Origin of the sequence: Simplicispira sp. 125, assembly GCF_003096555.1 — a bacterium.
In the GTDB taxonomy this organism is placed as follows: domain Bacteria; phylum Pseudomonadota; class Gammaproteobacteria; order Burkholderiales; family Burkholderiaceae_C; genus Simplicispira.
Genome location: NZ_QEKM01000001.1, coordinates 1,430,506 through 1,488,176, shown reverse-complemented (window position 1 = coordinate 1,488,176; position 57,671 = coordinate 1,430,506). Strand labels below are relative to the sequence as shown.

Below are 57,671 nucleotides of genomic sequence, written 5' to 3'. Positions count from 1 at the left end.
TGAAACTGCACGCCGATGTACCAGGGGTGCACGCTCGTGGGCAGCTCGACGATCTCGGTCAGGTGCTCGCGCTGCGTCAGCGCCGAGATCACCAGGCCCGCCTTGCGCAGCTGGTCGAGGTAGTTGACGTTGGCCTCGTAGCGGTGGCGGTGGCGCTCGGTGACGACGTCGCCGTAGATGCTGTGGGCCAGCGTTCCGGGGGCCACGTCCGAGCTTTGCGCACCCAGGCGCATGGTGCCGCCCAGGTCAGAGTTGGCGTCGCGCGTCTTGATGGTGCCGTCGGCATCCTTCCACTCGGTGATCAGCGCAATCACCGGGTGCTTGCAGGACGGATCGAATTCCGTGGAGTTGGCGCCGGGCAGGCCAGCCACATGGCGGGCGTACTCGATGGTGGCCACCTGCATCCCCAGGCAAATGCCCAGGTAGGGCACCTTGTGCACCCGGGCGAACTTGGCCGTGCAGATCTTGCCTTCCACACCGCGCGAGCCAAAGCCGCCGGGCACGAGGATGGCGTCGTACGGGGCCAGCTTGTCGGCTTCCTGGCCCTCGATGGATTCGGAGTCGAGGTGGTCGATGCGCACACGCACATGGTTGCGCATGCCGGCGTGGCGCAGCGCCTCGTTGACGGACTTGTAACTGTCGGACAGCTCCACGTACTTGCCCACCATGGCGATGCGCACTTCGCCTTGGGGGTGTTCGGTTTCATAGACCAGGTCGTCCCAGCGCTTGAGGCTGGTGGGGGGGGTGTTCAGGCGCAGCTTGTCACAGATCAGACCATCCAGGCCCTGCTCGTGCAGCATGCGCGGCACCTTGTAGATGGTGTCCACGTCCCACATGCTGATCACGCCCCACTCGGGCACGTTGGTGAACAGCGAGATTTTTTCGCGCTCTTCGTCAGGAATGCGGCGGTCGGCGCGGCACAGCAGCGCGTCGGGCTGGATGCCGATTTCACGCAACTTTTGCACCGTGTGCTGCGTGGGTTTGGTCTTGAGCTCGCCCGCAGCGGCGATGAAGGGCACGTAGGTCAGGTGGACGAAGGCGGCGTTGTTCGGGCCGAGCTTCAGGCTGAGCTGGCGCACGGCTTCGAGGAAGGGGAGCGACTCGATGTCGCCCACGGTGCCGCCGATCTCGACGATGGCGACATCGACCGCATCGTCGGTTCCCACGCCAGCACCGCGCTTGATGTATTCCTGGATCTCGTTGGTGACGTGCGGGATCACCTGCACCGTCTTGCCGAGGTAGTCACCCCGGCGTTCTTTCTCCAGCACCGACTGGTAGATGCGGCCGGTGGTGAAGTTGTTGGTCTTCTTCATGCGCGTTTCGATGAAACGCTCGTAGTGACCCAGGTCGAGGTCGGTTTCAGCGCCGTCGTCCGTGACGAACACTTCACCGTGCTGGAACGGGGACATGGTGCCCGGGTCCACGTTGATGTACGGGTCGAGCTTGATGAGGGTGACTTTGAGACCGCGCGATTCGAGAATCGCGGCAAGGGAGGCTGAGGCGATTCCCTTGCCCAGGGAAGACACCACACCGCCGGTGACGAAGACAAATTTGGTCATGTCTTTTTAAGGTGGTGGGAAATTCTGATTATAGAGGCCGCCCCCATGACGCTGCAGCGCCCGCGGCCCGCGTAGTGGCACCGTCTGCTAAATTGCACCCTATGAACGAGCTTGCTGGCAAACACATCGTCCTGGGCCTCAGTGGAGGCGTAGCCTGTTACAAATCGGCCGAGCTGTGCCGTGCACTCATTCGCGAGGGCGCCACCGTGCAGGTCGTTATGACCGAGGCGGCTGCACAGTTCATCACGCCGGTGACCATGCAGGCGCTGTCGGGTCGGCCCGTGTATGGCTCGCAATGGGATGCACGTGCGGCCAACAACATGCCGCACATCAACCTCAGCCGCGAGGCCGACGCCATTTTGATCGCGCCCTGTAGCGCAGATTTTTTCGCCCGACTGGCCCAGGGGCGGGCCGATGAATTGCTCAGTCTGCTGTGCCTGGCACGTCCCCAGGAGCGTGTTCCGCTGCTGCTGGCGCCCGCCATGAACCGTGAGATGTGGGCGCACCCCGCCACGCAGCGCAATCTGGAGCAGGTCGTGCAGGACGGCGCTACGGTGCTGGCCGTGGGCACCGGCGACCAGGCCTGCGGCGAAACCGGCGACGGCCGTATGCTGGAGCCTGCCGAACTGCTGGAAGAGCTGATTGCCTTTTTCACGCCCAAGGTGCTGACAGGCGAGAAGGTGCTGGTCACGGCCGGCCCCACGTTCGAGGCCATCGACCCTGTGCGCGGTATCACCAACCACTCCAGCGGCAAGATGGGCTTTGCCATTGCCCGTGCCGCCCGCGAGGCGGGTGCAGAGGTCACCCTGGTGGCAGGCCCCGTGCACCTGGCCACACCGCGTGGCGTGCAGCGCATCAATGTGCAGTCTGCGCAGGAAATGCTTGCGGCCGTTGTACCCCGAGCGCAGCAAGCTACTGTTTTCATAGCGACTGCAGCGGTGGCCGATTGGCGCCCGGCGACAGCGTCAGAGCAAAAAATCAAGAAAGACGGCTCGGGCCAGACGCCAGTGCTGGGCTTCGTGGAGAACCCGGACATTCTTGCTGCGGTAGCGCAGTCACCGCATGCGCTGGTGGGAGATTTGTTCTGCGTGGGCTTTGCGGCCGAGAGCCACGACCTGTTGCGGCATGCCGAGGCCAAGCGCGCGCGCAAAGGTGTTCCCCTGTTGGTGGGCAATATCGGTCCAGCCACTTTCGGACAAGACGATAACGCCTTGTTGCTGGTAGACGCCCAGGGGCATCGCGAGCTGGCGCGTGCCTCCAAGCGCGCACTTGCACAGCAGTTGGTCACTGAGATTGCGCGTCGGCTGCCATCGGCGCAGGCCTGACTGCTCCCCGGAGATTGTTCCATGCCAGGCCCCAGCAAACCCGAATGGGATACGCCACCCGATGGCGATTTTGCAAACTATGTGGAGCGCCTGAGCCGTCCTCCTTCGGTGCAGCGTCCGTCTGAACCTGTGCCGATCGAGCCCAAGGACGGTGCGTCCACTGTTGCGAGCGGTGCCGGGCTACCGCCCGATCTGATCCAGGTGCTGGCGCCTTTTCAGGGGGTGTTGAAGCTGGTGCGCGCACTGTTACTGCTGTTCGCTGTGGTGCAGGGCGCGGCCTTTCTGGTGTGGGGCAAGGGCACTTTGATGGGGGTTGCAGTTGCGGGCGTGCTCTGGTGGGTGTTGGGCAGCTTGTCCAGCCGGGCCTTCGCGAAGCTGACATCGGAGATTCAGGGGCCAGGCAAGCCTTCCATGGCCCAACTGCAAGAGCGGTTGGCGCAACTGGCCAAACAACGCACTACAGAAAGCAAGGAAAGCAAGAAGTGAAGATCGATGTCCGAATTCTCGACCCGCGCATGGCGGATCAGCTCCCCGCCTATGCGACCCCAGGCAGTGCGGGACTGGATCTGAGGGCTTGCCTGGACGAGCCCCTGGTGCTGGAGCCCAATGCATGGCAGCTGGTGCCCACCGGCATTGCCATTCACTTGCGTGATCCGGGCTATGCGGCGCTCATCCTGCCACGCTCGGGGCTGGGTCACAAGCACGGCATCGTCCTCGGGAACCTGGTCGGCCTGATTGACAGCGACTACCAGGGTCAGCTCATGGTGAGCGCTTGGAACCGCAGCCAGGCACGCTACACGCTGGAGCCCCTGGACCGGCTGGCACAGCTGGTGATCGTTCCCGTGGTGCAGGCGCAGTTCAATGTGGTGCAGGACTTCGCCCCTACCGAGCGGGGTGAACGGGGGTATGGTTCTTCAGGCACCGCTTGATGGGCGGCGCAGTCGCATGCTGCTTTTGTAGGCGCTGGCTTACACCGGAGCGGGGCCTTGTCTGGCCTGGCGTCCAGCCGTTGCCCGGCGCTACGAGTATGGCGTCGCATGGTTCAATGGCAGCCAACCCGAACGGTTTTGATTTGATGATTTGAGGAGAGCAATGTGCGTCAATTGAATTTTTCCCGAATGGCCCTGCTTGCAGGCACCACCCTTTTGGCCGGTGCGCTGGCCGCTTGTGCGCCTTATCGCCAGGCACCTGCGCAGTACCCTGCAGGCTCTTACCAAGGTCAAAGTGGGGGCTATCCGGCCCAGGCACCCGCTGGGACGGAGTATGGGCGTGTAGCCAACATAGAGATGCTGCAAGGCCAGCAGCGGGGTGCTTCAACAGGGGCAGGTGCCGTGCTGGGCGCTGTGGTCGGTGGTGTGCTGGGTCACCAGGTGGGTAAGGGCAGCGGCCGTACCGCAGCCACGGCCGTGGGCGTGGTGGGCGGTGCCCTGGCAGGCAATGCCATCGAGGAGCGCAATAACCCCGGTTATGGCAGCACGGTCTATCGGATTTCCATCCAGCTCGACCAAGGCGGTTATCGTGCCTATGACGTCAGTTCGGTGGGTGATTTGCGCGTGGGCGACAGGGTCCGCACCACCAACGGGCAGATTTCGCGCTACTAAATAAAGTTGCTCGCCACCGGGTTGCCCAGTGCGGGCCTTGTTTTGCAAGGCTCGCACTCCTCAGTGCAGCAGCGTGTTGCCAGGCGGTTGGGGTTGAACGCGGAAGAACCCGGTGCCCGCCGTACCACGGTTCGCCTCTTCTTCGGTGGCTTCGCGCACACCGCACACCGTCAGGTGCAGCCGCAGTGCAATACCAGCCAGTGGATGGTTGCCGTCCAGAACGACGTGCTCGGGATAGATCTCCGTCACGGTGTAGAGAGCATCGCGCGGCGCCTCAGCGCTGCAGCCTTCGGGCAGGGCGGTGCCGTCAAAAGTCATACCTTCTTCCAGCTCTGCCGGGAAAATGGCTCTGGGTTCCAGAAAGAGGAGTTGCTCCTGGAAATCGCCAAAAGCATCTTCGGGCTCAAGGTGCAGTGACAGCTTGGCCCCCACGCTGTGGCCTTGCAATGCTTCTTCGATACGGGCCAGCAAATCGCTGCCACCTACGAAGAACTCGACGGGCTCGTCGAGGATATCGAGTTCATCGCCCAAGGTGTCTTTGAGCGTCCAGGTCAGTGCGACCACACATTGTTCTGTGATTTCCATAGGAGAATTGTCGCAGTTTGACCGTCGGCCGGTGGCGAGGCAAAGGTTTTGCCGGGCTGTGGTTGTAGACCAAGGAGATCAAGATGACCGCAGATATGCCCGACGCGACCGTCCCGGCTCCCCCCGAATTGCCTGTAGGGCGCTTCAATGGTCGTGAAGCATTCCAGCAACTGGTGCGCGATGCCTTGGCTACGGCAGCCCGGGAGGGTTGGCGTGAAATGATCCTGAGTGATGCCAATTTTCACGACTGGCCGCTGGGTGAGCGGGCCGTCATCGAATCGCTGGAGGAGTGGGCCCGCAGCGGTCGCCGCATGACCTTGCTGGCGCGCAGCTACGATGAAATGATCCGTCGCCATGCGCGCCTCGTGCGCTGGCGGGGTACTTGGGACCATATCCTGACTTGCCGCGTCAGTCCTATGGCAGACGCGCTGGACATTCCCAGTGCGATCTGGTCACCCGGCTGGGTGTTGCACCGGCTCGATCCCGACCGTTGTGTAGGCGTGACAGACACTGAGCCGGCGCGCCGCGTGTTCTTGCATGAAGTTCTTGTCGAGTGGGTGCGGAGTAAAAGTTCCCCCGGTTTTGCTTCAACAACGCTGGGGCTTTAATGGTGACGTCAGAATTCCGCCAGTAAAAGTCAGATTTTTGTCAGTTGTTCGCAACACAGGGGCATTTCTTGCGCTGCTCGGTATTATCCAGTATTGACGAATACCTAATATAATCTTGGACTGAGTTGTAAATGTGCTCCACCGGAGCAATCTCTGCCAGAGCGAACCGGGCTGCAAGAGGCTGGAAGTTGTGGCATTTTTTGTTTTTTTGATCGTCCTCAAGGAAAAACTGAAATGAACAAATCCCTCATCATCGCCACCCTGATTGCTGCCGCTGCTTTGGCCGCTTGCGGCAAGAAGGAAGAGCCGGCTCCTGCACCCGCTCCCGTGGCTGTTGAGCCTGCTGCTGCACCTGCTGCACCCGCATCGGAAGCGGCAGCTGCTGCAACCGACGCAGCTGCCGCTGCAACTGACGCCGCTGCTGCTGCAACCGGCGCTGCTTCTGCTGCAACCGACGCAGCCGCTGCTGCTGGCGCCGCCGTCCAGGCCGCCACCGATGCCGCTTCCGCTGCCAAGTAAGCGCATGTAGTGTTGTGCAAGCCCTTTGGGGCTTGCCAAAGGCCCCGTACCCCCATTGGGACGGGGCTTTTTTGTATGTGGTGTGTCTGGGGAATGGCTTCCCACGGTGTCTCTGACAACAGGTATGCTTGCCGCCATGGCCTTCCTGTTTGATTCTTTTTGGCGCGCCGTGGTGTATTGCATGCATCCCCGTGTGATTGCTTTGTCGCTGCTGCCTCTGCTGCTGATGGGTGCTTTGGCATTGGGGCTGAGCCACTGGTATTGGGATGCGGCTGTTGCGATGGCACACAGCTGGCTGGATTCTTGGGGCCTGATGGAAGGCTTCTGGGGGTGGCTCGCCAATCTGGGTCTGGGTGATGCCAAAGCCTATGTGGCGCCCCTGATGGTGGTCGCCTTGGTGACCCCGTTGGTGGTCGTCGTTTCGCTGTTATTGGTCGCAATGCTGATGACTCCCGCGTTGGTTTCTCTGGTGTCGCAGCGGCGATTTCATGCACTGGAACGGAAAAAAGGCGGCTCTTTCATTGTCAGCTTGGCTTGGTCTATTGGTTCTACGGTTCTGGCCTTGATGGCAATGGTGGCCTCCATGCCGTTGTGGTTGATACCGCCCCTTGTGCTGATTCTTCCCCCGCTGATCTGGGGTTGGCTAACGTACCGCGTGATGGCTTTCGATGCGTTGGCAGAACATGCCAGCCGTGCGGAGCGCACAGAAATTTTTCGCCGCTACCGCATTTCTCTGCTGGGTATTGGCGTGCTTTGTGGGTATCTGGGGGCCGCGCCAGCGATCGTCTGGGCTTCAGGCATTTTGTTTGCTGCGGCATTTTTCGTTTTGATCCCACTGGCCATCTGGATTTACACGCTGGTCTTCGCTTTCTCCTCCCTGTGGTTTGCCCACTTCTGCCTGGCCGCCCTGGAGCGGCTGAGGGCTGAGGTGCCGATGGCTCCTGCCCGCTTAGATGCCGTCGAAGTGCTGGAGGCGCCTTCCTCGTTGGCGCCATCCCCGGATGATCGTCCGCCGCTTCTGGAGTCTGTTGACAAATGACGCAGCAATTTGGCCTCATCATCGTCGGTGATGAGATTCTTTCGGGTAAGCGTGCGGACAAGCATCTGTCCAAGGTGATTGAAATACTGGGTGCGCGCGGGCTGCCGTTGGCTTATGCCGACTACGTCGGCGATGATCCGGATCGCATCACCAGCACTTTGCAGCGGGCTTTTGCCTCGGGTGATGTGGTGTTCTCGACGGGTGGCATCGGTGCCACGCCAGACGACCACACACGCCAATGTGCAGCCCGCGCCTTGGGCGTGGAGTTGGAGTTACACCCTCAGGCTGAGTTGTTGATCCGTGAGCGCATGCAGGAAATGGCGCGTGAGCAGGGGACGTTGTATGAGGCTGACCGGCCCGATAACGTGCACCGCCTGAACATGGGCGTTTTTCCGGTGGGGGCCTCGATTGTTCCAAACCCCTACAACAAGATACCAGGGTTCAGTTGCGCCGGGGCAGGATCTGGGCGGGTGTATTGCGTGCCCGGCTTTCCGGTCATGGCCTGGCCCATGATCGAGTGGGCGCTGGACACCGACTACCCCCATTGTTTCAACCGTGCACCGCAGGTCGAGCATTCGATCATCGTGTTTGGGGGGCTTGAAGCCATGTTGACCCCGCTGATGCATCACATCGAGGACAGCTATCCCCCAATCCGGGTGTTCAGCCTCCCGAGTGTGGATCATCCGCAATACGGTCGCCATATCGAGCTCGGAGTCAAGGGCCCCGCATCCCTGGTGCCTGCGGCTTGGGCGGATCTGGTTCGTGGTTTGCACAATGTTGGTGCGGCGTGCGGCCCTGAATTGGTGCGGACACTTTAATATTGGCGGTTTTGTAACGTTTTGCACCAAAAAAATGCGTGCAAAGGCCGGTGGTGCGAGGTGTGCGCTTTGCCCGGTGTCCGTCAGAACCCGCAGATGGCTGGCATGCAAACTGCTTTGCATATTGCAGAAAATATTTTTAACCAACGCTTTTCCCAGGAGTACCCGATGGCCAAGACCGTTGCAGATGTAATGAAGATGGTGCAAGAAAACGAAGTCAAATTCGTCGACTTCCGCTTTACCGACACCCTTGGCAAGCAGCACCACACCACGGTGCCGGTGTCGCACTTTGACGAAGACAAGTTCTCGTCCGGACATGCCTTTGACGGGTCGTCGATTGCCGGCTGGAAGGGTATCGAGGCGTCGGACATGCAGCTTATTCCCGACCCGAATACTGCCAACATCGACCCCTTCTTTGAAGAGACGACGTTGATCTTGAGCTGCGACGTCATCGAGCCCAGCGACGGCAAGGCCTACGACCGCGACCCGCGATCCATTGCCAAGCGCGCTGAGGCCTACCTCAAGGCCTCGGGTTTGGGCGACACGGCGTTCTTTGGGCCCGAGCCCGAATTCTTCATCTTTGACGGCGTGCGATGGAGCAACGAACCTGGCAAGGTGATGTATGAGATCGAAGAATACGAAGCCCCTTGGAATTCGGGCCGCGACCTCGAAGGCGGTAACCGCGGACACCGTCCTACGGTCAAGGGCGGCTACTTTCCGGTTCCGCCTGTGGACAGCACGCACAACCTGCGCGCCGAGATGTCGCTGATTCTGGAGTCGATGGGTATTCCGGTGGAAGTGTTCCACCATGAAGTCGCTGGTGCTGGTCAGAACGAGATTGGCACACGTTTCAGCACTCTGGTGCAGCGCGCCGACTGGACGATGCTGCAAAAGTACGTCATCCATAACGTTGCCAACGCCTACGGCAAAACCGCTACCTTTATGCCCAAGCCCTACGCAGGCGACAACGGTTCGGGAATGCATGTACACCAGTCGGTCTGGAAGGACGGCAAGAACTTGTTTGCTGGCGATGGCTACGCCGGTTTGTCGGACTACGCCCTGTACTACATCGGCGGCATCATCAAGCACGCCCGTGCGCTCAATGCGATTACCAATCCAGGCACCAACAGCTACAAGCGCCTGGTGCCGCATTTTGAAGCCCCGGTGAAGCTGGCCTATTCGGCCAAAAACCGCTCGGCTTCGATCCGTATCCCGTATGTATCCAACCCCAAGGGCCGCCGTGTCGAGGCACGTTTCCCTGATCCACTGATGAACCCTTACCTGGGGTTTGCTGCGCTGTTGATGGCAGGCCTCGACGGTGTCGAGAACAAGATTCACCCCGGCGAAGCCGCTACCAAGGACCTCTACCACTTGCCACCCGAAGAAGACAAGTTGGTGCCCACCGTTTGCCATAGCCTCGACCAGGCGCTGGATGCGCTCGATACCGACCGTGCCTTCCTGACCAAGGGCGGTGTGTTTTCCGAAGCAATGATTGATGCCTACATCGAACTCAAGATGGGCGAGGTCACGCGCTTCCGCCAGGCCGTGCATCCGGTCGAATACGATATGTACTATTCGCTGTAAGCGTGAAGCGCTTTTGAAACAGCACATTTAAAGGCGGCCTCCGGGCCGCTTTTTTTCTGGGGAACCCTGGGCGCCACGGTGCATCCCATGGCATTTCGTTGCAGTTCAATGCATACATTGGATTGGAGATCGGCCCTGTTTGGGTGATACTAAGAAGCAACCCTGCACGATGCGTGCGAGCACACTGTATGAAAAAGACCTTTCTCTCCTCGCTACCTGCTCTGACCCTTCTTGCCCTGATGGTGGCGCCAGTGGGCGCACAGGATCGTATTTATCGCTGTGGCAATGAGTACACCAACAATGCCAATCAGGCTAAGGAGCGGGGCTGCAAGCCGGTTGAAGGAGGTAACGTCACGGTTGTCGAGGGCGTACGCAATGTCCCGGCCAGTGGTGCTGCAGGGGCCAAACAGTCTGCCTCCCCGCCTTCCGCGCCCCGCGTGAACCCCAATGACCAGCGTGCGCGTGACGCTGACGCCCGTGCCATCCTGGAGTCTGAATTGCGCAAGGCGGAAGCGCGCCACGCTGAACTCACCAAGGAATACAACAACGGGGCGCCCGAGCGCAACGCGCTTGATCTGCGCAATACCCAGCGCTATGCAGAGCGCACCGCCGAGATCAAGGCCAACCTGGCCCGCAGTGAGAGCGACATTGCGGGCATCAAGCGTGAACTGGCGCGTTTGCCGTCCCCTTAATCGGGACGGGTGATGGCTGCCAACTCCCCGCACGGGCCACAGCGCCTGCTGCAGGTGCTGGACATGCTGTCGCTACTGGTAGCGGTACTGCGGATCGATGGATCCCTGCTTTACGCCAATGCTGCACTGGAGCAGCATTTGGGCGTGTCGCGCCGCACCCTTGAAGGTACTGATTTTTCCCAGTTTTTCACCGATCCTGCCTTGCTGCAAACCGCATTGGCCGGCACCCGCAGTAAAGATTTTGCGGCCCTGCGCTACGAGGCCAGTCTCAAGCGCCTGCACCAGGAACCTGTGCCTGTGCATGTGAATGTGGCCCCCACCGAAGTTCAAGGCGAAGTGCTGGTGGAGCTGTGGCCGCTGGAACAACAGGTGCGCCAAGACCGCGAAGAGCGTTTGCTGGAGCAAGCCCAGGCACACAAAGAGCTGATCCGCAACCTGGCGCACGAGATCAAGAACCCGCTGGGCGGTATCCGTGGGGCAGCGCAGTTGTTGGAGATGGAGTTGGATAGCCCGGATCTGGCCGAATATACCCAGGTCATCGTCCACGAAGCGGATCGCCTGCAAAGCTTGGTGGACCGCCTGCTGGCACCCCACCGCCACCCGCACCAGGTGGGTGACGTCAATATCCATGAGGTTTGCGAGCGCGTGCGTTCGCTCATTCTGGTGGAGTATCCGCAGGGCCTGCGGGTGCAGCGTGATTACGACACCTCGATTCCCGAGTTTCGGGGCGATCGGGCACAGCTCATCCAGGCGGTGCTCAATATCGTTCAGAACGCCGCGCAGGCGCTGACCGACCGGATAGCGCAGGGCGATGCCTGCATCACGCTGCGCACGCGCGTGGCACGGCAGGTCACTTTTGGCCGTCAACGCTATAAGTTGGCACTGGAATTGCATGTCATCGACAACGGGCCGGGTGTGCCCGACGCCATTCGGGACAGAATTTTCTATCCGCTGGTGTCGGGCCGCGACGGCGGCTCGGGCTTGGGGCTGACGCTGGCGCAGACTTTTGTGCAGCAGCACCATGGACTGATTGAATGCGAGAGTGTGCCGGGACGCACCGACTTTCGCATCCTGCTTCCCTTGCCCTGAGCACCGTTCAAAGGCTTCTAGAAACGCAACCAGTGAAAGTGTGACCACCCATGAAGCCGATCTGGATAGTAGATGACGACCCCTCGATCCGCTTCGTGCTCGAGAAGGCGCTGGCGCGCGAAAACCTGCCCACGCGCAGTTTCTCCCACCCCAGCGAAGTGCTCGACGCGCTGGCGGCCCAGAGTGCCGGCGGGTCCGATCTGCCTGGGCCGCAGGTGTTGGTGAGTGATATCCGCATGCCGGGCGGCACGGGCCTGCAATTGCTGGAGAAGGTGCATGCCATCCAGCCGGGCCTGCCGGTGATCATCATGACCGCCTATTCCGACCTGGACAGCGCTGTGTCGGCCTTCCAACGCGGCGCTTTTGAGTATTTGCCCAAACCGTTTGACATCCCCAAGGCGGTGGAGCTTATCCGCCGCGCGGTGCAGGAGAGTCAGCGCGAGGATGTGGCGCAGGACAGCCAGGATGTGGCGCCCGAGATGTTGGGCCAGGCCAGCGCCATGCAGGATGTGTTTCGCGCTATTGGACGGCTGAGCCAGAGCCTGGTCACGGTGCTCATCACGGGCGAGTCTGGCTCAGGCAAAGAGCTGGTGGCCCGCGCCTTGCACAAGCACTCGCCTTGCGCTCAGGGGCCGTTCGTGGCGATCAATACAGCAGCGATCCCCAAGGATCTGCTGGAATCCGAGCTTTTTGGCCATGAGCGCGGCGCCTTCACGGGTGCGCAGACACAGCGGCGTGGACGGTTTGAGCAAGCCGAGGGCGGAACGCTGTTCCTTGATGAAATCGGTGACATGCCGTTTGACTTGCAGACACGGCTGCTGCGCGTGTTGTCGGATGGCCAGTTCTACCGTGTGGGCGGACATGCCACCGTCAAGTCCCATGTGCGCGTGATTGCCGCCACGCACCAGAATCTGGAGCAGCGTGTGCTGGACGGTGCGTTCCGTGAAGACTTGTTCCATCGGCTCAACGTCATTCGCCTGCGCTTGCCCGCACTGCGTGAGCGCGCTGAAGATGTGCCCATGCTGACCCGGCATTTTTTGCAGGTGAGTGCGCGGCAGCTGGGCGTGGAGCCCAAGCGCATTGACGATACTGCGCTGGCGCGCCTGGGGCAGTTTGCCTTCCCGGGCAATGTGCGCCAGCTGGAGAACATCTGCCACTGGTTGACCGTCATGGCGCCTGCACAGGTGATCTCGGTGCAGGACCTGCCGCCCGAAGTGCTGCATTTCAGCCCTCCGCTTGCTTCTTCCTTCACGCCGTCAATGCAGGCGGTTCCGACGCCAGCCCCCGCATCCGTGCCGGAGGTGTCCGAGCCCGGTCCAACCGCTGGTCCAGATCTGAAAGATCCCCATGCAGCGACCGTGGTGACGCCCACATGGGAGCTTGCGCTGGATGCCGAGCTGCAGGTGCTTTTGTCCAGTGCACAGGGCGATGTCTGGGACAAGCTCATGCACCGTTTTGAGTCACGCTTGATCTGCGCTGCACTGGACGCCACCCACGGACGGCGCATGGAAGCGGCGCAGCGCCTGGGCATTGGGCGCAACACCATCACGCGCAAGATCCAGGAACTTGGTCTGGATACAAAAAATAATGATGAAAATACTATTTAACGCCCTATCCATAAGCGGTAATAGCTATTAAATAAATAGCAAAAATTCAACCTGGAAATTTTCCTTTTGCCATTGATCCAGGGATTGGCGGCCCGGGCGCCACGCCCGGTTGGGACTGGGGCCTGTCCTACAACCAGGCGCTCCGTGGGCTGACCCTTCGTTTTGTTGATCGCTTCAAGAATGGGGCACTGTCAACCAAACGGAGAATTTCTATGTCGGATTTCAACGATGCCAACCGTGACCCCCTGACCAACGAGCCGGGCGCTCACCCTGTCGGCACAGGCCTGGGCGCAGCCATGGGTGGTGCTGCAGCGGGCGCGGCTGCGGGTGCTTTGGGCGGCCCTGTCGGTGCTGCCGTGGGGGGCGTGGCAGGCGCCGTGGTCGGTGGGCTCGCCGGCAAGGCAGCAGCTGAGTCAGTCAACCCCACTGCGGAAGATGCCTACTGGCGCGACATCTATCAGCGTGAACCTTACTACGTACATGGCCGCACCTATGACCAATACCGTCCTGCCTACAAGTTGGGTTGGAGTTCGGTGGGTCGTTACGAAGGCGATTTCGACACCGTTGAGCCGCGTTTGGCCGATGACTGGCGTGCTCGTCATGCTGACCAAGGGTTGGCGTGGACCGACGTTCGCCCCGCCACACGCGCTGCGTGGGAACGCGCCTCGCGTGTTCACGCCATCGACAACGACGACGTGGTTGATACGCTCAATGATTTGCTGGAGTCAGCCCGCGATGGTGAATACGGCTTTCATGCATGTGCCGAGCATGCCGACTCGGGTGAACTCAAGGGCATCTTCCAACGCCATTCGCGCGAATGTGCCGCCGCTGCGATGGAACTAGAACATGAAATCCGTCGCTTGGATGGCGAACCCGCTTCGGGTGGCACCGTGGCGGGTGCATTGCACCGTGGCTGGGTGTCGGTGAAGACGGCCCTCTCCATCCAGGATGACAAGGCGGTGCTTGAGGAGTGCGAGCGAGGCGAAGATGCTGCTGTGGCCCGCTACCGCAAGGCCCTGAAAGCGACACTGCCCTTGGATGTGCGAGCGTTGGTGGAGCGCCAGGCCCAAGGTGCGCAGCGCAACCACGATGAAGTGCGTGCCTTGCGCAACCGTTTCTCGATGCAACGCTGAAGCGTTTGCTGACGCACCTTGGCCGCTGTGCGTTATGGCTGCTGCGACCGGCGTGGGCCGCACCGCCATCTGTTTGCGGGGGCTCCAACAAAAAAGCTGCCAGGGAAGATCTGGCAGCTTTGGGGGGGATGTTTGTTCTGACCGCTGGGGGCTCTTGTGCGGATGGACAATCGCCTTGCGGTGGTGGCTCAAGCGAGAGTGACAACCACCGGAGCGTGGTCGCTTGGCTGCGGATTTTTGCGTGGTGCACGGTCCACGACGCAGGCTGTAACGGTTGCACGCAGCGCTTCACTGACCAGAATGTGGTCGATGCGCAGCCCCCGGTTTTTTTGGAAACCCAGCATGCGGTAATCCCACCATGAATAGCTCTTTTCAGGTTGCTCGAACAACCTGTAGGCGTCCGTCAGGCCCAGATCCAACAAGGCCTGGAAGTGGGCGCGCTCCTCGCGGGTGTGGTGGATGGTGTCAGCCAGCCCCACGGGGTCGTAGGAGTCGCGGTCCTCCGGGGCCACGTTGAAGTCGCCCAGTACCACCAGGCGCGGATGGACTGCCAGTTCGGAGCGTATCCAGTCGTGCAGCGCCGCCAGCCAGCGCATCTTGTAAGCGAACTTGTCGCTTCCTGGCGCCTGGCCGTTGACAAAATAGCCATTGATCACACGCACCGGACCTGCGCTGGAATCGACCGTGGCCGCGATGGCGCGTGCCTGCTCGTCGTCAAAACCTGGAATGTTGCGCACGACCTCGCTCAGGGGCACGCGCGCAAGGATGGCCACGCCGTTGTAGGTTTTCTGGCCCAGGGCAGCGGCCTCATAGCCGGCCGCCTGCAGCGCGGCAAAAGGGAACTTGTCCTCGGTGAGCTTGAGTTCCTGCAGGCACAGCACATCGACAGGGTTCTGTGCCAGCCATTCGAGCACCTGGGGCAGGCGCACGCTGAGAGAATTGACGTTCCAGGTGGCAATTTTCATAGGGTGTGTTGCTTTATGCGTTGGACAGAAAATCCCGGATCGCGGTCAGCGTTTCTTCGGGCGCCTCGGTCATCTGGTGGTGGCCCACAGGCAGGTGGGTGACCTGCACGGTCTTGCAGGCTGCGCGTGTGGCGGCAATCAGGCCTTGTGCCGCTTTGGGTGTGGTCATCTGGTCTTGGGTGCCCAGGGCGAACAGCACCGGGCAGGTGATGCGGGCAATGGCAGCCTCGCCCCCGGCATAGCTGTCACAGGCCACGAAGCCCCGATGGAACAGGTTGACCGCAGGGTTGCTGCGCAGTACGCGGCGGCCCAGCGCCATGCTGGCGCCGTACACCCAGGTGCCGGGGCCTAGCGCCGTGGGCGGGGCGCACAGGGTGCTGCGGGAGAACACATTGACCATGCGCAGCGCCTTTTCAGGTTCGTTCAGCGCCGCGTCGATGAGTGCCGGAGAGACTTTCATGGGAAAGGCCGTGCCCACCAGCACCAGCTGGCTCACGCGCTCCTGCAGGCGCGCTGCGGCCTCCAATGCGATCAGCGAGCCCCAGCTGTGGCCTACCAGCGCAGCGCGCGGTGCGCCCACGGCGTCGAGCAGCGCGGCGATGAAGTTGGCGGCTTCCTCTACCGACGTGGGCGCCGGGCCCGCGCTCTTGCAGTGGCCGGGCAGGTCCACGGCCAGCACGTTCCAGCCGTGGTGGGCAAGGTAGCGGCTTTGCATGGCCCAGACGCTGTGGTCGTTGAGCACGCCGTGGATCAGCACCACGGTGGGCTGCGCCGGGTTGAAGGGTTTGCCGCCGGTGTAGCAGAAGGTGTTGTGGCCGTTGACAAGCAGTTCCATGGCTCAGGCTCCTGCCTTTTCTGCGGCCTTGAGTGCGCGCTTGAGGTCGTCGATCAGGTCGTCCGGATCTTCCAGTCCAATCGACAGGCGAATGGTGCCTTGTGTGATGCCCGCGCTTGCCAGGGCTTCGTCGGACAACCGGAAGTGCGTGGTACTGGCCGGGTGAATCACCAGGCTGCGGCAGTCGCCCACGTTGGCGAGGTGGCTGAAGAGCTTGAGCGCCTCGATGAACTTCTTGCCCTGTTCGCGTGTGCCCTTGAGGTCAAAACTGAAGACGGAGGAGATGCCACGTGGCAGGAGCTTGCGCGCCAACTGGTGGCTGGGGTGCGATTCAAGCATCGGGTGGCCCACGCGCTCGACGAAGGGCTGGCTGGCCAAGAATTGCACCACTTGTTCGGTGTTGCGCATGTGGCGTTCCATGCGCAGCGGCAAGGTCTCTATGCCCTGCAGGATGAGCCAGGCGGTGTGCGGGCTCATGCAGGCGCCAAAATCGCGCAGGCCTTCGCGGCGTGCGCGCAGCAAAAAGGCGCCCACGGTCGATTCCTCGCTGAATACCATGTTGTGAAAACCCTCGTAGGGCTCGGTCATCTCGGGGAAGCGCCCCGAGCCTTCCCAGTCGAACGCGCCGCTGTCCACCACCACGCCGCCGATCACCGTACCGTGGCCGGAGAGGAACTTGGTGGCCGAGTGGTACACCAGATCAGCACCATGCGCGAAGGGCTTGAGCAGCCAGGGCGTGGTGAAGGTCGAGTCCACCAGCAGGGGAATACCGTGTTCATGGGCGAGGGCGCTCACGGTGGGGATGTCGAGCACCTCGAGGCCGGGGTTGCCCACGGTCTCGCCGAAGAACAATTTGGTGTTGGGCCGGATGGCGGCGCGCCAGGCGTCGATGTCGCCGGGTTTGACGAAGGTGGTCTCGATGCCAAAGCGGCGCAGCGTGTAATGCAGCAGGTTCTGCGAGCCGCCGTAGAGCGCTGTACTCGCCACGATGTGCGAGCCCGCGCCCATCAACGTGCTGATGGTCAGGTGCAGCGCTGCCTGGCCGCTGGCCACGGCGATGGCGCCGGCGCCGCCTTCGAGCGCGGCCATGCGCTGCTCCAGCACGGCGTTGGTCGGGTTGCTGATGCGCGAATAGACATGGCCGCCGCGTTCCATGTTGAACAGCGACGCCGCGTGGTCGCTGGACTCGAAGACGAAGGACGTCGTCAGGTGAATGGGTACGGCGCGTGCGCCGGTTGCGGGGTCGGGCGTGGCACCTGCGTGCAGGGCCAGAGTGTCAAAGCCGGGATCGGCATAACCGGGCATGAATATGTCTCCAAGGTGTATCAAACGGCGGGCAATGCCCCGGGATTGTGGGCTATATTTGACCTTCCCATGCATTGAGCCCCCGGGCCGACTCGGAGTTACACCATGAAAGTCAGCGACATCCTGCGCGTCAAGGGCAGCACCCTTTTCACTGTCCACCCCGACGAACCACTGGCAGTTGCGGTGGATGCCATGGCCGAGAAGGACATTGGTTCGCTCGTTGTGATGGAGCATGGTGACCTGGTGGGCATGCTCACCTTCCGCGAAGTGATACAGGCCATCGTCAAGAACAAGGGCAGCGTGGGCACCTTGCAGGTGCGATCCGCCATGGATGACCACCCCCTGACCTGTACCACCGAAACCGACATGGACGAGGTGCGCCGCATGATGCTGGACCGCCACGCACGCTACATGCCGGTGATGGACAAAAAAATGCTCATGGGTGTGATCAGTTTCTACGACGTGGCCAAGGCTGTGGTGGACAGCCAGAACTTCGAGAACAAGATGCTCAAGGCCTACATCCGTGACTGGCCGGAAGAGGGTGCAAACGCGGCCTGACCTGGGGTCGGTGGGTGCCTGCTGGCCCGAAGGGTGCTGAGGCAGTTTTTGAAAATTTGAATGAAATTGGCCTGCAGCGCTTGATGGTAAAGCGCTAGTAGCTATTAAATCAATAGTGCGTTGTTGCAGAGCCAGCGGGCTGCCGCGCTCAGGGATAATCGTGCGCCATGAGCGGAAACACCTTCGGAACTCTTTTTTGCGTCACCAACTTTGGTGAATCCCACGGCCCGGCCATTGGCTGCGTGATCGACGGTTGCCCACCCGGCATGCTGCTGTCTGAATCCGACATCCAGGTCGACCTCGACCGTCGGCGACCCGGCACCAGTCGCCATGTCACGCAGCGCAACGAACCCGATGCGGTGGAGATTCTCTCCGGCGTGTACGAGGGCCGCACCACTGGCACGCCCATTGGTCTGCTGATTCGCAACCAGGACCAGCGCAGCAAGGACTATGGCGACATTCTGCAGACCTTTCGTCCTGGCCATGCCGACTACGCCTACTGGCACAAATACGGCCTGCGCGACCCGCGCGGAGGTGGGCGTTCATCCGCGCGCATGACGGCGCCTACCGTGGCAGCCGGTGCGGTCGCCCGCAAATGGCTGGCCGAAAAATACGGCACCCAATTGCGCGCCTGCATGACGCAGCTGGGTGAACTGGAGATTCCGTTTGAGAGCTGGGACCATGTGCCGAACAACCCCTTCTTTGCTCCTGTGCAGGACGTGGCCCGTTTTGAGGACTACATGGACGCGCTGCGCAAGGCAGGTGACTCGTGTGGCGCCCGCATCCGCGTGCAGGCCACGGGCGTGCCCGTGGGCCTGGGTGAGCCTTTGTACGACAAGCTCGACGCCGATATCGCTTACGCCATGATGGGCCTCAACGCTGTGAAAGGTGTGGAGATTGGCGCTGGTTTTGCCAGCGTGGCGCAGCGAGGCACGACACACGGCGATTCGCTCACGCCGGAGGGTTTTCGCAACAACAACGCGGGGGGCGTGCTTGGCGGCATCAGTACGGGGCAGGACATTGAGGTGAGCATGGCCATCAAGCCCACCAGTTCCATCATCAGCCCCCGCGAAACCATCGACATCCATGGCCAGAGCGCCGAGGTATCTACCCGCGGCCGCCACGACCCTTGTGTGGGCATCCGTGCTGCCCCCATTGCCGAGGCGCTGCTGGCCTTGGTGCTGATGGACCACGCACTGCGCCACCGTGCGCAGTGCGGAGATGTGGTGCAGGCGGTGCCGCCGATCAAGGCGTCGCTGGCTTAGCCGCAGGATTCAGCGCTTGCGCAGGATCACCAGAATGCGCAGCGGGTTGAAGCCCGTGACGAGGGCGGTGGCCAGCAGCACCAGTGCACCGCCCCACCAGATGCCCGGGCCCAGCGATTCGCCCAGGAAGAGGTGTCCCCAGGTCACACCGAACAGCGGAATCATGAAGGCCGAACTCATGGCCGCAACGGGTGATATCTGGCTCAGCACACGCAGATTGAGCCAGTAGGCCAAGCCCGAGGTGACCACGCCCATCACCAGCACCGCAGCCAGCGCCGGGGCGGTAAAGCGGGCCTGTGGCCAGTCCCAGGCGGCACCCGGCAGCAGCATGACCAGGGCCGTGGCGTGGATGCCGGCCGCAATCGCCAACGGGCTGATGCGCTGGGTGCTGCGCTTCATCCACGGCGTACATATCCCGTAGCAGGCTGCTGCGCCCACGCAGGCCAGGGCGGCCCACACCAGCTCGGGTGTGGGGTTGACGGGCCCCAGCCGAACGATGAATGCCACACCCAGAAAACCGAACAGGCAGCCCAGCCATTTGCGCAGGCTGAGGGTGTCCTCCTTCATCCAGGCTGAAGCCAGTACGCCAAAGGGAACGACCATGGTGTTGAGCAGCGAGCTGTACCCCGCAGGCAGCCGCAGCGCCGCCCAGGCATAGAGCAGGAAGGGCAGGGCCACGGTCATGATGCCCAGGCCAGTCAGCTCGCGCCAGTGCCGCCAGGGCCAGGGTTCGCGCGTGGCGCGCATGATGCCCGCCAAGGTCAGCGTTGCCAGGCCAATGCGCAGCGCCGCCGTGACGTTGGGTCCCAGCACGGGACTGGCCACACGGATGAACAGAAAGGATGCGCCCCACAGGGCGGACAGCAGCACAAGCTGCAGCAAATGGCGGGTTTTCACAGGTACGGCATTGTGCCGCTGGGTGGAGCGCTGTGCAGAGCTGCAAGCGACACCAATAATGGCTAAAAATGCCTCTATCGCTTTACAGATAAGTGCAAATAGCTATATTATTAATAGCAATTTTGACAATAAAAGGCGCTCACTGCCGCACTTCATCGACGAGGGTCTTGAACTCGTCAATGTCCTCGAAGCTGCGGTAGACGCTGGCATAGCGGATATAGGCCACCTTGTCGAGTTTCTTGAGTTCGCGCATCACCAGCTCGCCAATGCGGCTCGACGGAATTTCGCGCTGCCCGAGGTTGAGCAGGTTTTCCTCAATCCGTTCGATCGAAGAGTCCACCTGCGCCGTGCTGACCGGACGCTTGCGCAAGGCAATATTGAACGACCCCATGAGCTTGGCCCGAGCGTAGTCGGTGCGTCGGCCGTCTTTTTTGACCACGACGGGAAAGCTGACTTCAGGCCGCTCGTAGGTGGTAAAGCGTTTCTCGCAGGTGGCGCAACGTCGTCTGCGGCGGATGAAATCCCCGTCTTCAGACACCCGGGTCTCGACGACCTGGGTTTCATGGTGACTGCAGAAGGGGCATTTCATGGGTGTTCTCGGTGGTAGCGCCCGCCGCCCGGCGGAGCCGGTACATCCTTGGATCAGGAATCGTATCGGCGCCGATGGCGGGCCTGCCGGGGGAGGGTTAGCGGTAGACCGGGAAGCGCGCGGTCAAGGCGTTGACCTTGGCGCGCACAGCGGCGATGTGGGCTTCATCGCGCGGGTTGTCGAGCACGTCGGCCAGCAGATTGGCCGTCAGGCGTGCTTCTTCGTCCTTGAAACCGCGCGTGGTCATGGCAGGCGTGCCCACGCGGATGCCGCTGGTCACCATCGGCTTTTCCGGGTCGTTCGGAATAGCGTTCTTGTTGATGGTCATGTGGGCGCTGCCCAGAACGGTCTCGGCTTCCTTGCCGGTGATGCCCTTGGCGCGCAGGTCCACCAGCATGACGTGGCTTTCAGTGCGGCCACTGACGATGCGCAGGCCGCGCTGGGTCAGGGTTTCAGCGACGATCTGGGCGTTTTTCAACACCTGCTGCTGGTATACCTTGAATTCGGGCTGCAGCGCTTCCTTGAAAGCCACGGCCTTGGCGGCAATCACGTGCATCAGCGGGCCACCCTGCAGGCCAGGGAAGATGGCGCTGTTGATGGCTTTCTCGTGCTCGGCCTTCATCAAGATGATGCCGCCGCGCGGGCCGCGCAGGCTTTTGTGCGTGGTCGAGGTGACGACGTCGGCGTGGGGTACGGGATTGGGGTAGATGCCAGCAGCGATCAGGCCAGCGTAGTGCGCCATGTCCACCATGAAGATCGCACCCACATCTTTGGCTACCTTGGCAAAGCGTGCGAAGTCGATGCGCAGGCTGTAGGCCGATGCGCCAGCGATGATGAGTTTGGGTTTGGTTTCGTGCGCCTTGCGCTCCATGGCGTCGTAGTCGAGCTCTTCTTTGGCGTCCAGGCCGTAAGAGACAACGTTGAACCACTTGCCGCTCATGTTCAGAGCCATGCCGTGCGTCAGGTGACCGCCTTCGGCCAGGCTCATACCCATGATGGTATCGCCAGGCTTCAAGAAAGCGAGGAACACGGCTTCGTTGGCCGAGGCGCCGCAGTGCGGCTGCACGTTGGCAGCGTCAGCGCCAAAAATCTGCTTGACGCGGTCGATGGCCAGCTGCTCAGCGACATCGACGTACTCGCAGCCACCGTAGTAGCGGCGGCCTGGGTAGCCTTCAGCGTATTTGTTGGTCAGCTGCGTGCCCTGGGCCCACATGACGGCAGGGGAGGCGTAGTTTTCGCTGGCGATGAGTTCGATGTGTTCTTCCTGGCGCTTGTTTTCGGCCTGGATGGCAGCAAAGAGTTCGGGGTCGGTCTGTTCGACAAGAAGGTTGCGGTGGTACATGGCAGTCCTATGAACTTGAGGTCCCTTGAGAGCAAGGGCTGCCCAGGCGAACGGCGGAACGCTGCGCACCCAGGTGCCTGCAGCGGCACGCTCCCCGGTGGTTCACAGTGGGCCAGGCCCCTGCAGGTTTCCACATCAGCGGCCGTCTCCTGTGGGAGAGAGCGCCTATCGCCAGTCGCGTACTCGGCTATTTTAACTGAGCCTGGGTCCTGGCGGAGTCAGACGGATGAAAGTGCCCGCAAACCGAGCGCCCACTGCTCAGAGATCCGAGGGCAAGAGCATGGCAACCTTGTCGCTGGGATTGCTCTGCGAAGGTGCTGCCACGGCTGGAACCGCCATAACGGGAGCCTGCGTGCTCAAAGTCGGCGGCGCAACAGGCATCCGGCGGCCACCTGCAACCTGGCTCAGTCGGAAGTGTTCTGCGAGTACTTTGGCGGCATAGCCTCCGTCGTCCGCCAGATTGGCGGCACCAACGTAGTAACGCAGCCCACCTTCAATGGAGCCGGCGCGAGCAATGCACTCCTGAAACACCTTAACGCCGACCCGCAGGTTAGTGATCGGATCGAAAGCCGCCAGGGTTCCGCCCACGCTTTCATACTTGTCGGTATGCACGCGCGTCATCACCTGCATCAACCCCTGGGCACCTACCGGGCTTTGAGCAAAGGGGTTAAAGCGCGACTCGATGGCCACGATCGCCAGAATCAGCGTCGGGTCGAGTTTGGTGCGGGCTCCCAGTTCATAGGCTTCGGCCACCAGCAAGCCCAGTGGCTCCGCTGCCACGCGGTATTTTTTGCTCAGCCAGAAGGCCACACGGGCCTGCTCGCGTGGCAGTTCCTGGGGGTTTATGGCCAGGGTGCGGTCGCTGGGCTCCAGCGGCTCCTCGGTCGGGCCGAGCAGCATTTCTTGCCGGTTTTGCAGCCAGTCCATCAACTGGGTTTCGCCTGCCAGGCGCAAATCGGCCCGGGCCGCTAGTGCGATCACTGCGAAGGCCAGGGCCAGACCCAGGAAGGCAAAACCGTTGTGGGTCATCTTCAGAAAACCGGTGGTCACATGGGCCGCAAAAGTGCGGGTGTTGTTGACCCATTGTTCTATCGCTGTCATAGCTTTCCTTTCTGCGGCGGGGTCTGGTAGCGAACGACCTTGGGGTCATCTGCCATGAAAAGAACCACGCCTGGATTGGTACGCCATCAAATTCGTGCCTGGCGTGTAGCACCTCGGTAGACCGATTTGACTTAGCCGGATTCGGCAGCGGATTGGGGTTTTCACTAGCTTTCGAGAAGCTGGCGGATTCTAAAAGCCGATTTAATGCCAAGTCAACACTATTAAATTGATTTTTAAGACATTTATATTGTTATGAATATGTTAAAAATCACAGATTCTCGACGCTTTTACGAGGGGGAATGGTTGTTGGTTTTGCCCTGGCTGGAGAGATCTGCCCAATTTCAATCGGTATCCACTGACCGATTGATCTGCTGATTTGTGTTCCACGGTATTCTTTGATAAGGTGGCTTGGCCTCTTGATTGCAGGCATCGCTGGAAGAAGCAAAGCCACCTGTCGGGGCATGCAGTGCCCCTACAGGCCAAGCGCGGCGCTTTCAAGGCAACCCCTTGGAGGCAATACATTGCCTCCCCGCAGTCCGGACGATTTTCTCCGTGCTGCGAACCGATGGCAAAGACCGTTGTGTCAGCCGTCAAGCCCGGAAGCGTGGCCCACCGCCGCCTTTCCGGGCTTTCTTGTTTCAGGCTGTTGCGCGGCCTGTGGTGAACTCTGATCCAATAGCTGCCTTTGAGTTTGCTGAAGTCCAGCGCCTGTGGTGATGAATCTGTCTTTTCCCCAGTCTTTTTTGCAAAATTCCCCTTGGATGCGGCGATGTGCGTGGTCGGTCTGCAGCCTTGTGTTGTTATGGGTGCTGGCATGGTTGGCGCTGCCGCCGATCTTGCGCAGCCAGGGCGAGGCGCTGGCCTCCAAGGCTCTGGGGCGGCAGGTCTCGATTGGTCGGGTGCAGTTCCTGCCCTGGTCTCTGGAGGTCAGCCTGCACGACGTGTCCATTGCGGATGCCCAAGGGCAGGGGTTCCTGTTGCAGGTGCAGCGTATCTATATAGATATGGAGCTGCAGTCGCTGCTGCGGTTGGCGCCGGTCGTTGATGCCGTGGAGATAGATGCTCCCATCGTGCATGTCACACAACTGGCGCCAGGACGCACCGATCTCGATGACATCATCGAAAAATTGTCCCAACCCGGGGATGGCAAGGCTGCGTCAACCGGCTTCGCCCTCTACAACATTGCGGTGCATGGGGGGGCCGTGGATTTTGTCGATCGCACGGTAAACCGTACGCATGAGGTGCGCGAACTGGAGTTTTCGCTGCCCTTCATCAGCAACCTGCAGGCCCAGCGCCAAGTCAAAGTCGCGCCCCGGGTGGCGTTCCTACTCAATGGAAGTGTGTTCGACACCTTGGCCGAAGCGGCGCCCTTTACGGACAGTCTCCGAACCGATGCCACTATTCATCTCGCGGATTTTGATCTGGCGCCTTACCGGGACTATCTTCCGGCCGCCTTCCCTGTGCGACTGAACTCTGCGGTGGTGGATGCGGATGTGCGTTTCTCGTTCGAACAAACGCCATCCGCGGTCGTGCAATTGAGTGGCGTTGTGCGTGCAAAGAACGTCAGCTTTCTGGACAAGGAGCATCGAGAGCTTGTGTCCTTGGATGGCCTGAAGCTGCAGTTGGCAGAGTTGCAGCCTTTTGCCCGCAAGCTGCGGATCGATGCGATCGATTTGGATGCGCCCCGTGTGGCAGTGCGACGGGACGGGATGGGTCATTTCAATCTGGACTTTTCAAGCCAGCCTGCGCAACCAGCGCACACGGCCTCTGCGAAAACGCCAGTGTCTGCTGCAAAGGCCAAGGAAGCAGACTGGGACGTGCATGTGGGCCGTTTTTCTCTGCGCCATGGACAGGCCTCTTGGCAGGATGAGAGTATCCCTGCTGGAGCACAGATGGGTCTGCGCGATCTTGTGCTCCAGGCGTCCGATGTGTCCGTGCCCATGAAAAGGGCCATGCATTTTGCCGGTAGCTTTGCGGTGCAGGGCGAGGGTTCAGCTAAAAATCCAGCCGTGTTGGCGTTTGCCGGTGATGGAAATCCCCAGCTCGGCCAGGTTGCCGTGTCTGTACAAGCGTTGCCGCTGGAGTTGGCTGCGCCGTATTTGGCGCAATGGATTTCGCCCCGCCTGGGGGGTGCACTGCAGGCTGACCTCGGGCTGGCCTGGAATGGTGCTGCGTTGGTCGCACAAGTGGCGCGCCTGGGGCTTGATGACCTGAGGTTGTCCTGTTCGCAGGCCTCGGTCGCCGCTTGCACTGATGTGCAGCCATCCAGTTTGGCCATGCGTGGGGGGCAGTCGCTGGCTGAAATCAAGCGTTTGCAGGTCGAAAACACGCGGATCAACCTATCGCTGCGCAGTGTGGATGTGGGACGTGTCGTCGTGACGCAGCCACGCGCTTTAGTAGATCGGAGTGCAGAGGGCCGCTGGATGTTTGAGCGCTGGCAAGTAGCTCAGCCCGCACGACCGCAATCTGCTGTTGTGGAAGAGCCTGCGCCGCGAGCACCCTGGTCGGTCAAACTGTCCCAACTGGAGGTTGATGGAGGCGGTATCGCATTCAAAGACGCTGTGCTTGCGGAGCCGGCTGCGTTCACTGTGTCCTCGCTGCGTCTGCGCCTGCAAGACTTTGCTCCCTTGGCTGTGTCGGCTAAGCCTTCTGCGGTGACCTTGTCGGCACGTCTGGGGGCAGGGCGCGCAGATCCTGGTCGCCTGGAATACGAGGGAACAGCGGCGCTGGCTCCCTTGCGGGTGCAGGGGCGGGTGCTGGCCACACAGCTGCCACTGCATGCCTTTAAATCCTATGTGGCCGATGCCGTGAATGTAGACCTGCGCCGTATCGACGGTAGCTTCAAGGGGCAGGTTCGTTATGCGGAAAGCCCGAAGGGCACAGCGTTGGGCGTGCAGGGAGATGCCGCACTGGACGATGTGCGCGTGCGCATGGCGGTGCAGGCCCCAGTCGATGGTGCTGAAGAACTTCGCGGCTTGCGCAGTGGCGAAGATTTGCTGAACTGGAAATCTTTGGGTTTGCGTGGTCTGGCCGTGGACCTGGCGCCCGGCAAACCTTTGTCCGTGGATGTGCGGGAGACGGCGCTCAGTGATTTTTTTGCGCGCGTCATCGTGCAGGCCAATGGGCGGCTCAATCTGCAGGAGCTGGTCAAGGCAAAGCCACCTGCCACTCCCACAGTGGCCGAGCCCGCTGTCCCCGCCGCATCAGCCGTATCGGTGGCTGCTGGAGGTGTGGAGGCAGAGTCTGCGCCCATCATCCGTTTCGGGCCGATCTCGCTCACGGGAGGCACGGTTGATTTCACCGACCATTTCATCAAACCCAACTACTCGGCCCAGCTCACGGAGTTAAACGGCCACCTGGACGCTTTTTCGTCGGTAGCCCCGGCTGGGGGTGATGCCCCTGAGATGGCCGGACTGGAGCTGCGTGGCAGGGCCGAGGGGACGGCTTCGCTGGATATCAGCGGCAAGCTCAATCCGCTGACCCGGCCTCTGGCGCTGGACATTCGGGGCCGCATGCGCGATCTGGAGCTGCCGCCGCTGTCACCTTACACCATCAAATACGCCGGCCATGGCATCGAGCGGGGCAAGCTCAGCATGGATGTGACCTACCAGGTGCAGCCGGACGGGCGCTTGCTTGCTTCGAACAAGCTGGTGCTTCAGCAATTGACCTTTGGTGAGCCGGTCGAAGGAGCGCCAGCCAGTCTGCCGGTGCGGCTGGCAGTGGCCCTGTTGGCAGACCGCAATGGCGTGATTGATGTGGAATTGCCTATCAGCGGGTCGCTCAATGACCCTGAGTTTCGCTTGGGGCCGGTAATTTTCAAGATCATCGGGAATCTGGTTCTCAAGGCCATTTCGGCGCCTTTTTCGCTGCTCACGAGCGCGCTGGATGGTGGTGCAGAACAGGGGGTGGTGGCGTTTGTGCCGGGTAGCAGCGTGCTGGATGCTCCAGCGCGCACGCAATTGGACAAAGTCGCTCAGGTATTGATCGATCGGCCTGCACTCAAGATGACTGTCGCAGGGATGGCGAACCTGGACGCAGAACGCGAGGGATGGAAACGCGAACAGCTCCAGCAGGCCGTGCTGGCACAAAAACGCCGCGCAGCCGTGCGTGCCGGCCAGGCGGCTGATGCTGTCGCAGCTGTGGGCTCGGACGAGTACCCTGCATTGCTCAAGGAGGTGTATCGCCGGTCGGACATGGCCAAGCCGCGCAACCTGATCGGGATGGCCAAGGAGCTGCCGCCGTCCGAGATGGAAGCATTGCTTTTGGCCAGTATTCCAGTGTCCGAGGACGCCATCCGTGCGCTGGCTTTGGCCCGTGGGGTGGCCGTGCGCGACTACCTTGCATCGCGCCAATTGCCGCAAGATCGATTGTTCCTGGGCGCTGCGCATGTGGAGTCGTCCCAGACGTCGTGGCAGCCCCGTGCGGAGCTCACTCTGGCGGTCCGTTGACCTGGGTTAGTGGTATAGACCAAATCCCGGTGAAAATAGCGGTTTCGACAGCCATGCACCGTAGTGTCTTTGCGGTGCGTTTTTATTACGCTTTCTGGCCCTGGCGCGGAAGGCTGTATTTGTAGATTCCATGTTTCCAATTTTTTCCCGCAACAAAATGTCCGACGCACCTGAAACCACCCCGGCCCCTGCCAAAGCCCCCGATGCGCATCCGCTGGATGCGCTGACCGGCGGTGCCTTCTCGGCGGCAACGTCGGGCGAGCGTGCCGCGCGCATCCGCGAATGGCTGTTGACCCAGCCCGCGCACGAACAATTGCAGGAGGTTTTCAAAGAGCTCAGTAGCCGCGACAAGGGCGCCGCCCGGGCCGTGCGTGAACGTCTGGACGAAATTCGCCGAGCCAAGAGCCAGGAGTCCATTGCCGCCGAATGGGCTGAGAAAGCGCAGGCCCTGATGGCAGCGTCCAAGCTCAATATCGCTGACGCACTGGCTTGGCAGCGCGATGCCGCCAAGGCGGGCGCACCTCTTTCACGGGAGCCTCTATCGCTGCTCAAAGTGCAGTTGGCAGACCGCGTTAAGGTGATCGAGGATTTGCAGCACCGTGTGCAGGTGCAGCGCGAAGCGGCGGTGCTGCTGGCCCAGCGCATCGAGGTGCTGTCGACCAAATCGTGGCGTGACGCCCAAGCCGCACAGGACGTGCTGCGGGTCGATGTCCAGCATTGGCAAGAGCAGGCACAGGCGCTCTCGGATGATGCCAGCTGGCCCAGCGTAGAGACACGTTTCCCGCCCCTGCTCGACGCATCGCGTGCGCAGTTATTGGTCGTCTGGGATGCTTTCCAGTCTGCCGTGGCCCTCGCCATCGCTGCTGCAGAGAATGCGCAGGCAGCATTGCCGCCGGTGCCTGTATGGGCCGACGAGTTGCGTGTAGCGCGTGGTGTGCCCACCGAAGCGGCTGCTGCTGCTGAGCGCCCTGTACGTCAGCCCAAGCCTAAAGCCGACCCTGAAGTGGTGGCCAAGGCCGCCCAGATGGTAGGCGAAGCATTGCAAAAGCTAGAGCAGGAAACCGCTGAAGGTCATGGCAAAGCCAGTGCCGGTGCGGCGGCGGCGTTGCGCGCTGTGCTCAAGACGCATGGTCGGCATATTGACGCGGCACTGGAGCAGCGCGTGCACACGGCGTTGGTCGCGGCGGGCGAACTCGAAGGCTGGCAGCGCTGGAGTGCCGACCAGGTGCGTGAGGATTTGCTGGCCAAGGCAGAGGCATTGCTCAAACGCCCCGAGGGCCAGGCACTGGGTGGCCGCAAGATGCAGGAAACGTTGCGCCAGCTGCGTGACCTGTGGAAGCAGGCCGACCAGGGTGGAGCGCCCAATCATGGGCTTTGGAAAAAATTTGATGAAGCCTGCAATGCAGCCCACAAGGTGGTGGAGGCCTGGCTGGACAAGATTCGCACCGAATCCGCCGAGCACAAGGCCCAGCGCCTCGCATTGATCGAAGAGGTCAAGGCGTGGGCGCAAGAACATGCCCAGTCAAAGGACTGGAAAGCCATCAACCGCGCCTTGCACCAGTTTGGTGATCGTTGGCGTGAAAGTGGCCACGTTGGCGAGAAGTTATTTGCTGAACTCCAGCCTTTGTGGAAACAAGCCATTGCGTCAGCAGCCCAGCCTTTTGAAAAGGCACAAGCCGAGAGCCTGGCGCGCCGCCAGGCAATGATCGAAGAAGCCGTTGTGCTGGGCACTGATCCGGTGTTGCGCATTGATGCCATCAAAGCTTTGCAGCAGCGCTGGCAGGCCGAAGCCCATGTCGTGCCCCTCGATCGTCGTCAGGAGCAAAAGCTCTGGGATGCTTTCCGCAAGCCGATTGACGAAGCGTTCAACCGCAAGACCGCGGAGCGTGAGCGTGGTGCATCGGCTACCAGCGCCCACGACCGCGCGGTGCTGGAGGCATCCAAGGCACTGCAGGCCGCGAATGCGGGTGGTGACGCCCAGCAAATCCGCGAAGCCATGGCCGCCCTGGAAGCCGCATTGCGTGGTCAGGCGCAGGCAACGGCAGAGGCTGCAGCAGAAGGCCGTGCTCAGGCTGCATTTGTACAAGAGGGAGCTGTGCCGGCCGAGGCTGCGCAAAGCACTCAGGCAGAGCCTTCTGCGGCTGAGGACGAGACTGCAGCACCAGCAGCTGCACCTGCGCCCAAGGTGGTTGCCCGTCCCGTAGTTGCAGTGCGCGGCGATGACCGCCCCGGTATGAAGAGGGACGCGCCTGCTGCGCCGGGACGTCCAGGGCGACCTGGTGAGCGCCGCGATGCGCGCCCGGGCCGCGATGCTCCGCGTGACGGCGGCCGATTTGCGGACCGCCGTCCGGCACCGGAAGACCGTGGGCCACGCTTGGGCGATGCCGCCTTCAGGGCTCAGCGCGAGGCGCTGGAACATGCGCAACAGGCACTCAAGAAGCTGGCGGCCCAGGCCCATGGCGAAGCCCTCACCCAATTGTTGTCCGCTTGGGAGAAGCGCGATGCGACCTTGGTGCCTTCAGCGCAAGATTTGGGTGGCCGTGTCGCACCTGCCACGCGCAATGCCTGGATACAAGCGCTGGCAAGTGCTCCCGCAGGGGAAGCGGCCCAGGCCATGCTGCGTCTTGAGATGGCTGCCGAGGTGCCTACGCCGGCCGAACATCTTTCGGATCGTCGCATGCTGCAATTGCAGTTGCTCACGCGCCGCAATGATCCCGCACCGACCGAAACCTGGGGGCAAGACGCCGCTCGCGTGTTGGCCAGCGCCAGTGATGCAGCCACGGCGCGCCGCTTGCAGAATGCTTTGAAGGCTTTGCTGCGCAAGTGATGAGAAGGCGATCCTGGCGCGCGCGAGTGCGCCGGGATTGGCTGCCACGGAGCTGGCGAAGTAGCACAGTCATTGGACTGACCATGAAAAAAGCCGTTGCGTTTGCAACGGCTTTTTTTTGTTTTGGTGCCCAGGAGAGGACTCGAACCTCCACGATGTTACTCGCTAGTACCTGAAACTAGTGCGTCTACCAATTCCGCCACCTGGGCTTTCAGGAAAGATTTGAATTGTATAGCAAGAAATCCCACCTGATGGGCGGTTAAGATACTTTTGCCAACAAAAAAGCCGCTGGGTACAGCGGCTTTTCGTTAAGTTAAACTTGGTGCCCAGGAGAGGACTCGAACCTCCACGATGTTACTCGCTAGTACCTGAAACTAGTGCGTCTACCAATTCCGCCACCTGGGCATTTCAGGAAAGTCTACGATTGTATAACAAAAAAATGAACCCTCGAGCCCCGCTTTCCCCATCTGCAGATGAAATCGAAGGCAGTGTTCAAGGGCACCGCGATGGGCATGGGTACGTCCTGCGCGACGATGGCCAGCCCGACATCTTCTTGCCACCCAACGAGATGCGTGCTGTGCTGCACAAGGATCGGGTTCGGGCGCGCATCGTGCGCCAGGACCGTCGGGGACGGCCCGAGGGGCGCGTGGTTGAAATCCTCGAGCGACCGGCACAACCCATCATTGGCCGCCTTTTGCAGGAGAGTGGCGTCTGGATCGTCGCACCCGAGGACAAGCGCTATGGGCAGGACATCCTGATCCCGGGTGACGCCCTAGGATCGGCCAAGCCGGGCCAGGTCGTGGTGGTCGAGCTGACCGAGCCGCCTGCGCTGTTTGGCCAGCCCGTGGGCCGCATTACCGAGGTGCTGGGCGAGGTGGATGACCCGGGCATGGAGATCGAGATCGCTGTGCGCAAGTACGGCGTTCCCCATGAGTTTTCTGAAGATTGCCTGGCCGAGGCGGGGGCGCTGCCGGACCATGTCCGTGCGCAGGACAAGAGGCAGCGCATCGATCTGACCGATGTGCCACTCGTCACCATCGACGGCGAGGATGCGCGCGATTTTGATGATGCTGTGTACTGCGAACCAGCCAAGGTGGGTCGCGGCAAAGGCTGGCGCCTGCTGGTGGCCATTGCGGACGTGAGCCACTACGTGCAGACCGGCAGCGCTATTGATGTGGACGCCTACGATCGCGCCACCAGCGTGTATTTTCCGCGCCGCGTGATCCCCATGCTGCCTGAGAAGCTCAGCAACGGCCTGTGTTCGCTCAACCCCGATGTGGAGCGCCTGTGCATGGTCTGCGATATGCTCATCAACGCCAAGGGCGAGGTGCATGCCTACCAGTTCTATCCGGCGGTGATGTTCAGCCACGCCCGCTTCACCTACACCGAGGTGGCGGCGATTCTGGCCAACACGCGCGGCCCCGAGGCTGCCAAACGCCAGGAGCGCGTGGGCGACCTGCTCAACCTGCACGACGCCTACCGCGGACTCTTGCTGGCGCGGCGCGAGCGCGGTGCGGTCGATTTCGAGACCACCGAGACGCAGATCGTCTGTGACGAGAATGGCCGTATTGAAAAAATCGTACCGCGCACGCGCAATGACGCGCACAAGCTGATCGAGGAAGCCATGCTGGCGGCCAATGTCTGCAGCGCCGACTTCATCGCGCAGGGCAAGCAACATGGCCTGTACCGCGTGCACGAAGGCCCTACGCCCGAGAAGCAGGACATTCTGCGCAACTACCTCAAGGCCATGGCCGTGGGCATGACGATCAGCGACAACCCGAAGCCGTCCGAGTTTCAGGCCATCGCCGAGGCCACCAAAGACCGGCCCGATGCGCAGCAGATCCATACCATGCTGTTGCGCTCCATGCAGCAGGCGATCTACACGCCCATCAATAACGGCCACTTTGGTCTGGCGTTTGACGCCTACACGCACTTCACCAGCCCCATCCGGCGCTACCCTGACCTGCTGGTGCACCGCGTCATCAAGGCCATTCTGGGCAACACCAAGTACCGGCTGCCCATGTTGCCCACACCGGGCGAAGCACATGAAAAACTAAGCAAGCGGCTTGCGAATCGCGTCGCCCCGCCAGGCACAGCCCCGCGCAAGAAGGAAACCGGGGCAGCGCTGGCCGAGACGCAGTCCTGGGAGGCGGCGGGCCTGCATTGCAGTGCGAATGAGCGCCGTGCCGACGAGGCCAGCCGTGACGTCGAAGCTTGGCTCAAATGCAAGTACATGCGCGAGCACCTGGGCGAGGAATATGGCGGTGTGGTGTCTTCGGCCACCAGCTTTGGCATCTTCGTCACGCTGGACGCCATGTATGTCGAAGGACTGGTGCACATCACCGAACTGGGCGGCGAATACTTCAAGTTCGACGAAGCCCGCCAGGAACTGCGCGGCGAGCGCAGCGGCCTGCGTTACGCCATCGGCACGCGGGTGCGCGTGCAGGTCAGCCGGGTGGACCTGGACGGGCGGCGTATTGATTTTCTCCTGGTCAATGAAGGTGAGCCCTCGGCTGCCCGGTCTTCCCGTGCCAAGGGCGGCGCTCGCCCGGCAGCGTCAGAGTTGCCTGCAGCTTCAGACAAGCGGCGCGCCCCGCCAGAACCTGAAGCGACCTCGCGGGAAGCCAACAGCGAACCCAGGCGATCGGGTAAATCGGTGCAGAAGGCGGCCTTGCTGAGCAAGGCCCGAACAGATGCACCCAGCAAGGCCGCAGGCAAGCCGGGCAAGGGACAAGAGCGTTCGTCGTCCAAGCGGTCCTGAGCTTTCGCCGGAACGGGAGGTGGGTGGTTGTTTTTACCACCGACCTTCCTTCTTAGGTTGCTATAAAAATTATAGCTTTCAGCGCTTTATTAGTAAGCGTTTGAGCTGTTTTTAATCAAATATAAAGTGTGTGCGGGCCAGTGCGCTGGCCACCAAGGGCTGCTGTGGTAGCCAATGATCTGCCGCCTGGCCGTGGAGGAATACCGCTTCGGTGGCAGCGCGCATTGCATCGGCGCCCGTTGCCAGGCGCGCGCCGATCAGGCCGGCGAGCACATCACCCGTGCCTGCACACGCCAGGCGTGCATTGCCGGTGGGGTTGATGACCGGGGTCTGGCCAGGGGCTGCGATGACGCTGCCCGATCCTTTGAGCACTACCACGCACTGGAATCGTTCTGCCACTGATTGGGCTGCCGACAAGCGGTGCGCCTGCACTGCACTGGTGGTGGTTGTCAGCAGGCGCGCGGCTTCCAGCGGGTGCGGGGTCAGTACGGTGACCCAGCCCTGGTTTGCACGGGCTGCGAGCGCCGTCTGGAGATCAGGCTCTGCGGCAATGGTGTTGAGGGCATCGGCATCGAGCACCAGACGGGGTGCCTGTGCCAGCACAGGTGGTAAGACGGCGCGCACAGCCTCACCACCTCCGCAGCCGCAGACCACGGTGAGTTGCGGCAGATGCAGCGCATCGAATCGGCGGAACATCAGTTCGGGTTGTTGCTCATCGAGTTCCAGTGCCTCAGCTCCCAGCAGAGCCACCAGCACACGGCCCGCACCGCCATGCAGCGCTGCGCTGGCGGCGAGCAGGGCCGCGCCTGTCATGCCCATGCCGCGCGCTTGCAGTCCTTCGCCGCCCACCACGGCGACATCGCCATAACTGCCTTTGTGGCTGGCATGCAGGCGCTGTGTTTGCAAGGGCGCGCCCGCCAGCCAGGCGCTGGGCGGCTCGTTGGTGGGGTTGCAGCCCAGGGTGTCGAGCCATACCGTGCCAGCGGCGTCGCGCCCGCTACCGGTAAAAAGGCCGGGTTTGAGGGTGAGCAGGCTCAGGGTGTGCCGATGGGCGGGCTGTGCTGCGCTGGGCCGGGGGGACGCCACCGGAGCAAATCCGGCAGCGTACTGGCCCGTGTCGCTCTGCAGGCCGGTAGGCAGGTCGATGGACAGCAGCGGGGCGGGGCTATTGCGCAGTTGCTCCAGCAAAGCCAGGAGAGGGCCTTGCGGGCCTGGGCGGGTGTCGCCTGGGGCGAGGCCGATGCCCAGCAGGGCGTCGATGCAAAGATCCTGCGTGCCCAGCCGGGGAGCATCGTGGATGAACTGCACGCCGGCGTCCCGGGCGCGCTGCCAGGAACGCAGGGCGTCGGTTGGGGCGCTTTCGGGGGCGCCCAGCCAGGTTGCCACCACGGGCAGATCCTGCTGGCGCAGGTGCATGGCCGCTTCCAGCCCGTCGCCGCCGTTGTTGCCGGGGCCGCAGGCGATCCAGATGGTGCGGGCGTGGGGCGCCAGGGCGCGCGCCAGCTGTGCCACGCGCAAGCCGGCGCGCTGCATCAGCGTGTGCGGGGGCAGCAGGGCTGCCGCCGCATGCTCCAAGCGGCGCGTGGCAGCGGTGTCGTGCAGCGGGTGGGGCTGGTCGGGGCAGATGCGGTGCATGGCGACGGACGGCAGTGGCCCCTGTGGGGGGCGGTGCTGCATTGTGCGTCAGAAGCGCTGCGCGCCCAGCCCTTCCAGGTCGATGTCTGGTGTCTTGCCCGCCATCTGGTCTGCCAGTGCGCGCGCACTGCCACAGGCCAGTGCCCAGCCGCTGGCACCATGGCCCAGGTTGAGCCACAGGCCGGGCACGGCGCTCTGGCCCACCATGGGTGGGCCATCGGGCAGCATCGGCCGTGCGCCGCGCCACACCTGCAAGCCGCTGGAGTGCGAGAGGCCACCGGGGAAGCACTCGCCCAGCACACGGTACAGCGCACCCAGTGTTTGGGGGTGGGCTTGTGCTGTACTGGTGCCCAGCTCGGCGCCACCCGAGACCCGTACCCGCTGACCCAAGCGAACCATGGTGGTTCGGGTTTGCACGTCCACGACGGCAGCCAGCGGTGCATGCAGTTCTTCGCGCAGGGGCGCGCTGACCGAGCTGCCGTACAACGCCACCAGGGGCAGGCGCTGGCCAAGCGGTTGTAGCAAGGCAGCACTTTGGGCGCCCGCGCACAGCACCACGGCATCGAACGGGCGGGGCGCTGATTCGCCCTCCAGCTGGACGCCTGCGGGGGCGCTGGAAAGGCGTGCCACGCAGGCGTTGAACTCGAATTGGGCGCCGCGCTGTTGTGCGGCCTGGCGCAGCAGCAGCGCAAACTGACGGCAGTTGCCGGCCAGCCCATCGGGCAGGTGCAGTGCTCCTGCCAGGGGGAGCGAGGGGGAGAGGCCGGGTTCGATGGCGCGTGCGGCGTCGGCATCGAGTTCGCGGACGACCGTGCCCGTATCGCGCAGCACTTTCAGCACGGGAGCCAGTCCCTCAGCATCTTGTGGCGTGCGCAGCAGCAGCAAGGCGCCTGCGCTGCTTTCAAACACCAGGCCGAGCGATTCGACCAGGTGTTGCAGCCGTGCACGGCTGTAACGCGCGAGCCTCTCCAGCGCGACCAACGGGGGCAAAGGCGCACCGCTGCGGGCGCTGGCACGCGCGGCGCTGCGCCAGCGCCGCAGCCAGGACAGCTCGGCCAGGCTGATCGAACGACCCAGGTGCAGCGCCGCATGGCGGCCCAGCACACCGGGGGGGCAGGCGGTGCCTGGGGCCGACCACGGATCAAGCACCCCGGGGGCCAGCAGGCCGCCAGTGGCAAAGCTGGCTTCTTCGGCGGTGGCGCTGCGCTGTTCGAACACGGTGACGGCGTGGCCGTCCAGCGCCAATTCATAGGCAGTGGTCACGCCGACCACGCCGGCGCCCACAATGGCAATCTTCATGAAATAAAGGTTATTTTTGGCCTCTAACGCAATACAGTAAAGCGCTATAAGCTATTGTTTTTGTAGCGTTTCTTCAATGCGTAAACCCACATTGAGCACCGCATCATCGTGCAGTGCAGCATGCCACACCATGAGACCGACCGGCAGTTCCCCTGCCATATGGCAGGGCAAGGACAGCGCGCAACCATCGAGCATGTTGACAATGCTGGTGTTGCGCAGCAGCAGGCCATTGGCGCGGAAGAAGGCTGCGTCGCGGGCCGCGTCCTGTGCGGCATCCTGGCCATCGGCCGGGGCCACGCTGGCGATGGTGGGTGCGAGGATGGGTACGGTGGGTGAGAGCAGGGCGTCGAAACCGGCGATGGCGGCCTCCACGCGGGCAATCCAGCGCCGTCGCGCCTGCTGCAGATCAATGTACTCAAACGCTGTCATGCTGCTACCGCGCTCGATGCGGGTGCGCACGCGCGGGTCATAGAGTGCCGCGTGTTGCGCCAGCAGAGGACGGTGCCAGGCGTAGCTCTCTGCAGCTGAAAAGCCGCCCGTGGCCTGGATGTGGGCCAGGTCGGCCACCTCGGGCAGCGCCACTGGTTCGATGCGGGCGCCAGCACGGCGCAAGGTTTCCAGGCTGCGCTCAAAGGCCTGGGCCACAGCGGGGTCCAGTTCCTCTAGAAAGGTGTCGGTGGGCACGGCCAGGCGCCAGGCGGGCAGCGCTGCCGGGCTGCGCGTGACGCGCCGCGCGGCCAGAATTTCGTGCGCCACGATGGCATCGCGCACGCTGCGTGTCAGGGCGCAGGCGGTGTCGAGCGTGGTGGACAGCGGCACGGCACCCGTGGTGGGCACAAGTCGGGCTGTATTCTTGAAACCCACAATGCCGTTGAGTGCGGCCGGAATACGGATGGAGCCCCCCGTGTCCGAACCCAGGCCGATGAAAGCCGCGCCCGTGGCCACCGATACCGCCGCCCCTGACGAGGAGCCCCCCGGCACGCGCGCCGGGCCGGGCAGGGCGCCGGTGCGTGCATCAAAGGCGGCGGGTGTGCCGTAGTGTGGATTGGTGCCTACGCCCGAAAAAGCGAATTCGACCATGTGCGTGCGACCCACGATCGAGGCTCCCGCTGCGCGCAGCCGCGCCACGGCCGGGCAGTCTTCCAAAGCGGCGCCAGCGTCGGCCAACACCAATGAACCCGCCGGGGTGGGTTGGTCGCGCAGGTCGAACAAATCTTTGACGGATACGGCCAGGCCCGCCAAAGGGCGCTGCTCAACGCCCGGCTGCGCGGCGTGGGCGCGGGCTTCGTCAAACATGGGACGCGAAAAAACATGCGCGCACGCAGGCGATTGGGCTGCGGTGATGCAGTGCTCCAGGGCGTCGCGGGCATTGCCGCTGCCGACTTGCAGCAGGCGGCGGGTGGTGTCGAGGTCGTTAAGCATGGGTGTGCTAAAATCTTTAGGCTTTGCTGACCAGTGGGTTCGCTGGTGCGTTATGTGCCGCGGCAACGGGGCTGGCAAGGTAAATAGCAAACCAGTCCAAACAAGGTGTTGCAGCCCGCAGGGCAGCAATGGTCGGGCTGGATTTTAGACTCAACCTTTGGAGAATTTTCATGTCCGTCACCATGCGCGAAATGCTGGAAGCCGGTGTCCACTTTGGTCACCAAACCCGCTTCTGGAACCCCAAGATGGCCCCCTACATCTTCGGTCATCGCAACAAGATTCACATCATCAACCTGGAAAAGTCGCTGCCGATGCTCCAGGCGGCCAGCAAGTTTGCGCAGCAACTGTCGGCCAACCGCGGCACCATTTTGATTGTTGGCACCAAGCGCCAGGCCCGCGACACCGTCGCCGCCGAAGCTGCCCGCGCTGGCGTGCCCTTCGTGAACCAGCGCTGGCTGGGCGGCATGCTGACCAACTTCAAGACCGTGAAGACCTCGATCAAGCGCCTCAAGGACATGAAGGCCCAGCAGGAAGCCGGTCTGGAGTCGCTCAGCAAGAAAGAACAGCTCATGTTCACCCGCGAGATCGAGAAGCTGGAAAAGGACATCGGCGGCATCCAGGACATGGCTGCGCTGCCCGACGCCATTTTTGTGGTGGACGTGGGCTTCCACAAGATCGCCATTGCCGAAGCCAAGAAGCTGGGTATTCCGCTGATCGGTGTGGTCGATACCAACCACTCGCCCGAAGGTATTGACTACATCATCCCTGGCAACGACGACTCGGCCAAGGCGGTGGATCTGTATGTGCGCGCGATGGCCGACGCCATCATTGAAGGCCGCAACAACGCCGTGACCGAAGTGGTCAAGGCTGTTGCCGGTGAGGGTGCCGACGAATTCGTCGAAGTGCAAGAAACTGCCGCTTAAAGCCCCGGCCCGCGCGCTGCGTCGCGGAAGAAAAGCGGGGCTTGATGGGCCCCCTTTTTTTATCTAGAAACGATTGAACTGAATACGGAGAAATAAGAAATGGCTGCAATTACCGCAAGCATGGTCGCTGAACTGCGTGGCAAGACCGACGCCCCCATGATGGAATGCAAGAAAGCCCTGACCGAAGCCGATGGCGACATGGCCAAGGCCGAGGAGCTGCTGCGCGTCAAACTCGGCACCAAGGCTGGCAAGGCCGCTTCGCGCATCACCGCCGAAGGCGTTGTTGCTTGCTACATCGCTGGCAACACCGGCGGTTTGATCGAAGTGAACAGCGAAACCGACTTCGTGAGCAAGAACGATAGCTTCCTGGCCATGACACAGGCTGCAGCGGAGTTGGTGGGCAAGCACAATCCCGCCGATCTCGCGGCCCTGGGTGCACTGCCTTACGAACAGGACAGCTTTGGCCCCACGCTGGAAGATGTGCGCAAGGGCCTGATCGGCAAGATCGGCGAAAACATGTCGTTCCGTCGTTTCAAGTACTTTGGCAGCAGCAGCAAGCTCGCCTCCTACCTGCACGGCACACGCATCGGCGTGGTGGTCGAGTACGAAGGTGACGAAATCGCTGCCAAGGACGTGGCCATGCACATCGCCGCCATGAAGCCCGTGGCCCTGACCAGTGCCGACGTTCCCGCCGAACTGATCGAGAAAGAGCGTTCTGTCGCTGCCGCCAAGGCTGCGGAAGATGCCGCCAAGGCCACGGCCGAAGGCAAGCCTGTGCAGTCCGACGAAATCGTTGCCAAGCGCATCGAAGGCGGCGTGCAGAAGTACCTCAAGGAAGTCTCGCTGTTCAACCAGGCTTTCGTGAAGAACGACAAGCAGACCGTCGAGCAGATGCTCAAGGCCACTGGTACCACCGTGAAGGGCTTCACCCTGTACGTAGTCGGTGAAGGCATCGAGAAGAAGGTGGACGATTTTGCTGCTGAAGTGGCCGCCCAAGTGGCCGCTGCCAAGGCCGCTGCCTGATCCACTGATAGCCCTGATTTGCCGCCCCATCCCCCAGACCTACGGAGAACTTCCATGACCATCGCCACGCCAGCCTACAAGCGCATTTTGCTCAAGCTGTCGGGTGAGGCGCTCATGGGGGATGACGCCTTCGGTATCAACCGCTCCACCATCGTCCGCATGGTGCAGGAGGTCGCTGAGGTGACCCGCATGGGGGTGGAGGTGGCCGTGGTGATCGGTGGTGGCAACATCTTCCGTGGCGTCGCTGGCGGCGCTGAAGGGATGGATCGCGCGACGGCGGACTATATGGGCATGCTCGCCACCGTGATGAATGCTCTGGCCCTGGCTGACGCGATGGACAAGCAGGGCCTGACGGCCCGGGTGATGTCCGCCATCTCGATCGAGCAGGTGGTGGAGCCTTATGTGCGGCCCAAAGCACTGCAGTACCTCGAAGAAGGCAAGGTGGTGGTTTTTGCGGCTGGCACAGGCAATCCTTTTTTCACCACCGACACCGCTGCCGCTTTGCGGGGTGCCGAAATCGGTGCCGAACTGGTGCTCAAGGCCACCAAGGTCGATGGCGTATACACTGCCGACCCGCACAAGGACCCTTCTGCCACGCGCTACACCACGCTCAGCTTTGACGAGGCCATGGTGCGCAACCTGGGCATCATGGATGCCACAGCGTTTGCCCTGTGCCGTGACCAAAAGCTGCCCGTGAAGGTGTTTTCCATCTTCAAGCCGGGGGCGCTCAAGCGCGTGGTCATGGGCGAGGACGAAGGAACCCTGGTTTACGCTTGACGGCAACGGGCCGCCCTTGCTGCCTGGTGCCCAGAGGAAAAAACATGACTGCCGACATCAAGACAAACATGCAAGCCAAGATGGATCAATCCATCGTGGTTTTTAAAAATAACCTGCAAAAAATTCGCACGGGCCGTGCCAACCCCGCCTTGCTGGACACGATACATGTGGACTATTACGGGTCCATGGTGCCGCTGTCGCAGGTGGCCAACGTGTCTCTGCTCGATTCGCGCACCATCAGCGTGCAGCCCTGGGAAAAGGGTATGGGCGCCAAGATCGAGAAAGCCATTCGCGAGAGCGACCTGGGACTGAATCCGGCTTCCCTGGGAGATCTGATCCGCGTTCCCATGCCGGCCATGAGCGAAGAGCGCCGCAAGGAAATGACCAAGCTGGCACGCAACGAAGGAGAGTCGGCCAAGATTGCCGTGCGCAACCTGCGGCGCGATGCCAATGAAGCCGTGAAGAAGCTCGTCAAGGACAAGCTGGCGTCTGAAGACGACCAAAAGCGCGCCGAGGCAGACATCCAGAAGATGACCGATCGGCACATTGTCGAGATCGACGCCCTGGTGGTTGCCAAGGAGCAGGAAATCATGGCGGTTTGAAGACCGTCCGCATGTCCATTTCCAACACTCAGGAGTTGGTGCCGCCCCACCATATCGCCATCGTCATGGATGGCAATGGCCGCTGGGCCAAGCGCCGCTTCCTCCCGCGCCTTGCAGGGCATAAGCAGGGCGTGGATGTGCTGCGCCGTTGCGTGCAGGCCTGTGCCCAGCGTGGCGTGGGCGTGCTGACGGTGTTTGCGTTTTCCTCCGAAAACTGGAATCGGCCTGCTGATGAAGTTTCAGGCCTGATGGAGTTGCTCGCCAAAGCGCTTTCGCGCGAAGTACCGCAACTGTGCAAGGACGGTGTGCAACTGCATTTCGTCGGTGCGCGGGATGGGCTTTCCGAGAAAGTACAAAGCGGATTGCTGCAAGGCGAGGCCGCTACGGCCCACAACACCCGCCTTGTGTTAAACGTCTGTTTCAATTACGGTGGCCGCTGGGATGTGGCGCAGGCTGCAGCCGCCTTGGCGGCACGTGGTGAACCCATCACCGAAGCCAGCCTGGACAGCGCCATGGCACTGGCCCATGTGCCCGACCCCGACCTGCTGATCCGTACCGGTGGTGAAATGCGACTGAGCAATTTCCTGCTTTGGCAAGCCGCCTATGCAGAGTTGTATTTCAGTGAGAAGCTTTGGCCGGATTTCGATGATGCTGCGCTGGATGAGGCTATTGCGGCCTTCCATGCCCGGGAACGTCGATTTGGCAAGACGTCTGAACAAATTCTGCCTGCGCGCCCCGGACTGGTGCGTGCCTGAAAGGGCTCCATGCTGAAGCAGCGCATCATCACCGCCCTGGTCCTGCTGGCTATTTTGCTGCCAGCCCTGTTTTATCCCTCGCCGGTACCGTTTACCACCGTCGTGCTCGTGCTGATGGCCGGCGCGGCCTGGGAATGGGGTCGGCTCAATGGCTGCAGCCCTGTGGCTTCGGTGGCCGTGGGGGCGGTGTGCGTGGCATTGTGTGCCGCTTCGTGGGCACTGGGTTGGTCCGAGCGACCGATGGGCGCGCTGTGGGTTGCGGCTGGTGCCTTCTGGGTGCTGGGTGGCACGTGGTTGCTGCGGGCGGGTGTTCCTGGCTGGCCGCGCATTCCCGGGTCGGTGCGATTGCTGGCAGGGGTGCTGGTGTTGTGGCTGGCTTGGTTGGCCGTGGTGCAGGCGCGCATCGAGGGCATCAACTTTCTGCTGTCGGTGATGACGCTGGTATGGATGGCCGACATCGCGGCTTATTTTTCGGGCCGGGCGTTCGGCCTGCGTTTCACCCGCAACAAGCTTGCCCCCTCGATCAGTCCGGGCAAGAGTTGGGAGGGGGTGTGGGGTGGTGTGGCCGGTGTGTTGCTGCTGGCAGTGTGCTGGGTTGTGGCCGATGCCCGTCTGCAAGCACCCGTGGCCAGCCTGTATACACGCCTGGCAAACCAGGGCTGGTGGGTGCTGGTGCTGGGAGTGCTGTTCATGGCCGCCATGAGCGTAGTGGGTGATCTCATTGAATCGCTCATCAAGCGCAGTGCCGGTGTGAAAGACAGCAGCAACCTGCTGCCCGGCCATGGGGGTGTGCTCGACCGTGTGGATGCATTGCTGCCCACATTGCCGCTGGCCATGATGCTGATGACACTGGTAAAGACATGAAACAACGCATTACGGTGCTGGGCTCCACAGGATCCATCGGCACCAGTACGCTCGATGTGGTGGCGCGCCACCCCGAACGTTTCGAGGTTTTTGCGCTGAGTGCCGCCACCCAGGTTGACCTGATGCTGGCCCAGTGTGCCCGTTTTACTCCGCGCTATGCCGTCATGGCCAGTGCAGAGCATGGCCGGGTGCTACAAGAAAAAATTAAGCAAAATGACCTTCCAACGCTTGTACTGCAAGCGCCAGAAGCTATTGAAATAATAGCATCCCATGCAGAGGTCGATATGGTCATGGCCGCCATCGTCGGGGCAGCCGGGCTGGCGCCCTGTCTGGCTGCGGCCCGAGCGGGCAAACGCCTTCTGCTGGCCAACAAGGAAGCGCTGGTGGTGGGGGGGAGGTGTTTCTGCGTGCGGTGCGCGAGGGTGGGGCGACCTTGCTGCCCATCGACAGCGAGCACTCCGCCATTTTTCAATCGCTACCCGAAGACCCTGCCACCTGGTCGCGGCGCGTGGAAAAGATCATCCTCACTGCTTCGGGGGGGCCGTTTCGGCAGAGATCGCCTGGCAGCCTGCGCGATGTGACGCCTGAGCAAGCCTGCGCACACCCCAACTGGGTCATGGGGCGCAAGATCTCGGTCGATTCGGCCACGATGATGAACAAGGCGCTGGAAGTGATCGAGGCGCGTTATCTCTTTGGGCTGTCGCCCCGGCAGCTCGATGTAGTGATCCATCCGCAAAGCATCATCCATTCCATGGTGCAGTACCGCGACACCTCGGTGGTGGCGCAGTTGGGCACGCCAGACATGCGGGTACCCATTGCCTATGGCCTGGCCTGGCCCGAGCGCGTGGAGTCCGGCGCGGCCGTACTGGACTTCCATGCCCTGGGCGCCATGACATTTGAATCCATTGACAACCATGGCCATCCTGAGCGGTTTCCGGGACTGCGCTTGGCGTGGGAGTCGCTGGAGGCTCCTGCCGGTACCACGGCGGTGCTCAATGCCGCCAACGAAGTGGCGGTAGCGGCATTCCTGGAGCGGCGCATCCGTTTTGACCAGATCCATGCGCTGAATCTGGAAACTTTGTCTGCCGTCTCTCTCTCCAATCCCGATTCGCTCGCAGACCTGCTGGCGTTGGACGCCGATGCGCGTGCATTTGCGCAACAGATCGCTTTGCGGTTGGCAGCCTAGGCGCTGCCACCTGATTTCACGGGGATACGCATGTTGACCATTGTTGCCTTTCTTGTGGCCCTGGGGCTGTTGATTGCCGTGCACGAATATGGCCACTACCGTGTGGCGGTGGCTTGCGGCGTGAAAGTTCTGCGCTTTTCGGTGGGCTTTGGTAAGCCACTGCTGCGCTGGCAGCCCAAGGGTTCTCCCACCGAGTTTGTGCTGGGGGCATTTCCGCTGGGCGGTTTTGTACGCATGCTGGACGAGCGCGAAGCGCCGGTACCTCCCGAAGAGCGCCATCTGGCCTTTAATACCCAGTCGTTGCGCTCGCGGGCACTCATTGTGGCCGCGGGCCCAGTGGCCAACCTTGTCCTGGCGGTGCTGCTTTATGCCACGGTCAATTGGATGGGGGTGCAGGAGCCCATGGCCTACCTCGCACGACCGGTGCCAGGTTCTGTGGCCGAGTCGGCAGGCCTGCATGGCGGGGAGCTGGTGCGCAATGCGGCGATTGGCAACGAGGAGCCCCAGCCCGTGCGGTCCTTTGAAGACCTGCGCTGGTTGCTCACACGCGGCGCATTAGAAGCGACTCCGGTGCGCTTGGAGCTTGAACCTACGCCGGGGGCCAGCCAGCGCACGGTAGTGCTTGCCCTGAATCAACTGGATACCCGGGAAGCCGATGCGCGCCTCATGCAGATGATCGGCATCGTGGGGCCGTGGACGCGCCCAGTGATGGGCGAAGTGATGACCGACAGTGCGGCCCAGCGTGCAGGCCTGCGTGAGGGTGATGTGGTGCTGCGCATTGGCGCCGTGGAGGTGGTTGATGGCCAACAGCTGCGTGCGCTGATCCGTGGATCGGTGCACGATGGGAAGCCTGTCTCGCAGCCCTGGCGCATCCAGCGGGGCACGCAGGCCCTGACGTTGGACGTGCAGCCCGAGGTACAGCAGGACCAGGGCGAGCTGATCGGGCGCGTGGGCGCCTATGTGGGCGCACGGCCAGAGTTCACTACCGTGCAATACGGGCCTTTCGAAGGCCTGTGGAGCGGCGTCACGCGCACCTGGCAGGTGTCGGTGTTGACCTTGCGCATGATGGGCCGCATGGTCATCGGAGAAGCCTCGCTCAAGAACATCAGCGGTCCCCTGACGATTGCTGACTATGCGGGGCGGTCTGCCAGCATGGGGCTGACGCAGTACCTGGCCTTTCTGGCCTTGATCAGTGTGAGTCTGGGTGTGCTGAACCTGTTGCCGCTGCCCGTCCTCGACGGTGGGCACCTGATGTATTATCTTTGGGAGGGCGTGACGGGCAGGGGTGTCTCGGATGCCTGGATGGAGCGCTTGCAGCGCGGCGGGATCGCTGTGCTGCTGTTGATGATGTCCATCGCTATGTTTAACGATATCTCCCGGCTCTTTGGCTAACCTTTTGGCCGCCATGCCTGCGCATTGGTGGCACCGGCTTCATTCATGAAAAAACATATCAATCGCTTCGGTGCACGCACCGTGACAGCTGTCGCTGCCATGATTTTTGCTGCCCAGGCCGCGTGGGCCCTGGAACCTTTCAAGGTGCAGGACATTCGTGTGGAGGGCCTGCAGCGCGTGGAGCCCGGAACCGTTTTTGCCTCCATGCCCTTGCGTGTGGGCGATGAGTACAACGACGACAAGGGGGCCGCTGCCATTCGCGCGTTGTTTGGTCTGGGCTTGTTCAAGGATGTACGCCTTGAAGCGACGGGGGGCGTCCTGGTGGTGGTGGTCGAGGAGCGTCCCACGATTGCCGACGTCGACTTTGTCGGCTCGCGTGAATTCGACAAGGACGTGCTCAAAAAATCCATGCGCGACATCGGCCTGACCGATGGCCGTCCGTACGACAAGGCGCTCACCGACCGCGCCGAGCAGGAACTCAAGCGCCAGTACATCAACAAGAGCTTCTATGGCGCCGAGGTGATCACCACCGTCACGCCCATCGAGCGCAACCGCGTCAACCTCACCTTTTCGGTGGTGGAGGGGGATACAGCGCGCATCAAGGACATCCGCATTGTTGGCAACAAGGCGTTCAGCGAGTCCACGCTCAAAGGCCTGTTTGACCAGGATACCGGCGGCTGGTTGAGCTGGTATACCAAGTCGGATCGCTATGCGCGCACCAAACTCAATGCCGACCTGGAGACCCTGCGCTCGTACTACCTGCAACGCGGATATTTGGAATTCCGCATTGATTCGACCCAGGTAGCGATTTCTCCAGACAAGCAGGACATTTCCATCACGGTCAACGTCACCGAAGGCGAGCGGTTCGTCGTGTCGAGTGTCAAGCTCGAAGGCAATTTCCTGGAACGCGAAGACGAATTCAAGTCACTGGTCACCATTCGTCCCGGCGAACCCTACAACGCCGACCAGGTGGCAGAAACCACCAAGGCGTTCTCCGAGCATTTCGGTAATTTTGGTTTTGCGTTTGCACGCATCGAAGCCGTTCCTGAGATCGACCGCGAAAATGGCCGCGTAGCCCTGGTGCTGCAGGCCGAACCCGTGCGCCGCGCCTATGTGCGCCGCATCAGTGTGGCAGGCAATGACCGCACCCGCGACGAAGTGATCCGGCGCGAGTTCCGGCAGTACGAGGCCTCGTGGTACGACGGAGAAAAAATCCGCATCTCCCGCGATCGCGTGGATCGTCTTGGTTATTTCACCGAGGTCAACATCGAGACGCTGGAGGTTCCCGGCGCACCCGACCAGGTGGACCTCTTGATCACCGTGGCCGAAAAGCCTACGGGTTCCCTGCAGCTAGGAGCAGGTTTTTCCAGTGCAGAAAAAATATCTTTTTCCTTCGCAATCAAGCAGGAAAACATTTTTGGCTCGGGCAATTATTTGGGTGTAGACCTGAACACCAGCAAGTTCAAGCGTACGCTGGTGTTCAGCACCACCGATCCGTATTTCACCAAGGACGGTATCTCGCGCACCCTGGATCTGTATTACCGCTCTGACAAACCCTACGAGGACCAGGGCGGCAATTACGAGCTCATCACCACCGGGGCTGGTATCCGTTTTGGCGTGCCGTTCAGCGAGACCGACACGGTCTTTTTTGGTGGTGCCCTGGAGCAAACCCGCATCAAGGCCGGCACCAACATCCCGGCGGCTTACCTTAGCTATGCAGATCGCTACGGTGCATCCAGTTCAGCGGTGCCGCTCACCATTGGCTGGTCGCGTGATAGCCGTGACAGCGCACTGGCACCCAACACGGGCCGCTACCAGCGGCTCAATACGGATTGGTCGGTGGCGGGAGACGCGCGTTATGTGCGCGCCAATTACCAGTACCAGCAGTATGTGCCCCTGAGCAAAAAATTCACCCTGGCTTTCAATGGCGAGGTGGGCCTGGGCAAGGGCATGGGCGGCAGGCCGTTCCCGGTATTCAAGAACTTCTACTCGGGTGGCCTGGGCTCGGTGCGTGGTTTTGACCAGGGAACCCTGGGCCCGCGCGACGTTACCGGGGCTTCGTTGGGCGGTCCCAAGAAGCTCACTTTCAATACCGAACTCATCGCTCCGTTCCCGGGAGCTGGCAATGACCGGACATTGCGCGTCTTTACTTTCCTCGACGTGGGCAACGTGTATGGCGACGGCGAAAAAATGCGCCTGAGCGAAATGCGCGCTTCCGTGGGCATCGGGCTGAGCTGGATTTCGCCACTGGGCCCATTGCGCCTGGCTTACGCCAAGCCTGTGCGTAAGTTTGCTGGCGATAGAATCCAAGAACTGCAATTCCAGATCGGAACATCCTTCTAATGACACATTTTTCTCGTCCCATCGCCTTGGCGATACTGCTGGGTTCTTTTGGTGCTGCGCTCCCTGTGCAAGCGCAGGAATTCAAGGCGGGTTTCCTCCAGACTGATCGCGTCTTCCGCGAGGCCAACACGGCCAAGGCGGCGCAGGCCAAGCTGGAGCAAGAATTCTCCCGCCGCGACAAGGAAATCAATGATCTGGGCGCGACCCTGAAGTCGGCCACCGAAAAATTCGAGCGCGATGCTCCCACGCTGTCCGAGAGCCAGCGACAGACGCGCCAGCGTCAGTTGGTGGACCAGGACCGTGACTTTCAACGCAAGCGCCGCGAATTCCAGGAAGATCTGAATTCCCGCAAGAATGAAGAACTCAACCAGATGAGTGATCGCGTCAACAAGATCGTCAAGCAGCTGGCTGAGCAAGAAAAATACGACATCATCGTGGACCAAGCCGTCTACATCAGTCCCAAGCACGATATCACCGACAAGGTGATCAAAGCGCTGAATGCTGCGCCTACCAAGTAACTACAGCAGCCACAAGGTGGACGTCGCGTGAGTTTGCGCCTGGCCGAGTTCATCGAGGCACTGGGTGGAACGCTGGAGGGTGATCCCGGCACCGAGATCACCCGGCTGGCCCCGCTGGAGGCAGCACAAGCGCAGGAGTTGAGTTTTCTCAGCAATCCGCGCTACCAGCAGCAACTGGCCGCCTCCCAGGCGGCCTGTGTCATTGTGGCGCCTGCAATGCGCGAGGTCGCGATGGCGCGGGGCGCCTGCATTGTGGCTGATGATCCTTATGCCTATTTCGCCCGGGCCACGCAGCTCTGGCGTAAGCGGCATGCGCCGCCGGTGTTGCCGGGGGTGCACCCCAGCGCTGTTGTACACAGCGAGGCCCAGGTGCATGCCACGGCTTGGGTGGGGCCCTTGTGCGTGATCGAGCGCGGCGCCCGCATCGGTGCAGGCACGGTGCTCAAGTCGCGCGTCACACTGGGTGAAGACTGTCATATCGGAGAGCGCTGCATCGTGCATGCTGGCGTGGTCATTGGCGCCGATGGCTTTGGTTTTGCGCCCGAGGGCGGAACCTGGGTCAAGATCGAGCAGCTGGGCGCCGTGCGCATTGGTGACGATGTGGAGATTGGTGCCAATACCTGCATTGACCGTGGTGCGCTGCAGGACACCGTGATCGAAGACGGCGTCAAGCTCGACAACCTGGTTCAAATTGGCCACAACGTGCATATTGGCCGGCATTCGGCCATGGCTGGCTGTGTTGGCGTGGCCGGCAGCGCCACGATCGGCGCCCACTGCACTGTCGGCGGTGGCGGCATCGTGCTGGGGCACTTGACGCTGGCGGACCATGTGCACGTATCGGCCTCCACGACGGTGACGCGGTCGTTGACACGACCCGGTCAGTACACAGGGATGTTCCCCATCGACGACAATGCACGCTGGGAAAAAAACGCTGCCACGCTCAAGCAGTTGCATAGCCTGCGCGAGCGTATCAAGGCCCTCGAAAGCCTTCTACAGAACAACAAGATTGAACGCCCATGATGGATATTCACGCAATTCTCAAGCAACTACCCCACCGCTATCCCTTTCTGCTGGTGGACAAGGTGCTTGAACTCGAGCGCAACCAGCGCATCAGGGCCATCAAGAACGTCACGTTCAACGAGCCTTACTTCATGGGGCATTTCCCGGGGCATCCTGTCATGCCAGGGGTGTTGATCCTGGAGGCTCTGGCCCAGGCGGCGGGCTTGCTGGCCTTCGATGCGATGGGCCAGGTACCGGACGAAAACAATATCTACTATTTTGTGGGCATCGACGGGGCTCGTTTCAAACGCCCCGTAGAACCTGGTGATCAACTGGTCCTGGACATCACCATCGACCGCGTGCGTGGCGGCATCTGGAAGTTCAAGGGTGTGGCCCGGGTAGGCGAGGAGGTGGCCTGCGAAGCCGAACTCATGTGCACCATGCGCGCCGTGGGCTGAAGGAGCGCGGTACGCCGTGAGTAACATCCACCCCACTGCCGTTGTCGATGCCCAGGCACGCATCGATACCACTGCCACGGTGGGGCCCTATGCCGTCATTGGCCCGCATGTCAGCATTGGCGCGGGCACTACGGTGGGGCCGCACTGCGTGATCGAAGGCCGGACTACCATTGGCCAGGACAACCGCATCTACCAGTTCGTTTCGCTGGGCGCTGCTCCGCAGGACAAGAAATACGCAGGCGAGCCCACCGAACTGCGCATTGGCGATCGCAATACCTTTCGCGAGTTTTGCACCGTCAACACCGGCACCGTGCAGGACCGGGGGGTCACCACGGTGGGCAACGACAACTGGGTCATGGCTTATGTGCACATTGCGCACGACTGTGTGGTGGGCCACCAGACCATTCTGGCCAACAATGCCACGCTGGCCGGCCATGTGCAGGTGGGTGACCAGGCCATCATCGGTGGGCTGACGGGAGTGCACCAGTACGTCAAGATTGGTGCCCATGTCATGGCGGGCTTTGGGAGCCATATTTCGCAGGATGTGCCGCCTTACATGATGGTCGATGGCAATCCCCTGACCGTGCGCGGCCTGAACCTGGAGGGTTTGCGTCGGCGCGGTTTCTCGGCTGATCGGTTGGCCGCCATCCGGCAGATGCACCGTCTGCTGTACCGCCAAGGTCTCACGCTGGAAGCCTCGCGCACCGCGATTGCCGAATTGGCGAGCACCCAAGCCAATGCACAGGCCGTAGCCGACATTGCTCTGCTGCTGGCGTTTCTCGATGCCTCCACGCGCGGCATCGTGCGCTGACGGCCATGGAACGCAGCCCCCGCGTCGCCCTGGTGGCGGGCGAAACATCGGGTGATCTGTTGGCCGGGTTGCTGCTGGACGGCTTGCGCGATGTATGGCCCGGCCTCTCCAGCCATGGCATTGGTGGCCCGCAGATGGCCCGCCGGGGCTTTGAAGCCTGGTGGCCCAGCGAAAAACTGGCGGTGCATGGCTACAGCTTTGAGTTGCTGCGGCGGTTGGGTGAAATCATCCATATCCGCCGCCAGTTGCGAGCCCGCCTGCTGCGTGAGCGCCCGGGTGTGTTCATCGGTGTTGATGCCCCTGATTTCAACCTGGGCCTCGAAGCGGATCTGCGCGCTGCGGGCATCAAGACCGTGCATTTTGTCTGCCCATCGATCTGGGCCTGGCGCGCCGATCGCGTTGAGAAAATCCGCCGTGCGGCCGACCATGTGTTGTGCATCTTCCCGTTCGAGCCCGCGCTGCTCGAACGCCATGGCATTGCAGCCACCTATGTGGGCCACCCTCTGGCAGGTGTGATTCCCATGGCGCCCGATCGCAGCGCGGCCCGCGCCCAACTGGGCTTGCAGGACAGTGGTGCGGTGTTGGCCATCCTGCCCGGGAGTCGCTCGGCCGAGGTGCAGTACATCACTCCAAGGTTTTTTGAGGCTGCAGCGCTTATCCATCAAGCGCTACCAGCTATTAAAATGATAGTTCCCGCAGTACCTGCGCTGCAGAGTCGCATCGAACAAGCGGCGCGCGACTGCGGTCTGGGCCATGTGTTGCAGGTCATTCCTGGCCAGTCCCACACCGCGTTGGCGGCTTGTGATGTGACGCTGATTGCCAGCGGCACCGCCACCCTGGAAGCAGCGCTGTTCAAGCGCCCCATGGTCATTGGCTACCGCATGCACCCCTTGAGCTGGCGGCTGATGCGCCGCAAGCAGTTACAGCCCTGGGTGGGGCTGCCCAATATTTTGTGCAATGATTTTGTGGTGCCCGAACTCCTTCAGGACGATGCCACGCCGCAGGCACTGGCAGCCGCAGTGCTGCAGTGGTTTGATGCGCTGAAACACGACCCTGGACGCATGATGGCGCTGCACCAGCGCTTTACCTTGCTGCATGAAACCTTGCGGCGCAACACCCCTCAACTGGCCGCCGATGCCATCCAGAAAGTCCTTGCCGCCACGGCCTGAACAAGCCTGCCTGCCATGGCATCCCTCCGGCCTGATGGCCGGGGTGGATGAGGCCGGCCGTGGCCCATTGGCCGGCCCGGTAGTGGCCGCCGCAGTGATTCTGGATGATTTGCACCCGATTGCCGGGTTGGCAGATTCCAAGAAGCTCACGCCGCTGCGGCGCGAAAAGCTCTACGACGAAATCCGTGCCAAGGCGCTGTGCTGCAGCATTGCCGAGGCTTCCGTGGAAGAGATCGACCGCCTCAACATTCTGCAGGCGACGCTGCTGGCCATGCAGCGGGCCGTGATGGGGCTGCGCCTTAAACCGGCCTTGGTGCTCGTGGATGGCAACCGACTGCCCCGACTCGATATGCCGGCCGAGGCCATCGTCAAGGGCGATGCGTTGGTCCCCGCCATCTCGGCGGCATCCATTCTGGCCAAGGTGCACCGTGACCGCTGGTGCGCGCAGGTGCACGCAGAGTTTCCACAATACGGGTTTGCCGGGCACAAAGGCTATGGCACCGCTGCGCACATGGCCGCCCTGCAGGAGCATGGCGCGTGCATGCACCACCGGCGCTCGTTTGCGCCTGTTGCGCTGAACCTGCGTGAAGCGGTGTGCCGATGACTTCGCCCTCCGTGGTTGTTATCCATTCCCGGGACAACACTTTCGTCAAGGATCTGCGGCGCCTGGCGCAGGACACCACGGCGTACCGCAAGCAAGGCCGCGTCTGGCTGGAGGGTGATCACCTCTGCCGTGCGGCGCTGGCGCGTGGACAAACCGTGTCGATCGCGGTTTTTTCTGAGTCTTTTTGGCCTCTAGCGCCCGTGGAATGGGCGCAGGCAGCTAGCAAATCAATAGTGCTCGCCGATGCCTTGTTTACCGACATCAGCGGCCTGGAGTCACCGGCCCAGATGGGCTTCATCATCGATGTGCCTGTTGGTACGGCTCTGCAGCCGGACGAGGCGACCGTGGTGCTCGACCGCGTCCAGGACGCAGGCAACGTGGGTTCCATCCTGCGCAGCGCCTCTGCGTTTGGTTTCAGGCAGGTGATTGCCCTCAAGGGCAGTGCCGCCCTGTGGTCGCCCAAGGTTTTGCGGGCAGGCATGGGCGCGCATTTCGCGCTGAACCTGATCGAAGCGGCGGGCCTTGAAGACCTTGGGCCACTCAGGGTGCCGATCTTGGTGACCCATGTGCACGAAGGCGACTTCCTGCACCGCGCCGAACTGCCCTGGCCCTGCGCCTGGGTCATGGGGCACGAAGGGCAGGGTGTTTCTGCTGCTTTGGAGGAGAGGGCCGCCCTGCGTATTCGCATTGCGCAGCCCGGAGGAGAAGAGTCGTTGAATGTGGCGGCTGCAGCGGCCATCTGCCTGCACGCCAGTGGTGCCATGCGCTGAAAGCGCCCATGGTGCTATGGGTTGCGCACCAAATCGCCCTGGTTGGACGTATTTTTTCGGTGCTGAAGAAGACTACTGGGCTGTTTGCCACGCGAATCTTCATGCACGATGCACACTGGCAGTGCACCTGGCCCAGCCTGTCGGGCTGGGGCCGATGGGCAGCCGACGATTCCCAAGTCCGACAGGCCAGGTGCGTCGCTGCTGCTTGCAACACACGGAACATGTGCTTGCGTGACAAGTTCTTGCGGAATCTGCGTCGGTGCGTACCCAGAAGCGCAGCGCTATAATCAAGGGCTTTTCTCGCAACAGCGTCGCCCGACCGCACCCAAAGCAATAACCCATCTGAGAGCAGCCGCAGGCATCTGATGCCAGCGGACCTGCAGGCGCCGGGCGACCGTAACCATCCGGAGAACCCAGTGCTTTTGTCTCTACAGGGAACATTCCCGCCCGCCATTCTGGCGCTCGCAGACGGCACGGTCTTTATCGGCAATTCGATTGGAGCCGTTGGCTCCACCGTCGGTGAGGTGGTGTTCAACACCTCCATGACCGGCTATCAGGAAATCCTCACGGACCCCAGTTACTGCCAGCAGATCGTGACCCTCACGGTCTCGCATGTCGGCAACTACGGTGTCAACACGGAGGACGTCGAATCCCCGAAAGTCCAGGCTGCAGGCCTTGTCATCAAAGACCTGCCGCTGCTTGTCAGCAACTTCCGCGCTACCGCGACCCTGCCCGAGTACCTGGTGCGCGAAGGCACCGTGGCCATCGCCAACATCGACACGCGCAAGCTCACCCGCCTGCTGCGCGACAAGGGTGCGCAAAATGGTGCCATCGTCGGCCTCGCAGTGGGTGAATCGGTGACGCAGGAGCGCATTGACCAGGCGATTGCCGCCGCGCGCGGCGCACCTTCCATGGCAGGTCTTGACCTCGCCAAGGTGGTGACGACCGAAAAATCTTACGAATGGACGCAGACCGAATGGACGCTGGGCAGTGGCTACGGCGTGCAGACGGCGCCGAAATATCACGTTGTGGCCTACGATTTCGGCGTCAAATACAACATCCTGCGCATGCTGGCCGAGCGCGGTTGCAAGGTCACCGTGGTGCCGGCACAGACGCCTGCTGCGCAGGTGCTCGCGCTGCAGCCCGACGGCATCTTTCTCTCCAACGGGCCCGGCGATCCAGCGCCTTGTACCTACGCCATTGAGGCGGTGCGCACGCTGCTCGAAACGGGCAAGCCCACCTTCGGCATTTGCCTGGGCCACCAGATCATGGCGCTGGCGGCGGGCGCGAGCACGTTCAAGATGGACAACAGCCACCATGGCGCCAACCATCCTGTGGAAGAGCTTGCCACCGGGCGCGTGAGCATCACCAGCCAGAACCACGGTTTTGCCGTGCAGCTTGACTCGTTGCCCGCGCAGGTGCGGGCAACGCACCTGAGCCTGTTCGACGGCTCGCTGCAGGGGCTGGAGTACACCGACCGTCCCGCCTTCAGTTTTCAGGGCCACCCGGAGGCCTCTCCCGGTACCTCCGACATTGATGGGCTGTTTGACCGGTTTGTCGACACCATGCGTGATGCGCGCACCAAGGCCACTGCCGCATGAAGCTCTTCAGCTTTCCTGCTGCAGCGCTCGAGAAGGCGATCCACAAGCGTATTCTGAGCCTGGCTCCGAACCATCGCGAGTGGTTCGGCGAACGCTGGCAACAAAAACCGTATCGCAAGGCATTTGTGGAACGCAAGGCGCTCCCGCTCGTCACCCTGATCGCCAAAGGCAAGACCTGGGACGACGCCACGTTCGAAGAAACACTGGCCGAATGGGATGTGACGTTCCATGAGGCCGAGACCGAGGTGCTCAGCCCGCTTGTGCAGGGCGATGGCCTGCTGCAGCTGATGCAGAAGAATCTGCCCGCCGAACGCGCCGCCGTCTTGCTTGCGCACCTGCGCCGCCGCCGACCCGAAGCGGACGTGCCCAGCGAACCCAACCATTGATTTCCCATGCCAAAACGCACCGACATTCAAAGCATTCTCATCATCGGCGCCGGCCCCATCGTGATTGGGCAGGCCTGCGAGTTCGACTACTCCGGCGTGCAGGCCTGCAAGGCGCTGCGGGAAGAAGGCTACAAGGTCATCCTGATCAACAGCAACCCCGCGACGATCATGACCGACCCGGCCACGGCCGACGTCACCTACATCGAGCCCATCACCTGGCAGACGGTCGAGAAGATCATCGCCAAGGAGCGCCCCGACGCCATCCTGCCCACCATGGGCGGGCAAACCGCGTTGAACTGCGCGTTGGATCTCTGGCGTAACGGGGTTTTGCACAAATACAAGGTGGAGCTGATCGGCGCCACACCCGAGGCCATCGACAAGGCCGAAGACCGCCTCAAGTTCAAGGATGCGATGACGCGCATCGGCCTGGATTCGGCGCGCTCCGGCATTGCCCATAACATGGATGAAGCCTGGGCGGTGCAGAAAACCCTGGGTTTTCCCACCGTCATCCGCCCCAGTTTCACGCTGGGCGGCACCGGTGGTGGTATTGCCTACAACCCCGAAGAGTTCGAGACCATCTGCAAGCGCGGCCTGGAAGCCTCGCCCACCAACGAGCTGCTGATTGAAGAATCGCTCCTGGGCTGGAAAGAGTTTGAGATGGAAGTGGTGCGCGACAAGGCGGACAATTGCATCATCATTTGCTCGATCGAAAACCTCGACCCGATGGGCGTGCACACTGGCGATTCGATCACCGTAGCACCCGCGCAGACGCTGACCGACAAGGAGTACCAGATCATGCGCAACGCCAGCCTGGCGGTGCTGCGTGAGATTGGTGTGGATACGGGCGGTTCGAACGTGCAGTTCGCCGTCAATCCCAAAGACGGCCGCATGATCGTCATCGAAATGAACCCGCGCGTGTCGCGCTCGTCGGCGCTGGCGTCCAAGGCCACGGGCTTCCCGATTGCCAAGGTAGCCGCCAAGCTGGCGGTGGGCTACACCCTCGACGAGCTGCGCAACGAAATCACGGGCGGTGCAACGCCGGCCTCGTTCGAGCCTTCGATTGACTACGTGGTCACCAAGATTCCACGATTTGCTTTCGAAAAATTCCCTGCAGCCGACAGCCGCCTGACCACACAGATGAAGAGTGTGGGCGAGGTCATGGCCATGGGTCGCACCTTCCAGGAATCCTTCCAGAAGGCCCTGCGGGGTCTGGAAGTGGGCGTGGACGGCATGAATGAAAAAACCCAGGACCGCGAAGTGCTGGAAAAGGAGCTGGGCGAGCCCGGCCCCGAGCGCATCTGGTATGTGGGTGACGCCTTTGCCATGGGGCTGTCGGTGGACGAGGTGTTTGAACTGACCAAGATCGACCGCTGGTTCCTGGTGCAGATCGAGCAGATCGTGAAAATCGAGCTCGACATCGACAAGCTGACCGCCGAGAAAGGCGAAGGCGCCTTGGCGGCGCTGGATGCCAGCGAGCTGCGCACTTTGAAGCAAAAAGGTTTTTCTGACCGGCGTCTGGCCAAGTTGCTCAAGACCACCGAAAAGGCCGTGCGCGACCAGCGCCGAGCATTGAATGTGCGCCCGGTCTACAAGCGGGTGGACACCTGCGCGGCCGAGTTCGCCACCAACACCGCCTACCTGTATTCGACCTACGAGGAAGAGTGCGAGGCTGAGCCGACCGACAAGAAAAAGATCATGGTGCTGGGCGGAGGGCCCAACCGCATTGGCCAGGGCATCGAGTTCGACTACTGCTGCGTGCACGCTGCCCTGGCCATGCGCGAGGACGGCTACGAGACCATCATGGTCAACTGCAACCCCGAAACCGTGTCCACCGACTACGACACCTCGGATCGCCTGTACTTTGAGCCAGTCACGCTGGAAGATGTGCTGGAGATCGTCGACAAGGAAAAGCCGCATGGCGTCATCGTGCAGTACGGCGGGCAGACGCCTTTGAAGCTGGCGCTGGACCTGGAAGCGGCAGGCGTGCCCATCATCGGCACCAGCCCGGACATGATCGATGCGGCGGAAGACCGTGAACGTTTCCAGCAACTGCTGGGCAAGCTGAACCTGCGCCAGCCGCCCAACGCCACGGCCCGCACCGAGGCCGAGGCCCTGGAAAAAGCCGAGGCCCTGGGCTACCCCTTGGTGGTGCGCCCGAGCTATGTGCTGGGTGGTCGCGCCATGGAAATTGTGCACGAGCAGCGCGACCTTGAGCGCTACATGCGCGAAGCTGTCAAGGTCAGCCACGACTCGCCCGTGCTGCTCGACCGCTTCCTCTCCAATGCCATCGAATGCGACGTGGACTGCGTGCGCGATACGGCTGGTCAGGTCTTTATTGGCGGCGTGATGGAGCACATTGAACAGGCGGGTGTGCACAGCGGCGATTCGGCGTGCTCGCTGCCGCCGTACTACCTCTCCAAGGCCACGGTGGACGAAATCAAGCGCCAGACAGCGGCCATGGCAGAGGGCCTGAGTGTGGTGGGCCTGATGAACGTGCAGTTCGCCATCCAGGAAGTCGATGGCCAGGACATCATCTACGTGCTGGAAGTGAACCCGCGTGCCTCCCGCACAGTGCCGTTCGTCAGCAAGGCCACCGGCATCCAGCTGGCCAAGGTGGCCGCGCGCTGCATGGCCGGCCAGACGCTGGCCAGCCAGGGTATCACCAAGGAGGTGACGCCACCGTACTTCAGCGTGAAAGAGGCCGTCTTCCCGTTCGTCAAGTTCCCGGGCGTAGACACCATCCTGGGCCCCGAGATGAAGTCCACCGGCGAAGTCATGGGCGTGGGCAAGACCTTTGGCGAAGCCTTCGTCAAGAGCCAACTGGGCGCTGGCACCAAACTGCCGACATCCGGCAAGGTGTTCCTCACGGTGAAGAACAACGACAAGCCGCGCGCGGTGGATATTGCCCGCCAATTGGTGGAATTGGGCTTTGAGCTCGTCGCCACCAAGGGCACGGCTGCTGCCATCGCCGCTGCCGGGGTGCCGGTGCAGGTGGTGAACAAGGTGACCGAAGGGCGCCCGCACATCGTGGACATGATCAAGAACAACGAAATCGTCATGGTCATCAACACGGTGGAAGAGC

The 57,671-nt window shown here is 62.0% G+C and carries 48 protein-coding genes, 2 tRNA genes, 1 pseudogene and 1 riboswitch (2 of these 52 only partly in view); of the genes and pseudogenes, 37 read left to right on the top strand and 14 right to left on the bottom strand.

The features are described from left to right. Window positions 1-1,559: the 5' portion of a CTP synthase gene (locus C8D04_RS06750; RefSeq protein ID WP_116004161.1), read on the bottom strand. Its footprint begins 100 nt before the window's first position; 1,559 of the gene's 1,659 nt are visible here — the first part of the coding sequence; the start codon lies at window positions 1,557-1,559; the stop codon falls past the left edge of the window. Window positions 1,560-1,660: 101 nt separating this feature from the next. Here C8D04_RS06750 and coaBC point away from each other — a divergent pair, with 101 nt between their 5' ends. The 4 genes from coaBC to C8D04_RS06730 all read left to right on the top strand — a co-directional run bounded on the left by coaBC (window position 1,661) and on the right by C8D04_RS06730 (window position 4,485). Next, entirely contained in the window at window positions 1,661-2,884 is a 1,224-nt protein-coding gene (gene coaBC / locus C8D04_RS06745) for a bifunctional phosphopantothenoylcysteine decarboxylase/phosphopantothenate--cysteine ligase CoaBC (RefSeq protein WP_116004160.1), read from the top strand. 21 nt (window positions 2,885-2,905) lie between these two features. Continuing rightward, window positions 2,906-3,370: a hypothetical protein gene (locus C8D04_RS06740; RefSeq protein ID WP_233521129.1), complete on the top strand. Its 465-nt coding sequence runs from the start codon at window positions 2,906-2,908 to the stop codon at window positions 3,368-3,370. Next, a complete protein-coding gene (gene dut / locus C8D04_RS06735) occupies window positions 3,367-3,813 on the top strand; it encodes a dUTP diphosphatase (RefSeq protein WP_116004159.1) in 447 nt (148 codons plus the stop codon). The genes C8D04_RS06740 and dut overlap by 4 nt, the downstream gene beginning before the upstream one ends. Before the next feature lie 189 nt (window positions 3,814-4,002). Next, window positions 4,003-4,485, top strand: a complete 483-nt coding sequence (locus C8D04_RS06730) for a glycine zipper 2TM domain-containing protein (RefSeq protein WP_116004158.1) — start codon at window positions 4,003-4,005, stop codon at window positions 4,483-4,485. A 60-nt stretch (window positions 4,486-4,545) separates the two neighbouring features. Here the strand turns inward: C8D04_RS06730 and C8D04_RS06725 are convergent, their stop codons facing one another. Beyond that, window positions 4,546-5,070: an FKBP-type peptidyl-prolyl cis-trans isomerase gene (locus C8D04_RS06725; protein WP_116004157.1), complete on the bottom strand. Its 525-nt coding sequence runs from the start codon at window positions 5,068-5,070 to the stop codon at window positions 4,546-4,548. A gap of 83 nt (window positions 5,071-5,153) precedes the next feature. Between C8D04_RS06725 and C8D04_RS06720 the strand changes: the two genes are divergently transcribed. From C8D04_RS06720 to C8D04_RS06680, 9 genes are all read left to right on the top strand, one after another. After that, complete coding sequence (locus C8D04_RS06720) at window positions 5,154-5,678, top strand: hypothetical protein (protein WP_233521128.1); 525 nt, start codon at window positions 5,154-5,156, stop codon at window positions 5,676-5,678. Window positions 5,679-5,912: 234 nt separating this feature from the next. Continuing rightward, window positions 5,913-6,197, top strand: a complete 285-nt coding sequence (locus C8D04_RS06715) for a hypothetical protein (protein WP_116004156.1) — start codon at window positions 5,913-5,915, stop codon at window positions 6,195-6,197. A 124-nt stretch (window positions 6,198-6,321) separates the two neighbouring features. After that, window positions 6,322-7,236 (top strand): EI24 domain-containing protein, encoded by a 915-nt coding sequence (locus tag C8D04_RS06710; protein WP_233521127.1) that lies wholly within the window; start codon window positions 6,322-6,324, stop codon window positions 7,234-7,236. Next, the gene (locus C8D04_RS06705) at window positions 7,233-8,054 is read left to right on the top strand and encodes a molybdopterin-binding protein (RefSeq protein WP_116004155.1); all 822 of its coding nucleotides are present in this window, start codon (window positions 7,233-7,235) and stop codon (window positions 8,052-8,054) included. Before C8D04_RS06710 ends, C8D04_RS06705 begins: the two co-directional genes overlap by 4 nt. A 168-nt stretch (window positions 8,055-8,222) precedes the next feature. Continuing rightward, window positions 8,223-9,638, top strand: a complete 1,416-nt coding sequence (gene glnA / locus C8D04_RS06700) for a type I glutamate--ammonia ligase (RefSeq protein WP_116006060.1) — start codon at window positions 8,223-8,225, stop codon at window positions 9,636-9,638. A gap of 188 nt (window positions 9,639-9,826) precedes the next feature. Further along, complete coding sequence (locus C8D04_RS06695) at window positions 9,827-10,330, top strand: hypothetical protein (RefSeq protein ID WP_116004154.1); 504 nt, start codon at window positions 9,827-9,829, stop codon at window positions 10,328-10,330. Between the two features lie 12 nt (window positions 10,331-10,342). Beyond that, window positions 10,343-11,419: a nitrogen regulation protein NR(II) gene (gene glnL, locus C8D04_RS06690; protein WP_165829123.1), complete on the top strand. Its 1,077-nt coding sequence runs from the start codon at window positions 10,343-10,345 to the stop codon at window positions 11,417-11,419. A 50-nt stretch (window positions 11,420-11,469) separates the two neighbouring features. After that, window positions 11,470-13,026, top strand: a complete 1,557-nt coding sequence (gene ntrC, locus C8D04_RS06685) for a nitrogen regulation protein NR(I) (protein ID WP_116004153.1) — start codon at window positions 11,470-11,472, stop codon at window positions 13,024-13,026. 212 nt (window positions 13,027-13,238) lie between these two features. After that, window positions 13,239-14,159 (top strand): PA2169 family four-helix-bundle protein, encoded by a 921-nt coding sequence (locus tag C8D04_RS06680; protein WP_116004152.1) that lies wholly within the window; start codon window positions 13,239-13,241, stop codon window positions 14,157-14,159. Between the two features lie 188 nt (window positions 14,160-14,347). Here C8D04_RS06680 and C8D04_RS06675 read toward each other — a convergent pair whose 3' ends face one another. The 3 genes from C8D04_RS06675 to C8D04_RS06665 are packed head-to-tail and all read right to left on the bottom strand — an operon-like array spanning window position 14,348 to window position 17,264. Then, complete coding sequence (locus C8D04_RS06675) at window positions 14,348-15,124, bottom strand: exodeoxyribonuclease III (protein ID WP_116004151.1); 777 nt, start codon at window positions 15,122-15,124, stop codon at window positions 14,348-14,350. 13 nt (window positions 15,125-15,137) lie between these two features. Next, entirely contained in the window at window positions 15,138-15,959 is an 822-nt protein-coding gene (locus C8D04_RS06670) for an alpha/beta hydrolase (RefSeq protein ID WP_116004150.1), read from the bottom strand. A gap of 3 nt (window positions 15,960-15,962) precedes the next feature. Further along, complete coding sequence (locus C8D04_RS06665; protein WP_116004149.1) at window positions 15,963-17,264, bottom strand: O-acetylhomoserine aminocarboxypropyltransferase; 1,302 nt, start codon at window positions 17,262-17,264, stop codon at window positions 15,963-15,965. 105 nt (window positions 17,265-17,369) lie between these two features. Here C8D04_RS06665 and C8D04_RS06660 point away from each other — a divergent pair, with 105 nt between their 5' ends. Then, window positions 17,370-17,822: a CBS domain-containing protein gene (locus C8D04_RS06660; protein ID WP_116004148.1), complete on the top strand. Its 453-nt coding sequence runs from the start codon at window positions 17,370-17,372 to the stop codon at window positions 17,820-17,822. 167 nt (window positions 17,823-17,989) lie between these two features. After that, window positions 17,990-19,087: a chorismate synthase gene (gene aroC / locus C8D04_RS06655; RefSeq protein WP_116004147.1), complete on the top strand. Its 1,098-nt coding sequence runs from the start codon at window positions 17,990-17,992 to the stop codon at window positions 19,085-19,087. A gap of 9 nt (window positions 19,088-19,096) precedes the next feature. On the opposite strand, the gene C8D04_RS06650 is transcribed toward aroC, so the two are convergent. The 4 genes from C8D04_RS06650 to C8D04_RS06635 form a co-directional block, all read right to left on the bottom strand. Continuing rightward, window positions 19,097-19,984, bottom strand: a complete 888-nt coding sequence (locus tag C8D04_RS06650; protein ID WP_116004146.1) for a DMT family transporter — start codon at window positions 19,982-19,984, stop codon at window positions 19,097-19,099. Between the two features lie 139 nt (window positions 19,985-20,123). Then, window positions 20,124-20,573 (bottom strand): transcriptional regulator NrdR, encoded by a 450-nt coding sequence (nrdR, locus tag C8D04_RS06645; RefSeq protein ID WP_116004145.1) that lies wholly within the window; start codon window positions 20,571-20,573, stop codon window positions 20,124-20,126. Between the two features lie 97 nt (window positions 20,574-20,670). After that, window positions 20,671-21,915: a serine hydroxymethyltransferase gene (gene glyA, locus C8D04_RS06640; protein ID WP_116004144.1), complete on the bottom strand. Its 1,245-nt coding sequence runs from the start codon at window positions 21,913-21,915 to the stop codon at window positions 20,671-20,673. 33 nt (window positions 21,916-21,948) lie between these two features. Further along, a riboswitch (ZMP/ZTP riboswitch) is annotated at window positions 21,949-22,104 on the bottom strand. A 69-nt stretch (window positions 22,105-22,173) separates the two neighbouring features. Then, window positions 22,174-23,016, bottom strand: a complete 843-nt coding sequence (locus tag C8D04_RS06635) for a lytic transglycosylase domain-containing protein (protein ID WP_116004143.1) — start codon at window positions 23,014-23,016, stop codon at window positions 22,174-22,176. A 716-nt stretch (window positions 23,017-23,732) separates the two neighbouring features. Here C8D04_RS06635 and C8D04_RS06630 point away from each other — a divergent pair. Continuing rightward, window positions 23,733-27,464: a DUF748 domain-containing protein gene (locus C8D04_RS06630; RefSeq protein ID WP_116004142.1), complete on the top strand. Its 3,732-nt coding sequence runs from the start codon at window positions 23,733-23,735 to the stop codon at window positions 27,462-27,464. A gap of 130 nt (window positions 27,465-27,594) precedes the next feature. Continuing rightward, window positions 27,595-30,291: a DUF349 domain-containing protein gene (locus tag C8D04_RS06625; RefSeq protein WP_116004141.1), complete on the top strand. Its 2,697-nt coding sequence runs from the start codon at window positions 27,595-27,597 to the stop codon at window positions 30,289-30,291. 124 nt (window positions 30,292-30,415) lie between these two features. Here C8D04_RS06625 and C8D04_RS06620 read toward each other — a convergent pair. Next, window positions 30,416-30,500, bottom strand: a tRNA-Leu gene (locus C8D04_RS06620). Window positions 30,501-30,611: 111 nt separating this feature from the next. Next, a tRNA-Leu gene (locus tag C8D04_RS06615) sits at window positions 30,612-30,696 on the bottom strand. Window positions 30,697-30,730: 34 nt separating this feature from the next. Between C8D04_RS06615 and rnr the strand changes: the two genes are divergently transcribed. Next, a complete protein-coding gene (gene rnr / locus C8D04_RS06610; protein ID WP_116004140.1) occupies window positions 30,731-33,052 on the top strand; it encodes a ribonuclease R in 2,322 nt (773 codons plus the stop codon). A gap of 111 nt (window positions 33,053-33,163) precedes the next feature. On the opposite strand, the gene C8D04_RS06605 is transcribed toward rnr, so the two are convergent. From C8D04_RS06605 to C8D04_RS06595, 3 genes are read right to left on the bottom strand one after another with little or no spacing between them, the layout of a single operon-like run. Further along, window positions 33,164-34,687 carry an NAD(P)H-hydrate dehydratase gene (locus C8D04_RS06605; RefSeq protein WP_116004139.1) on the bottom strand — a complete coding sequence of 508 codons (1,524 nt, stop codon included), beginning with the start codon at window positions 34,685-34,687 and terminating at the stop codon, window positions 33,164-33,166. A gap of 48 nt (window positions 34,688-34,735) precedes the next feature. Then, complete coding sequence (locus tag C8D04_RS06600; protein ID WP_116004138.1) at window positions 34,736-35,986, bottom strand: FAD-dependent oxidoreductase; 1,251 nt, start codon at window positions 35,984-35,986, stop codon at window positions 34,736-34,738. A gap of 51 nt (window positions 35,987-36,037) precedes the next feature. Next, a complete protein-coding gene (locus C8D04_RS06595) occupies window positions 36,038-37,408 on the bottom strand; it encodes an amidase (RefSeq protein ID WP_116004137.1) in 1,371 nt (456 codons plus the stop codon). Between the two features lie 170 nt (window positions 37,409-37,578). On the opposite strand from C8D04_RS06595, the gene rpsB reads away from it, so the two are divergent. The 19 genes and pseudogenes from rpsB to carB all read left to right on the top strand — a co-directional run. Then, entirely contained in the window at window positions 37,579-38,331 is a 753-nt protein-coding gene (gene rpsB, locus C8D04_RS06590; protein ID WP_116004136.1) for a 30S ribosomal protein S2, read from the top strand. 99 nt (window positions 38,332-38,430) lie between these two features. Beyond that, window positions 38,431-39,354 carry a translation elongation factor Ts gene (gene tsf / locus C8D04_RS06585; protein WP_116004135.1) on the top strand — a complete coding sequence of 308 codons (924 nt, stop codon included), beginning with the start codon at window positions 38,431-38,433 and terminating at the stop codon, window positions 39,352-39,354. Between the two features lie 54 nt (window positions 39,355-39,408). Next, window positions 39,409-40,131, top strand: a complete 723-nt coding sequence (pyrH, locus tag C8D04_RS06580; RefSeq protein WP_116004134.1) for a UMP kinase — start codon at window positions 39,409-39,411, stop codon at window positions 40,129-40,131. A 44-nt stretch (window positions 40,132-40,175) separates the two neighbouring features. Beyond that, on the top strand, window positions 40,176-40,733 hold the full coding sequence (frr, locus tag C8D04_RS06575) for a ribosome recycling factor (protein WP_116004133.1): 558 nt from the start codon (window positions 40,176-40,178) through the stop codon (window positions 40,731-40,733). An 11-nt stretch (window positions 40,734-40,744) separates the two neighbouring features. Next, on the top strand, window positions 40,745-41,488 hold the full coding sequence (gene uppS, locus C8D04_RS06570; RefSeq protein WP_116004132.1) for a polyprenyl diphosphate synthase: 744 nt from the start codon (window positions 40,745-40,747) through the stop codon (window positions 41,486-41,488). A gap of 9 nt (window positions 41,489-41,497) precedes the next feature. Next, window positions 41,498-42,352 carry a phosphatidate cytidylyltransferase gene (locus C8D04_RS06565; RefSeq protein ID WP_116004131.1) on the top strand — a complete coding sequence of 285 codons (855 nt, stop codon included), beginning with the start codon at window positions 41,498-41,500 and terminating at the stop codon, window positions 42,350-42,352. Beyond that, window positions 42,349-43,538, top strand: a pseudogene (ispC, locus tag C8D04_RS06560) (1-deoxy-D-xylulose-5-phosphate reductoisomerase). The gene C8D04_RS06565 and the pseudogene ispC overlap by 4 nt, the downstream one beginning before the upstream one ends. Before the next feature lie 30 nt (window positions 43,539-43,568). After that, window positions 43,569-44,930 carry an RIP metalloprotease RseP gene (gene rseP / locus C8D04_RS06555; RefSeq protein WP_116004129.1) on the top strand — a complete coding sequence of 454 codons (1,362 nt, stop codon included), beginning with the start codon at window positions 43,569-43,571 and terminating at the stop codon, window positions 44,928-44,930. A 45-nt stretch (window positions 44,931-44,975) separates the two neighbouring features. Further along, a complete protein-coding gene (bamA, locus tag C8D04_RS06550; RefSeq protein ID WP_116004128.1) occupies window positions 44,976-47,273 on the top strand; it encodes an outer membrane protein assembly factor BamA in 2,298 nt (765 codons plus the stop codon). Next, the gene (locus tag C8D04_RS06545; RefSeq protein ID WP_116004127.1) at window positions 47,273-47,791 is read left to right on the top strand and encodes an OmpH family outer membrane protein; all 519 of its coding nucleotides are present in this window, start codon (window positions 47,273-47,275) and stop codon (window positions 47,789-47,791) included. The genes bamA and C8D04_RS06545 overlap by 1 nt, the downstream gene beginning before the upstream one ends. A 27-nt stretch (window positions 47,792-47,818) precedes the next feature. Further along, window positions 47,819-48,811, top strand: a complete 993-nt coding sequence (lpxD, locus tag C8D04_RS06540) for a UDP-3-O-(3-hydroxymyristoyl)glucosamine N-acyltransferase (protein WP_116004126.1) — start codon at window positions 47,819-47,821, stop codon at window positions 48,809-48,811. Continuing rightward, entirely contained in the window at window positions 48,808-49,248 is a 441-nt protein-coding gene (fabZ, locus tag C8D04_RS06535; protein ID WP_116004125.1) for a 3-hydroxyacyl-ACP dehydratase FabZ, read from the top strand. Before lpxD ends, fabZ begins: the two co-directional genes overlap by 4 nt. Before the next feature lie 16 nt (window positions 49,249-49,264). Next, window positions 49,265-50,059 carry an acyl-ACP--UDP-N-acetylglucosamine O-acyltransferase gene (gene lpxA, locus C8D04_RS06530; protein WP_116004124.1) on the top strand — a complete coding sequence of 265 codons (795 nt, stop codon included), beginning with the start codon at window positions 49,265-49,267 and terminating at the stop codon, window positions 50,057-50,059. A 5-nt stretch (window positions 50,060-50,064) separates the two neighbouring features. Then, entirely contained in the window at window positions 50,065-51,228 is a 1,164-nt protein-coding gene (gene lpxB / locus C8D04_RS06525; RefSeq protein ID WP_116004123.1) for a lipid-A-disaccharide synthase, read from the top strand. Next, entirely contained in the window at window positions 51,194-51,832 is a 639-nt protein-coding gene (gene rnhB, locus C8D04_RS06520) for a ribonuclease HII (protein ID WP_116004122.1), read from the top strand. Before lpxB ends, rnhB begins: the two co-directional genes overlap by 35 nt. After that, window positions 51,829-52,602, top strand: coding sequence for an RNA methyltransferase (locus C8D04_RS06515; RefSeq protein WP_116004121.1), 774 nt, complete (start codon window positions 51,829-51,831; stop codon window positions 52,600-52,602). Before rnhB ends, C8D04_RS06515 begins: the two co-directional genes overlap by 4 nt. A 416-nt stretch (window positions 52,603-53,018) precedes the next feature. Further along, entirely contained in the window at window positions 53,019-54,203 is a 1,185-nt protein-coding gene (gene carA, locus C8D04_RS06510) for a glutamine-hydrolyzing carbamoyl-phosphate synthase small subunit (RefSeq protein ID WP_116006058.1), read from the top strand. Next, window positions 54,200-54,589: a hypothetical protein gene (locus C8D04_RS06505; protein ID WP_116004120.1), complete on the top strand. Its 390-nt coding sequence runs from the start codon at window positions 54,200-54,202 to the stop codon at window positions 54,587-54,589. The genes carA and C8D04_RS06505 overlap by 4 nt, the downstream gene beginning before the upstream one ends. 6 nt (window positions 54,590-54,595) lie before the next feature. Then, window positions 54,596-57,671 carry the 5' portion of a carbamoyl-phosphate synthase large subunit gene (gene carB, locus C8D04_RS06500; protein WP_116004119.1) on the top strand. It continues 170 nt past the right edge of the window, so the window shows 3,076 of its 3,246 coding nt (coding positions 1-3,076); it begins with the start codon at window positions 54,596-54,598; its stop codon lies beyond the right edge, outside the window.

Coding starts and splice junctions, on each gene's coding strand:
- C8D04_RS06515 (WP_116004121.1), top strand. CDS start 51,829: ATGACTTCGCCCTCCGTGGTTGTTATCCATTCCCGGGACAACACTTTC.
- bamA (WP_116004128.1), top strand. CDS start 44,976: ATGAAAAAACATATCAATCGCTTCGGTGCACGCACCGTGACAGCTGTC.
- C8D04_RS06595 (WP_116004137.1), bottom strand. CDS start 37,408: ATGCTTAACGACCTCGACACCACCCGCCGCCTGCTGCAAGTCGGCAGC.
- fabZ (WP_116004125.1), top strand. CDS start 48,808: ATGATGGATATTCACGCAATTCTCAAGCAACTACCCCACCGCTATCCC.
- C8D04_RS06545 (WP_116004127.1), top strand. CDS start 47,273: ATGACACATTTTTCTCGTCCCATCGCCTTGGCGATACTGCTGGGTTCT.
- glyA (WP_116004144.1), bottom strand. CDS start 21,915: ATGTACCACCGCAACCTTCTTGTCGAACAGACCGACCCCGAACTCTTT.
- C8D04_RS06635 (WP_116004143.1), bottom strand. CDS start 23,016: ATGACAGCGATAGAACAATGGGTCAACAACACCCGCACTTTTGCGGCC.
- rnhB (WP_116004122.1), top strand. CDS start 51,194: ATGCCATCCAGAAAGTCCTTGCCGCCACGGCCTGAACAAGCCTGCCTG.
- lpxB (WP_116004123.1), top strand. CDS start 50,065: ATGGAACGCAGCCCCCGCGTCGCCCTGGTGGCGGGCGAAACATCGGGT.
- C8D04_RS06625 (WP_116004141.1), top strand. CDS start 27,595: ATGTTTCCAATTTTTTCCCGCAACAAAATGTCCGACGCACCTGAAACC.
- C8D04_RS06705 (WP_116004155.1), top strand. CDS start 7,233: ATGACGCAGCAATTTGGCCTCATCATCGTCGGTGATGAGATTCTTTCG.
- C8D04_RS06680 (WP_116004152.1), top strand. CDS start 13,239: ATGTCGGATTTCAACGATGCCAACCGTGACCCCCTGACCAACGAGCCG.
- C8D04_RS06505 (WP_116004120.1), top strand. CDS start 54,200: ATGAAGCTCTTCAGCTTTCCTGCTGCAGCGCTCGAGAAGGCGATCCAC.
- C8D04_RS06730 (WP_116004158.1), top strand. CDS start 4,003: ATGGCCCTGCTTGCAGGCACCACCCTTTTGGCCGGTGCGCTGGCCGCT.
- C8D04_RS06720 (WP_233521128.1), top strand. CDS start 5,154: ATGACCGCAGATATGCCCGACGCGACCGTCCCGGCTCCCCCCGAATTG.
- C8D04_RS06675 (WP_116004151.1), bottom strand. CDS start 15,124: ATGAAAATTGCCACCTGGAACGTCAATTCTCTCAGCGTGCGCCTGCCC.
- C8D04_RS06605 (WP_116004139.1), bottom strand. CDS start 34,687: ATGCACCGCATCTGCCCCGACCAGCCCCACCCGCTGCACGACACCGCT.
- C8D04_RS06630 (WP_116004142.1), top strand. CDS start 23,733: ATGAATCTGTCTTTTCCCCAGTCTTTTTTGCAAAATTCCCCTTGGATG.
- frr (WP_116004133.1), top strand. CDS start 40,176: ATGACTGCCGACATCAAGACAAACATGCAAGCCAAGATGGATCAATCC.
- coaBC (WP_116004160.1), top strand. CDS start 1,661: ATGAACGAGCTTGCTGGCAAACACATCGTCCTGGGCCTCAGTGGAGGC.
- C8D04_RS06660 (WP_116004148.1), top strand. CDS start 17,370: ATGAAAGTCAGCGACATCCTGCGCGTCAAGGGCAGCACCCTTTTCACT.
- C8D04_RS06740 (WP_233521129.1), top strand. CDS start 2,906: ATGCCAGGCCCCAGCAAACCCGAATGGGATACGCCACCCGATGGCGAT.
- C8D04_RS06725 (WP_116004157.1), bottom strand. CDS start 5,070: ATGGAAATCACAGAACAATGTGTGGTCGCACTGACCTGGACGCTCAAA.
- tsf (WP_116004135.1), top strand. CDS start 38,431: ATGGCTGCAATTACCGCAAGCATGGTCGCTGAACTGCGTGGCAAGACC.
- ntrC (WP_116004153.1), top strand. CDS start 11,470: ATGAAGCCGATCTGGATAGTAGATGACGACCCCTCGATCCGCTTCGTG.
- C8D04_RS06665 (WP_116004149.1), bottom strand. CDS start 17,264: ATGCCCGGTTATGCCGATCCCGGCTTTGACACTCTGGCCCTGCACGCA.
- glnL (WP_165829123.1), top strand. CDS start 10,343: ATGGCTGCCAACTCCCCGCACGGGCCACAGCGCCTGCTGCAGGTGCTG.
- aroC (WP_116004147.1), top strand. CDS start 17,990: ATGAGCGGAAACACCTTCGGAACTCTTTTTTGCGTCACCAACTTTGGT.
- C8D04_RS06565 (WP_116004131.1), top strand. CDS start 41,498: ATGCTGAAGCAGCGCATCATCACCGCCCTGGTCCTGCTGGCTATTTTG.
- C8D04_RS06710 (WP_233521127.1), top strand. CDS start 6,322: ATGCTTGCCGCCATGGCCTTCCTGTTTGATTCTTTTTGGCGCGCCGTG.
- C8D04_RS06695 (WP_116004154.1), top strand. CDS start 9,827: ATGAAAAAGACCTTTCTCTCCTCGCTACCTGCTCTGACCCTTCTTGCC.
- C8D04_RS06600 (WP_116004138.1), bottom strand. CDS start 35,986: ATGAAGATTGCCATTGTGGGCGCCGGCGTGGTCGGCGTGACCACTGCC.
- pyrH (WP_116004134.1), top strand. CDS start 39,409: ATGACCATCGCCACGCCAGCCTACAAGCGCATTTTGCTCAAGCTGTCG.
- uppS (WP_116004132.1), top strand. CDS start 40,745: ATGTCCATTTCCAACACTCAGGAGTTGGTGCCGCCCCACCATATCGCC.
- rnr (WP_116004140.1), top strand. CDS start 30,731: ATGAACCCTCGAGCCCCGCTTTCCCCATCTGCAGATGAAATCGAAGGC.
- C8D04_RS06670 (WP_116004150.1), bottom strand. CDS start 15,959: ATGGAACTGCTTGTCAACGGCCACAACACCTTCTGCTACACCGGCGGC.
- C8D04_RS06715 (WP_116004156.1), top strand. CDS start 5,913: ATGAACAAATCCCTCATCATCGCCACCCTGATTGCTGCCGCTGCTTTG.
- rseP (WP_116004129.1), top strand. CDS start 43,569: ATGTTGACCATTGTTGCCTTTCTTGTGGCCCTGGGGCTGTTGATTGCC.
- rpsB (WP_116004136.1), top strand. CDS start 37,579: ATGTCCGTCACCATGCGCGAAATGCTGGAAGCCGGTGTCCACTTTGGT.
- glnA (WP_116006060.1), top strand. CDS start 8,223: ATGGCCAAGACCGTTGCAGATGTAATGAAGATGGTGCAAGAAAACGAA.
- nrdR (WP_116004145.1), bottom strand. CDS start 20,573: ATGAAATGCCCCTTCTGCAGTCACCATGAAACCCAGGTCGTCGAGACC.